63 protein-coding genes and 1 pseudogene (2 of these 64 only partly in view) are annotated in these 53,608 nt (G+C 64.5%); 43 read left to right on the top strand and 21 right to left on the bottom strand.

The features are described from left to right. On the top strand, positions 1-744 hold the 3' portion of the coding sequence (gene corA, locus ACE3RX_RS02270; RefSeq protein WP_374479853.1) for a magnesium/cobalt transporter CorA. It extends 339 nt beyond the left edge of the window; only the last 744 of its 1,083 coding nucleotides appear in the window; the start codon falls outside the window, past its left edge; its stop codon occupies positions 742-744. A gap of 2 nt (positions 745-746) precedes the next feature. Here corA and ACE3RX_RS02265 read toward each other — a convergent pair whose 3' ends face one another. Next, a complete protein-coding gene (locus ACE3RX_RS02265; RefSeq protein WP_374479851.1) occupies positions 747-1,571 on the bottom strand; it encodes a PP2C family serine/threonine-protein phosphatase in 825 nt (274 codons plus the stop codon). Positions 1,572-1,990: 419 nt separating this feature from the next. Continuing rightward, a complete protein-coding gene (hyi, locus tag ACE3RX_RS02260) occupies positions 1,991-2,761 on the bottom strand; it encodes a hydroxypyruvate isomerase (RefSeq protein WP_374479849.1) in 771 nt (256 codons plus the stop codon). A gap of 136 nt (positions 2,762-2,897) precedes the next feature. Here hyi and pcnB point away from each other — a divergent pair, with 136 nt between their 5' ends. The 6 genes from pcnB to panC all read left to right on the top strand — a co-directional run bounded on the left by pcnB (position 2,898) and on the right by panC (position 7,493). Next, entirely contained in the window at positions 2,898-4,235 is a 1,338-nt protein-coding gene (gene pcnB / locus ACE3RX_RS02255) for a polynucleotide adenylyltransferase PcnB (RefSeq protein WP_374479847.1), read from the top strand. Beyond that, on the top strand, positions 4,232-4,732 hold the full coding sequence (gene folK / locus ACE3RX_RS02250; protein ID WP_374479845.1) for a 2-amino-4-hydroxy-6-hydroxymethyldihydropteridine diphosphokinase: 501 nt from the start codon (positions 4,232-4,234) through the stop codon (positions 4,730-4,732). Before pcnB ends, folK begins: the two co-directional genes overlap by 4 nt. After that, positions 4,733-5,074: a DMT family protein gene (locus ACE3RX_RS02245; protein WP_374479840.1), complete on the top strand. Its 342-nt coding sequence runs from the start codon at positions 4,733-4,735 to the stop codon at positions 5,072-5,074. A 15-nt stretch (positions 5,075-5,089) separates the two neighbouring features. Next, the gene (locus ACE3RX_RS02240; RefSeq protein ID WP_374479838.1) at positions 5,090-5,728 is read left to right on the top strand and encodes a deoxynucleoside kinase; all 639 of its coding nucleotides are present in this window, start codon (positions 5,090-5,092) and stop codon (positions 5,726-5,728) included. A 109-nt stretch (positions 5,729-5,837) separates the two neighbouring features. Further along, positions 5,838-6,656 (top strand): 3-methyl-2-oxobutanoate hydroxymethyltransferase, encoded by an 819-nt coding sequence (gene panB, locus ACE3RX_RS02235; protein ID WP_374479836.1) that lies wholly within the window; start codon positions 5,838-5,840, stop codon positions 6,654-6,656. A 9-nt stretch (positions 6,657-6,665) separates the two neighbouring features. Beyond that, positions 6,666-7,493: a pantoate--beta-alanine ligase gene (gene panC, locus ACE3RX_RS02230; protein WP_374479834.1), complete on the top strand. Its 828-nt coding sequence runs from the start codon at positions 6,666-6,668 to the stop codon at positions 7,491-7,493. A 43-nt stretch (positions 7,494-7,536) separates the two neighbouring features. Here the strand turns inward: panC and ACE3RX_RS02225 are convergent, their stop codons facing one another. From ACE3RX_RS02225 to ACE3RX_RS02215, 3 genes are all read right to left on the bottom strand, one after another. Further along, positions 7,537-8,019, bottom strand: a complete 483-nt coding sequence (locus ACE3RX_RS02225; RefSeq protein ID WP_374479831.1) for a hypothetical protein — start codon at positions 8,017-8,019, stop codon at positions 7,537-7,539. A 159-nt stretch (positions 8,020-8,178) separates the two neighbouring features. Further along, entirely contained in the window at positions 8,179-9,348 is a 1,170-nt protein-coding gene (locus tag ACE3RX_RS02220; protein WP_374479829.1) for an ABC transporter permease, read from the bottom strand. After that, positions 9,345-10,496, bottom strand: a complete 1,152-nt coding sequence (locus ACE3RX_RS02215; RefSeq protein ID WP_374479827.1) for an ABC transporter permease — start codon at positions 10,494-10,496, stop codon at positions 9,345-9,347. The genes ACE3RX_RS02220 and ACE3RX_RS02215 overlap by 4 nt, the downstream gene beginning before the upstream one ends. 156 nt (positions 10,497-10,652) lie before the next feature. On the opposite strand from ACE3RX_RS02215, the gene ACE3RX_RS02210 reads away from it, so the two are divergent. After that, positions 10,653-11,096: a CBS domain-containing protein gene (locus tag ACE3RX_RS02210; RefSeq protein WP_374479825.1), complete on the top strand. Its 444-nt coding sequence runs from the start codon at positions 10,653-10,655 to the stop codon at positions 11,094-11,096. A gap of 29 nt (positions 11,097-11,125) precedes the next feature. Here ACE3RX_RS02210 and ACE3RX_RS02205 read toward each other — a convergent pair whose 3' ends face one another. The 6 genes from ACE3RX_RS02205 to ACE3RX_RS02180 all read right to left on the bottom strand — a co-directional run bounded on the left by ACE3RX_RS02205 (position 11,126) and on the right by ACE3RX_RS02180 (position 16,339). After that, positions 11,126-11,833 carry an ABC transporter ATP-binding protein gene (locus tag ACE3RX_RS02205; protein WP_374479823.1) on the bottom strand — a complete coding sequence of 236 codons (708 nt, stop codon included), beginning with the start codon at positions 11,831-11,833 and terminating at the stop codon, positions 11,126-11,128. Further along, positions 11,830-13,041 (bottom strand): efflux RND transporter periplasmic adaptor subunit, encoded by a 1,212-nt coding sequence (locus ACE3RX_RS02200; RefSeq protein ID WP_374479821.1) that lies wholly within the window; start codon positions 13,039-13,041, stop codon positions 11,830-11,832. Before ACE3RX_RS02200 ends, ACE3RX_RS02205 begins: the two co-directional genes overlap by 4 nt. 65 nt (positions 13,042-13,106) lie before the next feature. Further along, entirely contained in the window at positions 13,107-14,489 is a 1,383-nt protein-coding gene (locus ACE3RX_RS02195) for an ATP-binding protein (RefSeq protein ID WP_374479819.1), read from the bottom strand. Beyond that, complete coding sequence (locus ACE3RX_RS02190; RefSeq protein WP_374479817.1) at positions 14,486-15,151, bottom strand: response regulator; 666 nt, start codon at positions 15,149-15,151, stop codon at positions 14,486-14,488. Before ACE3RX_RS02190 ends, ACE3RX_RS02195 begins: the two co-directional genes overlap by 4 nt. Positions 15,152-15,330: 179 nt before the next feature. Further along, on the bottom strand, positions 15,331-15,672 hold the full coding sequence (locus ACE3RX_RS02185; protein WP_374479815.1) for a hypothetical protein: 342 nt from the start codon (positions 15,670-15,672) through the stop codon (positions 15,331-15,333). 91 nt (positions 15,673-15,763) lie between these two features. Then, positions 15,764-16,339, bottom strand: a complete 576-nt coding sequence (locus tag ACE3RX_RS02180) for a DUF3365 domain-containing protein (protein ID WP_374479813.1) — start codon at positions 16,337-16,339, stop codon at positions 15,764-15,766. A 125-nt stretch (positions 16,340-16,464) separates the two neighbouring features. Between ACE3RX_RS02180 and ACE3RX_RS02175 the strand changes: the two genes are divergently transcribed. Next, positions 16,465-16,704, top strand: coding sequence for a DUF2789 domain-containing protein (locus ACE3RX_RS02175; protein WP_374479811.1), 240 nt, complete (start codon positions 16,465-16,467; stop codon positions 16,702-16,704). Between the two features lie 3 nt (positions 16,705-16,707). Here ACE3RX_RS02175 and ACE3RX_RS02170 read toward each other — a convergent pair whose 3' ends face one another. After that, a complete protein-coding gene (locus ACE3RX_RS02170) occupies positions 16,708-17,922 on the bottom strand; it encodes an HD-GYP domain-containing protein (protein ID WP_374479809.1) in 1,215 nt (404 codons plus the stop codon). A 187-nt stretch (positions 17,923-18,109) separates the two neighbouring features. On the opposite strand from ACE3RX_RS02170, the gene ACE3RX_RS02165 reads away from it, so the two are divergent. The 4 genes from ACE3RX_RS02165 to ACE3RX_RS02150 are packed head-to-tail and all read left to right on the top strand — an operon-like array spanning position 18,110 to position 21,271. Continuing rightward, positions 18,110-18,934: an undecaprenyl-diphosphate phosphatase gene (locus ACE3RX_RS02165; RefSeq protein ID WP_374479807.1), complete on the top strand. Its 825-nt coding sequence runs from the start codon at positions 18,110-18,112 to the stop codon at positions 18,932-18,934. Next, positions 18,919-19,872 carry an alpha/beta hydrolase family protein gene (locus ACE3RX_RS02160; protein ID WP_374479805.1) on the top strand — a complete coding sequence of 318 codons (954 nt, stop codon included), beginning with the start codon at positions 18,919-18,921 and terminating at the stop codon, positions 19,870-19,872. The genes ACE3RX_RS02165 and ACE3RX_RS02160 overlap by 16 nt, the downstream gene beginning before the upstream one ends. Next, positions 19,869-20,438, top strand: coding sequence for a YqiA/YcfP family alpha/beta fold hydrolase (locus ACE3RX_RS02155; RefSeq protein ID WP_374479803.1), 570 nt, complete (start codon positions 19,869-19,871; stop codon positions 20,436-20,438). Before ACE3RX_RS02160 ends, ACE3RX_RS02155 begins: the two co-directional genes overlap by 4 nt. Continuing rightward, a complete protein-coding gene (locus ACE3RX_RS02150; protein WP_374479801.1) occupies positions 20,435-21,271 on the top strand; it encodes a class I SAM-dependent methyltransferase in 837 nt (278 codons plus the stop codon). The genes ACE3RX_RS02155 and ACE3RX_RS02150 overlap by 4 nt, the downstream gene beginning before the upstream one ends. Here the strand turns inward: ACE3RX_RS02150 and ACE3RX_RS02145 are convergent. Then, positions 21,268-22,701, bottom strand: coding sequence for a deoxyribodipyrimidine photo-lyase (locus ACE3RX_RS02145; RefSeq protein WP_374479799.1), 1,434 nt, complete (start codon positions 22,699-22,701; stop codon positions 21,268-21,270). The two genes, ACE3RX_RS02150 and ACE3RX_RS02145, sit on opposite strands and share 4 nt — an antisense overlap. Positions 22,702-22,845: 144 nt before the next feature. On the opposite strand from ACE3RX_RS02145, the gene ACE3RX_RS02140 reads away from it, so the two are divergent. From ACE3RX_RS02140 to ACE3RX_RS02120, 5 genes are read left to right on the top strand one after another with little or no spacing between them, the layout of a single operon-like run. Further along, complete coding sequence (locus tag ACE3RX_RS02140) at positions 22,846-23,367, top strand: YqgE/AlgH family protein (protein WP_374479916.1); 522 nt, start codon at positions 22,846-22,848, stop codon at positions 23,365-23,367. Further along, entirely contained in the window at positions 23,340-23,792 is a 453-nt protein-coding gene (gene ruvX, locus ACE3RX_RS02135; RefSeq protein ID WP_374479914.1) for a Holliday junction resolvase RuvX, read from the top strand. Before ACE3RX_RS02140 ends, ruvX begins: the two co-directional genes overlap by 28 nt. Beyond that, complete coding sequence (gene pyrR, locus ACE3RX_RS02130) at positions 23,779-24,279, top strand: bifunctional pyr operon transcriptional regulator/uracil phosphoribosyltransferase PyrR (RefSeq protein WP_374479796.1); 501 nt, start codon at positions 23,779-23,781, stop codon at positions 24,277-24,279. The genes ruvX and pyrR overlap by 14 nt, the downstream gene beginning before the upstream one ends. Next, positions 24,272-25,231, top strand: coding sequence for an aspartate carbamoyltransferase catalytic subunit (locus ACE3RX_RS02125; protein WP_374479794.1), 960 nt, complete (start codon positions 24,272-24,274; stop codon positions 25,229-25,231). The genes pyrR and ACE3RX_RS02125 overlap by 8 nt, the downstream gene beginning before the upstream one ends. 14 nt (positions 25,232-25,245) lie before the next feature. After that, positions 25,246-26,532: a dihydroorotase gene (locus ACE3RX_RS02120; RefSeq protein WP_374479792.1), complete on the top strand. Its 1,287-nt coding sequence runs from the start codon at positions 25,246-25,248 to the stop codon at positions 26,530-26,532. 70 nt (positions 26,533-26,602) lie between these two features. Here ACE3RX_RS02120 and ACE3RX_RS02115 read toward each other — a convergent pair whose 3' ends face one another. Both ACE3RX_RS02115 and ACE3RX_RS02110 read right to left on the bottom strand, forming a co-directional pair. Continuing rightward, positions 26,603-28,105, bottom strand: coding sequence for a TRAP transporter large permease subunit (locus ACE3RX_RS02115; protein ID WP_374479912.1), 1,503 nt, complete (start codon positions 28,103-28,105; stop codon positions 26,603-26,605). After that, on the bottom strand, positions 28,102-28,692 hold the full coding sequence (locus tag ACE3RX_RS02110; RefSeq protein WP_374479790.1) for a TRAP transporter small permease subunit: 591 nt from the start codon (positions 28,690-28,692) through the stop codon (positions 28,102-28,104). The genes ACE3RX_RS02115 and ACE3RX_RS02110 overlap by 4 nt, the downstream gene beginning before the upstream one ends. Positions 28,693-28,896: 204 nt before the next feature. Here ACE3RX_RS02110 and ACE3RX_RS02105 point away from each other — a divergent pair, with 204 nt between their 5' ends. From ACE3RX_RS02105 to ACE3RX_RS02070, 8 genes are all read left to right on the top strand, one after another. After that, positions 28,897-29,535 (top strand): histidine phosphatase family protein, encoded by a 639-nt coding sequence (locus ACE3RX_RS02105; RefSeq protein WP_374479788.1) that lies wholly within the window; start codon positions 28,897-28,899, stop codon positions 29,533-29,535. Positions 29,536-29,639: 104 nt separating this feature from the next. Then, a complete protein-coding gene (locus ACE3RX_RS02100; protein ID WP_374479786.1) occupies positions 29,640-31,679 on the top strand; it encodes a methyl-accepting chemotaxis protein in 2,040 nt (679 codons plus the stop codon). Between the two features lie 93 nt (positions 31,680-31,772). Then, positions 31,773-33,023: a serine hydroxymethyltransferase gene (glyA, locus tag ACE3RX_RS02095; protein WP_374479784.1), complete on the top strand. Its 1,251-nt coding sequence runs from the start codon at positions 31,773-31,775 to the stop codon at positions 33,021-33,023. A 32-nt stretch (positions 33,024-33,055) separates the two neighbouring features. Further along, entirely contained in the window at positions 33,056-33,535 is a 480-nt protein-coding gene (nrdR, locus tag ACE3RX_RS02090; RefSeq protein WP_079435855.1) for a transcriptional regulator NrdR, read from the top strand. A gap of 13 nt (positions 33,536-33,548) precedes the next feature. Further along, complete coding sequence (ribD, locus tag ACE3RX_RS02085) at positions 33,549-34,637, top strand: bifunctional diaminohydroxyphosphoribosylaminopyrimidine deaminase/5-amino-6-(5-phosphoribosylamino)uracil reductase RibD (protein ID WP_374479782.1); 1,089 nt, start codon at positions 33,549-33,551, stop codon at positions 34,635-34,637. Positions 34,638-34,748: 111 nt separating this feature from the next. Further along, complete coding sequence (locus ACE3RX_RS02080) at positions 34,749-35,708, top strand: cytochrome D1 domain-containing protein (RefSeq protein ID WP_374479780.1); 960 nt, start codon at positions 34,749-34,751, stop codon at positions 35,706-35,708. Continuing rightward, complete coding sequence (locus tag ACE3RX_RS02075) at positions 35,708-36,457, top strand: polysaccharide deacetylase family protein (RefSeq protein WP_374479778.1); 750 nt, start codon at positions 35,708-35,710, stop codon at positions 36,455-36,457. The genes ACE3RX_RS02080 and ACE3RX_RS02075 overlap by 1 nt, the downstream gene beginning before the upstream one ends. Next, positions 36,454-37,434, top strand: coding sequence for a sterol desaturase family protein (locus ACE3RX_RS02070; protein ID WP_374479776.1), 981 nt, complete (start codon positions 36,454-36,456; stop codon positions 37,432-37,434). The genes ACE3RX_RS02075 and ACE3RX_RS02070 overlap by 4 nt, the downstream gene beginning before the upstream one ends. Here the strand turns inward: ACE3RX_RS02070 and ACE3RX_RS02065 are convergent. The 3 genes from ACE3RX_RS02065 to ACE3RX_RS02055 are packed head-to-tail and all read right to left on the bottom strand — an operon-like array spanning position 37,426 to position 40,108. Continuing rightward, positions 37,426-38,175, bottom strand: a complete 750-nt coding sequence (locus tag ACE3RX_RS02065) for a ThiF family adenylyltransferase (protein WP_374479774.1) — start codon at positions 38,173-38,175, stop codon at positions 37,426-37,428. The two genes, ACE3RX_RS02070 and ACE3RX_RS02065, sit on opposite strands and share 9 nt — an antisense overlap. A 45-nt stretch (positions 38,176-38,220) precedes the next feature. Then, entirely contained in the window at positions 38,221-38,676 is a 456-nt protein-coding gene (locus tag ACE3RX_RS02060) for a hypothetical protein (RefSeq protein WP_374479772.1), read from the bottom strand. Positions 38,677-38,698: 22 nt separating this feature from the next. Continuing rightward, positions 38,699-40,108, bottom strand: coding sequence for a S41 family peptidase (locus ACE3RX_RS02055; RefSeq protein ID WP_374479770.1), 1,410 nt, complete (start codon positions 40,106-40,108; stop codon positions 38,699-38,701). Between the two features lie 204 nt (positions 40,109-40,312). Between ACE3RX_RS02055 and ACE3RX_RS02050 the strand changes: the two genes are divergently transcribed. The 6 genes from ACE3RX_RS02050 to ACE3RX_RS02025 are packed head-to-tail and all read left to right on the top strand — an operon-like array spanning position 40,313 to position 43,308. Beyond that, the gene (locus tag ACE3RX_RS02050; protein ID WP_374479768.1) at positions 40,313-40,633 is read left to right on the top strand and encodes an ArsR/SmtB family transcription factor; all 321 of its coding nucleotides are present in this window, start codon (positions 40,313-40,315) and stop codon (positions 40,631-40,633) included. Between the two features lie 33 nt (positions 40,634-40,666). Further along, complete coding sequence (locus ACE3RX_RS02045) at positions 40,667-41,077, top strand: rhodanese-like domain-containing protein (RefSeq protein WP_374479766.1); 411 nt, start codon at positions 40,667-40,669, stop codon at positions 41,075-41,077. A 4-nt stretch (positions 41,078-41,081) separates the two neighbouring features. Further along, entirely contained in the window at positions 41,082-41,351 is a 270-nt protein-coding gene (grxC, locus tag ACE3RX_RS02040; protein WP_374479764.1) for a glutaredoxin 3, read from the top strand. Between the two features lie 51 nt (positions 41,352-41,402). After that, positions 41,403-41,870 (top strand): protein-export chaperone SecB, encoded by a 468-nt coding sequence (gene secB, locus ACE3RX_RS02035; RefSeq protein ID WP_374479762.1) that lies wholly within the window; start codon positions 41,403-41,405, stop codon positions 41,868-41,870. Then, positions 41,870-42,322, top strand: coding sequence for an SH3 domain-containing protein (locus ACE3RX_RS02030; protein WP_374479760.1), 453 nt, complete (start codon positions 41,870-41,872; stop codon positions 42,320-42,322). Before secB ends, ACE3RX_RS02030 begins: the two co-directional genes overlap by 1 nt. Positions 42,323-42,327: 5 nt before the next feature. Beyond that, entirely contained in the window at positions 42,328-43,308 is a 981-nt protein-coding gene (locus ACE3RX_RS02025) for an NAD(P)H-dependent glycerol-3-phosphate dehydrogenase (protein ID WP_374479758.1), read from the top strand. A gap of 20 nt (positions 43,309-43,328) precedes the next feature. Here ACE3RX_RS02025 and ACE3RX_RS02020 read toward each other — a convergent pair whose 3' ends face one another. The 3 genes and pseudogenes from ACE3RX_RS02020 to ACE3RX_RS02010 form a co-directional block, all read right to left on the bottom strand. Beyond that, the gene (locus tag ACE3RX_RS02020; RefSeq protein WP_374479756.1) at positions 43,329-43,793 is read right to left on the bottom strand and encodes a tRNA (cytidine(34)-2'-O)-methyltransferase; all 465 of its coding nucleotides are present in this window, start codon (positions 43,791-43,793) and stop codon (positions 43,329-43,331) included. A gap of 33 nt (positions 43,794-43,826) precedes the next feature. Further along, positions 43,827-44,333 carry a ComF family protein gene (locus ACE3RX_RS02015; RefSeq protein WP_374479910.1) on the bottom strand — a complete coding sequence of 169 codons (507 nt, stop codon included), beginning with the start codon at positions 44,331-44,333 and terminating at the stop codon, positions 43,827-43,829. A 9-nt stretch (positions 44,334-44,342) separates the two neighbouring features. Beyond that, a pseudogene (locus tag ACE3RX_RS02010) lies at positions 44,343-44,525 on the bottom strand (double zinc ribbon domain-containing protein); the annotation flags it as partial. A 77-nt stretch (positions 44,526-44,602) separates the two neighbouring features. On the opposite strand from ACE3RX_RS02010, the gene bioB reads away from it, so the two are divergent. From bioB to rsxA, 11 genes are all read left to right on the top strand, one after another. After that, positions 44,603-45,598, top strand: a complete 996-nt coding sequence (gene bioB / locus ACE3RX_RS02005) for a biotin synthase BioB (protein ID WP_374479754.1) — start codon at positions 44,603-44,605, stop codon at positions 45,596-45,598. Between the two features lie 13 nt (positions 45,599-45,611). Further along, positions 45,612-46,496 carry a methyltransferase domain-containing protein gene (locus ACE3RX_RS02000; RefSeq protein WP_374479752.1) on the top strand — a complete coding sequence of 295 codons (885 nt, stop codon included), beginning with the start codon at positions 45,612-45,614 and terminating at the stop codon, positions 46,494-46,496. Then, positions 46,493-47,146: a pyrimidine 5'-nucleotidase gene (locus ACE3RX_RS01995; RefSeq protein ID WP_374479750.1), complete on the top strand. Its 654-nt coding sequence runs from the start codon at positions 46,493-46,495 to the stop codon at positions 47,144-47,146. Before ACE3RX_RS02000 ends, ACE3RX_RS01995 begins: the two co-directional genes overlap by 4 nt. A 36-nt stretch (positions 47,147-47,182) precedes the next feature. Continuing rightward, entirely contained in the window at positions 47,183-48,259 is a 1,077-nt protein-coding gene (locus ACE3RX_RS01990; RefSeq protein ID WP_374479748.1) for a 3-deoxy-7-phosphoheptulonate synthase, read from the top strand. Then, positions 48,259-49,089, top strand: coding sequence for a phosphoserine phosphatase SerB (gene serB, locus ACE3RX_RS01985; protein ID WP_374479746.1), 831 nt, complete (start codon positions 48,259-48,261; stop codon positions 49,087-49,089). The genes ACE3RX_RS01990 and serB overlap by 1 nt, the downstream gene beginning before the upstream one ends. 249 nt (positions 49,090-49,338) lie before the next feature. Further along, positions 49,339-49,875, top strand: a complete 537-nt coding sequence (locus ACE3RX_RS01980; protein WP_374479744.1) for a C40 family peptidase — start codon at positions 49,339-49,341, stop codon at positions 49,873-49,875. Positions 49,876-49,983: 108 nt separating this feature from the next. Further along, on the top strand, positions 49,984-50,688 hold the full coding sequence (aat, locus tag ACE3RX_RS01975) for a leucyl/phenylalanyl-tRNA--protein transferase (RefSeq protein ID WP_374479742.1): 705 nt from the start codon (positions 49,984-49,986) through the stop codon (positions 50,686-50,688). Positions 50,689-50,692: 4 nt separating this feature from the next. After that, positions 50,693-51,433, top strand: coding sequence for an arginyltransferase (locus ACE3RX_RS01970; protein ID WP_374479740.1), 741 nt, complete (start codon positions 50,693-50,695; stop codon positions 51,431-51,433). 9 nt (positions 51,434-51,442) lie between these two features. Then, entirely contained in the window at positions 51,443-51,916 is a 474-nt protein-coding gene (locus tag ACE3RX_RS01965) for a hypothetical protein (protein WP_374479738.1), read from the top strand. A 54-nt stretch (positions 51,917-51,970) separates the two neighbouring features. Continuing rightward, positions 51,971-52,984, top strand: a complete 1,014-nt coding sequence (locus ACE3RX_RS01960; protein ID WP_374479736.1) for a quinone-dependent dihydroorotate dehydrogenase — start codon at positions 51,971-51,973, stop codon at positions 52,982-52,984. Between the two features lie 86 nt (positions 52,985-53,070). Continuing rightward, positions 53,071-53,608 carry the 5' portion of an electron transport complex subunit RsxA gene (gene rsxA / locus ACE3RX_RS01955; protein WP_374479734.1) on the top strand. It continues 47 nt past the right edge of the window, so 538 of the gene's 585 nt are visible here — the first part of the coding sequence; it begins with the start codon at positions 53,071-53,073; the stop codon falls past the right edge of the window.

Genomic DNA, 53,608 nt, shown 5'->3' with positions numbered 1-53,608 from the left:
ATCGTCGCGCGCTGTTTCGAGTTCAATACGGAAAGTCGCAGCCTGAGTTCAGATCAGGTCAGCATCGTGCTCGGCCGCAATTTCGTTCTGACTTTCCAGGAACGCGCCACTGGCACCTTCGAAGCCGTACGGGAACGCCTGCGCTCCGAACACGGCGCGATGCGCACCCACGGTGTCGACTACCTGGCCTACGCGCTACTGGACACCCTGGTGGACCGCTATTTCGTGATGCTCGACAACCTGGCCGACATGGCCGAGGAGTTGGAGGACCAGGCGCTGAGCCACCCGACACCGGAGCTTCTAGCGGAGATCAACCGGGTCAAGCACGAAGCCCTGGTCCTTCGCCGCGCGGTCTGGCCCTTGCGGGAAGTACTCAATGCCCTGGCGCGGGCGGACAACAGCTTCTTCTCCGGCGACACGCGCCTGTATCTACGGGATATCTACGACCACACGGTGCATGTGCTCGAAACCCTGGAGTCGGTGCGCGACCTGCTCGCTGACCTGCTGGACATCTACCTGTCCAGCGTCAGCAACCGGCTCAATACCGAAGTGCGCATCCTAACCGTGCTGACCACGCTGTTCATGCCTGCCACGCTGATCGCCGGCATCTTCGGCATGAACTTCCACGACATGCCGCTGCTCGCCGAGCACGATGGCTTCGACATTGCAATGGGGATGATGCTCGGCGCCGCAGCCCTGATGGCCGCATCGTTCTGGCGCCGGAACTGGCTCCGCACGCGCTGACTTCAGCGGCGGTGGGACGGAGTGTTATTGACTTCCACCAACTTGACGATGGCCAGGGAGATGTTGTCCCCCCCTCCCTTGGCCCGCTGGCGCGCCAGCTCAATCAGGGCCGAAGCAGCATCGCGGGGTGACATGCTGGCCAGGATCTGGCCCGTCTCGTCTTCGTTGATATAGGCCCACAGGCCATCGGAACACAGCAGGAAGGCATCGCCCCCCACCAGCGGCGACGCATGGCCGAAATCGACGCGGGGCTCCCGCTCCGATCCCAGACAGGACAGCAGTACGTTGCGGTTAGGGTGGCGTAGCGCCCCTTCCGGATCCAGCCGCCCCTTGCGCACCAGTTCTTCTACCAGCGAATGATCGATGCTGCGGGTCACCAGCTTGCCGGCCCGGAAGTGATAGAAACGTGAGTCCCCGCAATGGGCCCAGTCGGCCCGGTCCGGCTGCATCATGAAAACGACTGCCGTGCTGTGGGGATCCTGCTCACTGGTGAAGCGGGTCAGCTTGATGACGATGTGCGCCTCGTCGACGATGCTGTGCAGCAGGTCGGTCGCGCTTTCGGACGCCGGCGCGAAGGCCTCGAAATTCTGACGCGCTTTCAGAATCACCTGCTCCGCCGCCATCGCTCCACCGGAGTGCCCGCCCATGCCATCCGCAAGCACAGCCATCAGCGTCCCTTTCCGGGTGGGATGCGCAAAGACCGCAGCCCTGTCCTGCTGCTCGGTCCGGTCACCCGTATGCTTGGCCACGCAGGCTTCCGCCTGATAGCGCTTCTTGGCTGAAGTGGTGTCGGGCGCCGCAAACGAGGATGGGCTTGGTCTTAACATAAGGCGGGCAACAATGGCTGGTAAGTCGTCACCGGTGTCAGCGCATTCAGATTTCCGGCGCTACCCGGCCGGGGATAGACGACGATTTTCAATTTCTTAATATTAACCGTTAATTCGGAATATGCCGGCCAAACACTCGGCCACGACACAATCTTTCAGAACGCACTCGTGACATATTCATCAATGCAACAACGATGTTGAGCGGGTATTTTTTACCTCACTCCGAGGCTCCTCGGGCCCTCTCCCGCCAACACGCCAAAACTCTCGACGGACCACGTCAATATCCCAGCGGCGGCGGCAAGCTGCCCTAAGCCTTTCCGCAGCAAACCGGCCCGTCCCGTCACCGACCGCCCTTGAGCCCAGCCGGTTCCCGCCACTGCTCGGCAAAGGTCTCGCACACGGCACGCACCGCAAAAGTCTCAGGCGGCCATCCATCCAAAAGAATCCTCGGTCGGGCCACTCGGCACATACTCGCAACCAATCCACCCGCCGTAGCCCATCGCTCTCAGATGCTTGAACAAAAAGGGAAAGTTGATCTCGCCCGTGCCCGGCTGGTGACGCCCCGGATTATCCGCCAGCTGGATATGAGCAATGCGTTGCAAGTGGGCACCCAGGGTCCGGGCAAGATCCCCTTCCATGACTTGAGCATGGTAGATATCGTACTGCAGAAACAGATTCGGCCGCACCGCCTCATCCAACAACGCCAGCGCCGGCACAGTCCGGTCCACCAGGAATCCAGGCGTATCGCGGCTGTTGAGCGGCTCCATCAGCACCTGACGGCCCACTGGCGCCAGCGTGTCGGCAGCAAAGCGGAGATTGCCCACCAAGGTGTCACGCAGCACGGCCTCGTCACTGCCAGGCGGCCTGAGTCCGGCGAGACAGTTGATCCGGGGGCAGTTCAAGCCCTCCGCGTAACGTGCCGCTTCGAGCACCCCATCGCGGAACTCGGCCACCCGCTCCGGCAGGCAGGCAATTCCTCGCTCGCCGGCCGCCCAGTCACCGGCCGGAAAATTGAACAGCACCACCTCCACCGCCGCCCGCCGTGCGGCGTCCGCCACCTCGTCAAGGGGGAAGGCATACGGAAAATGGAACTCGACCCCCTTGAAACCGCTTTCCGCCGCAGCCGCGAAACGGTCGAGAAAGGGCTTGTCGAGAAACAGGAAAGACAGGTTGGCAGAGAAGCGCAGCATCGACGTAAGCCTCCAGCGGGTAAAAATTGCGTCCGGATCTTGGCTTGATTGGACGGGAGGGCGGCCGCAGAAACCAAAGGCGGCCGCCTGATGGGTTATCATGCGTGACTTGACCCCAATAATCCAAGCCCCGCCAATGATCCGCAAACTGCTGCGCCGAGTGTTTCGCCGCGCCGCACCTGCCAACGCCCTGCCTGAACCCGCGGTTATTCCCGTCAGTCGCCACGGAGTCCGCCGGGAGCAAATCTCCCCCGCAGCCAACAAGGTCTGCGCAGTGCTCCAGGAAAACGGCCACAAGGCCTACGTCGTCGGTGGCGCGGTCCGCGACATCATCGTCGGCCAGACTCCGAAGGATTTCGACGTCGCCACCAGCGCCACACCTGAAGAGGTCCGGGCGCTGTTCCGCCGCTCCCGCATCATCGGCCGCCGCTTCAAGATAGTGCACGTGATGAGCGGCCCGGAAACCATCGAGGTATCCACCTTCCGCGCGATGCAGGACGCCGAGTCTGCCGAGACCGACGAACACGGCCGCGTACTGCGCGACAACGTGTTCGGCTCGATGGCCGAGGATGCCACCCGCCGCGACTTCACCGTCAATGCGCTGTACTACAACCCCACCGACGAAACGGTGGTGGACTACCACCACGGCGTCGCCGACCTGCAGCAGAAGACCCTGCGCATGATTGGCGAGCCCCGCGTGCGCTACCGTGAAGACCCGGTACGGATGCTGCGTGCCGCCCGCCTCGGCGCCAAGCTGGGCCTCACCATCGATCCGGCAGCGCGGGCACCGATCCGCGAAATGTCCAGCCTCCTCGAAAACGTGCCGCCGGCACGGCTGTTCGACGAGATGCTCAAGCTGCTGATGTCAGGCCACGCGGTCAAGTGCCTGCGCCAGCTCCGCGAGGAAGGCCTACACCACGGCCTGTTGCCGCTGCTCGACGTGATCCTCGAGCAACCGCTGGGCGAGCGCTTCGTATGGCTGTCCCTCGAGAACACCGACGAACGGGTTCGCCAGGGCAAGCCCGTGTCGCCCGGATTTCTGTTCGCCACCCTGCTGTGGCACGAAGTGCTGGCCGACTGGGAAGCGCGCAAGGAAAAGGGAGAGCACTCCCAACCGGCACTCTTCGAGGCGATGGACGCAGTCCTCGACCGGCAGTCAGGGAAACTCGCGATCACCCGCCGCATCGTCGGCGACATCAAGGAAATCTGGGCTCTGCAGCCGCGTTTCGAGAAGCGCGCCGGCAAAACCCCGTACCGACTCCTTGAGCAGCCACGTTACCGGGCTGGCTGGGACTTCCTGCGCCTGCGCGCCCAGTCCGGCGAGATCCCGATGGAACTGCCCGACTGGTGGGATGCTTTTGCCGACGCTAATCCGGACGCTCGGGAAAGCATGCTGGTACCCGACAAGGGCGGCGCCGCCCGCAAGCGCCGGCGTCGCAAGAAGCCCGCTGGCTCGTCAAGCCCGGCAGCATGAGCGCCATCGCTGTCACCCGCGCCTACGTGGCGCTCGGCGCCAACATCGGCGAGCCGGTCAAACACCTGCGGGCCGCAGTCGATGACCTCGATGCCCTCGCCGAAACACGGGTCGTAGCCCGCTCGTCCTTGTACCGCAGTGCGCCGGTCGGCCTGCTCGACCAGCCGGACTTCATCAACGCGGTGGTGGCGGTGGACACCAAGCTGGCGGCGCTGGAGCTGCTGCATCAGCTGCTTGCCATAGAAACCCGTCATGGCCGCGTGCGCAGCGTAGCCAACGCACCGCGCACGCTGGACCTGGACCTGCTGCTGTACGGTGAGTTGCAGATACAGGACACCGAACTCACCCTGCCCCACCCACGCATGCACGAGCGCGCTTTCGTGTTGCTACCGCTGCTGGAAGTCGCACCGGACATCACCCTGCCGGCCCTCGGCCCTGGCCGGGATTTCCTGCCGTCCGTCGCCGATCAGGCGATCACACGCACCGAGCCCCTCTGAATGCCGATCTGGATCCAGACCGCGCTGTTGCTGTCGGCCTCCAACATCTTCATGACCTTTGCGTGGTACGGCCACCTGAAAAACCTGGCCACTGCCCCCTGGTACGTGGCGGCCTTCATCAGCTGGGGCATCGCGCTGTTCGAATACCTGCTTCAGGTACCTGCCAACCGCATCGGCGCGCAGGAGTTCAATCTCGCCCAACTGAAGATCATGCAGGAGGCGATCACCCTCACGGTGTTCGTCCCTTTCGCCCTCTTCTACATGCAGCAGCCCCTCAAACTTGACTACCTGTGGGCCGCCCTGTGTATCCTAGGGGCCGTTTACTTCATTTTCCGGGCCTGAAAGGCGGAGCAAGCCATGCTCGAAAAAGCGCGCTACATCGTTGTCGAAGGCCCAATCGGCGCGGGCAAGACCACCCTCGCCAAGCGCCTGGCCGACCGCCTGAGCGCAGATTTGCTGCTCGAGAATCCGGCCGCCAATCCCTTTCTCGGGCGCTTCTACCAGAACATGGAGCGCTGGGGCCTGCCGACACAGATCGCCTTCCTGTTCCAGCGCAGCGAACAACTCGCCAGCTTCAACCACGAACACAACCCCCAGCGCCGTGTGGTATCAGACTTCCTGATCGACAAGGACCCGCTGTTCGCAGAGCTCACCCTGGCCGAGGACGAACTGCATCTCTACCGGCAACTCTACGCCCGCCTCAAGCCGACTGTCCGCAAGCCCGACCTGGTGATCTACCTGCAGGCCCAGCCCGAAGTGCTGGTCGAACGGGTGCGCAAGCGCGGCGTGGAATCCGAGCGCAAGCTCAGCGAGGCTTACGTCGAGCGGGTCGCCAAACGCTACGCAGATTTCTTCCATCACTACGACGCCGCACCGCTGTTCATCGTCAATGCCGAGTCCCTCAATCCGGTGGACAAGGCTGAAGACTTCGAACTGCTTTACTCCCGCCTGCTCGCCATGCGCAGCTACCGGGAATTCTTCGGCTACGCAGGTTGATCCCGCGCCCCATACCCGCCTACGCTTTCTTTAGCTTTCTTTGCCGCCGCCCCCCCTCTTGTGCCCTGCACAAGATTGGGGTTAACTGCCGCCGCGAGGAGGACCTGCCATGAGCTATCTACAAGAAAACGACAAACCCGTAACCCTTTTCGAACTCGGCAAGATGCGCGCCGAGGGTCGCAAGATCGCCATGCTTACCGGCTACGACGCCAGCTTTGCGGCACTGCTGGAGCGCAATGGCGTGGACGTGATCCTGATTGGCGACTCCCTTGGCAACGTGCTGCAAGGACAAAAGACCACGCTGCCGGTGACCATGGAGCACATGGTCTATCACACCGAATGTGTCGCCCGCGGCAGCAGTCGCCCGCTGATCGTCACCGACCTGCCCTTCGGCAGCTACACCGAGAGCCCCGCCCAGGCGATGCGTAACTCCGCCCGCCTGATGGCCGCGGGCGCGCAGATGGTCAAGCTCGAAGGCGGCGCCTTCATGGCCGAGACAGTGCGCTTTCTGGTCGAGCGGGGTGTGCCGGTGTGCGCACATATCGGCCTCACGCCGCAATCCGTCCACCAGCTCGGCGGCTACCGCGTGCAGGGCCGCAGCGAGGAGGCGGCAGCGACCCTCAAGGCCGATGCGTTGGCCCTCGAACAAGCCGGTGCGGCGATGGTCGTGCTCGAGATGGTGCCGTCGGCCCTTGCTGCCGATGTCACCGCCAGCCTGACCTCAATGGCCACAATCGGCATTGGCGCCGGCGTGGACTGCCACGGCCAGGTGCTGGTGCTGCACGACCTGCTGGGCGTCTTCCACGGCAAGCGCCCACGTTTCGCCAAGAACTTCATGGAAGGCGCCGCGAGCATCGACGACGCCGTCGGCCGCTACGTGGCCGACGTCAAGGCGGGCCGCTTCCCCGGCCCCGAACACAGCTACTGAAAGCACCCAATGCAGACCCATCACACCATCGCCGGCCTGCGCGCGGCCCTTGCCGGGGCCGGGCGTGTCGCCTTCGTCCCGACCATGGGCAACCTCCACGACGGCCACATCGCACTGATGCGCGAAGCACGTGCGCAGGCCGACGTGGTGGTGGCGAGCATCTTCGTCAACCGCTTGCAGTTCGGCCCCAGCGAGGATTTCGACAAGTACCCACGCACTCTCGCCGACGACTCGGCGCGCCTCGCGTCTGCCGGCGTAGACTTCCTGTTCGCGCCTGATGAAAAAGAGATGTACCCCGCGCCCCAGCACTATCACGTGGAGCCCGACCCGGCCCACGTGAACATCCTGGAAGGCGCGGTACGGCCCGGCCACTTCGGCGGCGTCGCCACGGTGGTCCTGAAGCTGTTCAACATCGTGCAACCCGACGTGGCGCTGTTCGGCAAGAAGGACTATCAGCAGCTGATGGTCCTGCGCAACATGGTGCGCGAACTGGCCCTGCCCATCGAGATCATCGCCGGCGAGACCATCCGCGCCGACGACGGCCTCGCCCTGTCGTCGCGCAACGGCTACCTGAGCGCTACGGAGCGGGCCGAAGCCCCGCGCCTGAATCGCCAGCTGTCATGGATCCGCGAGCGGGTTGCCGCCGGCGAGCGGGATTTCCTGCGCCTGGAAACCGAAGCTGTCGCCGAGCTGGCCGCCCACGGCTGGCATCCGGACTACATCACGATCCGGCGCCGTAGCGACCTTCAGGCACCGGCCCGGGACGACGCCCCCCTAGTGGTACTCGGGGCAGCCCGCCTCGGCAGCACCCGCCTGATCGACAACCTGGAAATCTGAGCATAAAGAAAAAAGGCGACCGCATCGGTCGCCTTTTTTCTATTTACAGGGCCGCGTGGTGGAAGTTCGCCGCCACCCGTGTATCGCCCGGCTCATCACGGCGCTCAACCTGCCCAAAGGCTTCGGCAAGCACCAGGCATTGACGGATATCCTCGATAAGGAATTCGCGCAGACTCACTGCCAGGCTGAACTCGCTCACTTCAAGCTGCGCAGAACAGGCACTGCGTATTTCCTGCAGCACCGCGGGATAAACCGGATCCTGCACCAGCAGACTGGCCAGGCGCGCCTTCAGCTGCGGCACCTGCGACGCCGGCACCAGCCCTTGGTCGAGGCCCCTGCAAGACTGCAGAACCTGTTCGCGCACGATCCGATGATGCCCCATGGCCTGGGCCGTGAGCATCCGTGTCAGCAGGGTGTTCCACTCGTCAGCCAGGCGCCTCTGCTCTGCCTTGCGTTCGCGCCAAGTCTGAATGGCGATGACCATCAGCGCGAAGATCCCAAAACCACCAATAAATACGATGAGCATGATGCACCTCAGTCCAACTACGCTTACTCCGACGCTTCAAGAGTAAACAGTGGCCGGAATGGGCTATGCCGAAAAGGTCACGGCGGACCGCACACATGCCCCCTTTCAAACGTCCAGCGTGAACTCGCTCACACCCCGCAGAGCAAGGCACGGCGCGGCTCACGACTCCCGCAGGGCGCTTACGATGCTCATCCGCGCCGCCCGCAAGGCGGGCATGAGACCACCGATCAGCCCCATACCCAGCGCGAACAGCAAGGTCTGGACGACGATGGCCGGCGTCAGCCGGAAACTGAAAGCCAATTCCGAGAATGACTGCCAGTTCATCGTAGAAATGGTGAACAGCTGCATCAGCGAAGCCGCTGTCAGGCCCGCCAGACCGCCCAGCAGGGACAGCAGCAGGCTCTCCACCAGGAAGGCCAGCAACACGCTGGAACGCCGGAAGCCCAACGCCCGCAAGGTCCCGATCTCCGATGTCCGGCTGGCCACCGCGGCGTACATCGTGATGGTGGCGCCAATGATCGCGCCGACCGAGAAGATCACCGACAAGGTCAGCCCCAGGATGCGGATAAAATTCGCCAGGAGGGCAGACTGATCCGCATAGAAGGTCCGTTCAGGCTTCGCCTCCAGCAGCAGCCGGGGATCGCCGTCGAGGTGCCGGCGCACATCCTCGAAGCGCGCCGGATCGGCCAGGCGGAACAACAGTGACGAAAACGCCTGCCGGCGAAAGGTCTGCAGCAGCTGCTCCACGTCCCCCCAGATTTCGGAATCGAAGCCACTGCGGCCGGCGTCGAAGATGCCGACCACACGCCACTCCCGGCCGCCGAAGCGCACCGCCTCGCCCAGCCCCACCCCGCGAAAGCGCCCGGAGATGCCGCTACCAACGACAATCTCCTCGCTTCCCGGACGGAACATCCGCCCCTCCACGATCTGCAACTGCGGGCGCAAGACCATGCCCGCCTCCCCAACGCCGCGAATGATCACGTTGGCCGGCTTGCCGCCACTCCGCTTGGTGAGGGTGATCAGCACCACCGTCTCCTTCGAAACGAGCGGCTGCCCGCCCGCGCCCCGGACGATCTGCGGCAGGCTTTCCACCAGGGCAGCCTGGCTGCGTTCGACGACGCTCTGCACCTCGGTTTCCGAGCCCTTCCGGATGACCACCACGTTGTCGGCACGACCGGTATCCACCAGGGTTTCCTTGAGCCCCTGCCCAAGCATCAGCACGGCGGCAAAGACGAACACCACCAGGGCCATGCCCCCGGCCGTCAGCAGGGTCGTCAGGCGGCGCGCCCACAGGTTGCGCAGGCTATAGGAGAGCGGGATGGCTTTCATGCCACGGCCCTCAGACCATCGACGATGGAGAGGCGTGCGACCCGCCGCATGGGCAGCAGGGCCGCCACCACGCCGACCGCGCTGGCACAGGCCAGCTGCAGCAACACAGTCTGTTCCGACACGTTGAAGACCGGGAAGAGCGTTCCCATCTGTACCGAGAAAGCGTGGGCCACCGGAAAGGTCAGCACGATGCCGATCGCCCCACCGCCCAGGGACAGCGTCAGGCTTTCTCCCAGGATCAGCACACCGACGAAGAATGGCCGGAAGCCGAGCGCCTTCAGCGTGGCGTACTCGGCAGTCCGCTCCCGCACCGTCATCGCCATGGTGTTGGCCATCACCGCCAGAATGATGAAGATCACCAGGTAGGACACGATACGGATCGCCACCACGATCGCCTCGGTCATTGCCACGAAACCGAGCTGAAAGGCCTTCTCGGTCTCGGTCAGGGTCTCGGCGCGGGAATTCGCGAACTCGCCGTCGATAGCCCGCGACACCTCGGCTACCCGGTCGGCCGAACTCACCTCGACGACGAAGACCCCCACGTTATTGCCACGCCCCGGCATGCGCTTCTTGATCGTTTCGTCCAGATAGGCCCAGTGAAAGAACATCTGGGAGCGGTCGGTCCCCTTCCGGGCTCCATCGTAGATGCCCCTCACGACGAAATCCCAGTTGCCCGGGTAAATCGTGCCCTTCAGGGTAAGGGTGTCGCCGACCCTGAAACCGTAGGTCTCGGCCAGTTTGCGCCCGACGACACAGCCCCGGCGATCGCGCAGGAAACCCTGCAAGTGGGCGTCGTCTAGGACGAACTCGGGATACAGGCGGAAATAGCTCTCCCCATCCACCGCGAACTGGGGAAAGAAATTCTTCGGCTCCTTGTAGATACCGCCGAACCAGCTCGCCCACGACAAGGCCCGCACACCATCGACGGCGCGGATGCGCTCCTTGTAGGTCTGCGGCAGCGGAAAGACCAGGGAGATCGAGCTGCGCGTCACCAGGCGCTTGGCCGAGGCCGCGTCGGCTCCGGCATACCAGGCATCCACGACGGTCCCGAGCAATCCGAAAGCGAGGATCGCCACCACCATGCCCAGCACGGTGAGCGCCGAGCGCAGACGATGCCGCCAGGCATTCAGCAGGATCAGCCGGAGCACGCTCGCCAGCATTCCTCAAGCCCCGTCAGCGGCGCCGGATGCGGCGCACAGCGGCTTGCGCTCTTGCGCTCTTGCCCTCAATCTATACACTCTGACTAGCCTGCAGCGCAGAGCCGCAGGCCCCAGGGATACCAACAAAAAGGAGGGTACGAGACTATGGCTGCAACGGTTCAACAGATTCTTCAGACCAAAGGTTCCACCTGCTACTCCGTGGCGCCCGACACCACCGTGCTGCAGGCCCTCCACCTGATGGCCGAGCACAACGTCAGCGCGGTGCTGGTCATGGAAGGCGAGCGACTGGCCGGCATCTTCACCGAACGGGACTACGCCCGGAAGGTCGTCCTCAAGGGCCTCGCCTCCAAGGACACCAGGGTTGGCGACCTGATGACACCCAACGTGCTCACGGTTTCCCCCAACCACACGGTGGACGACTGCATGTGCATCATCACCAACAACCACGTGCGCCACCTCCCGGTGGTGGACCACGGCAAGGTGGTCGGCATCGTCAGTATCGGCGACGCGGTCAAGTCGGTGATGGAACAGCAACAGGCCACCATCAACCACCTGTCCGGCTACATCGCCGGCGACCTGGCTACCTGAAGCCCTCTGGCGGGCCTGAGGGATGGACCTCATGGCCCGCTCCGCTCTCCACTGAGCGACAGCACGCCTTTTTCAAGGTGAACGACCGCGTGCGCCGCGTCGGCAGCCCGCCGATCATGGGTCACCATCACGATGGTCTTGCCCATCTCGAGGTTCAGGCGCTGCAGCAGGGACAGCACCTCGCCGGCAGAGTCCCGGTCCAGGTCACCAGTGGGCTCGTCCGCAACGATCAGCACCGGATCACTCACCAGCGCCCGGGCGATCGCCACCCTTTGCTGCTGACCGCCCGACAATTCCCCCGGTGTGTGATCCATGCGGTCCGCCAGACCAACCATGGCCAGTGCAAACTCGGCCCGCTCCCGTCGCTCGCGGCCGGACAGGCCGGTCAGCAACAGCGGCAGCGCCACGTTCTCGCGGGCGTCAAGCACCGGCATCAGGTTGTAGAACTGAAAGATGAAACCGATCGTGCGGGCCCGCCAGTCGGCCAGTTCCGCTTCATTCAGGGAGCCCAGCTCGGTTCCGGCCACCCACAATTCACCGCTGTCGGCGTGATCGATACCGGCAATCAGGTTCAGCAGCGTGCTCTTTCCCGACCCCGACGGCCCCATCAGCGCAAGGAAATCGCCCGCCGCGATGTCTAGACTGATGCCGGCCAGCACCGGCACCACCTGGTGGCCCCGCCGGTAGGATTTGCGCACGCCGCAAAGGCGAACGGCCAGTGCCGCCGCTGCAGTCATTGCCGCGTACCCTCGCTCACCGCTGCCCCATCCCGCAGGGATGCGGGCGGACGCAGGACCACGCGGCTTCCCGCCTCAATGCCATGGATCTCGACGAGCTCCCCGATTCGGCCACCGACGCGCACAGCCTTCCGTCGAGCCACGCCATCCGTCACGACGAACACCACCGCCGAGCCGTCCGCCTGCTGGATCGCGTCCCTATGCACGGCTGGCCTGGGAGTGCGGGCGTCAGCCGGGACGGCTTCTGAAAGAAAAGCGATCTTGGCGCTCATTTCGGGCAAAACCCGTGGATCGGAATCGACAAAGCGCACCTTGGTCAGCACGCTGGCCTTGGCCCGGTCCACAGTCGGCACCAGGCGGGCTACCTCCCCGCGGAAACGCAGTTCGGGAAAGGCGTCCAGCTGAATCTCGCAGGGCTGGCCCAGACTGATCTTGGCGAGACTGGCCTCGGAGACATCCGCCTCGACCTCCAGCGTTGCCATGTCGGCCACACTGACCACCGCCCCCTTGCTGTCGGCGGCGGCCGAAAAATTGGTGATGAGATCCCCCACATTGGCGTTCTTGGTCAACACGACGCCGTCGAAGGGTGCCCGGATCTCCGTCTGGGCAACCGCCACCCGGGCCGCCTGCAACGCAGCCTGGGCGGCCTTCTCGGCCGCCTGGGCCGAGCCCAGCGCCGCACGGGCCTTGACTGCCCGCGCCTCGGCCTGGTCGAGTTGCGCCTGGGCCACGAAGTTGCGGGCACGCAGGTCACGGGCCCGCCCCAGGGCCAGTTCGGCATCATGGAGCTCGGCCCGGGCCTGGCCGATGCCCGCGTGGGCCACACCCACGTTGGCTTCGGCCTGGGAGACCTGGGCCAACACATCCCGCTGCTCAAGCCGTGCAATCAGTTCGTCAGCCCTGACCTTCGAGCCTTCCCTGACCCCCAACCATTCCAGGCGTCCGGTCGCCTTGGAGGCCACCGCCGCCTTGCGCTGTGGCACCACGTAGCCGGTGGCATTGAGCACCGTACGCCCCTGGTAAGGCCAGGCTTCACCGACCGTCGCCACCTCAACGGCAATCGGCGCATTGAAACGCAGAGCCAGGGCGGCCAGCACCGCTACTACCAGCGCCAGAGCCAGCAGCAGACGCGTTCGCGTAAACAGGCGGCGACGCGGCGGCACCTCCAGGTGGTCGATGCGCAGACGGCTCAGATCGGAATCGCTCATGACGGACATCGCGGGGTCGGAACGCCCTCATTCTATCCCCATGACAAAGCACTGACGGGGCGACTTCAGGCCTCCGCCGACACGGCCCGGCTCGGGAAACGCACAACCACCGCCAGGCCATGGCCGCCATCGCGCAGCAACCCCGGTTCGAAATCCAGCCGGGCACCAGCGATGTCGACGATGCGGGCGACGATCGACAGCCCCAGCCCGCAGCCATCCGCATCGTTACCAGTTCCCCGCGCGAAGCGGGTCAGCATCTGTTGCCGCAGCTCGGGCGCTATGCCCGGCCCATTGTCGGCAACCGTCAGGCTGGCCGCGCGCCCGTCGACCAGCACAACGACGCGCCCGCCCTCCGGCGAATAGCGCAGCGCGTTGTCCACCAGATTGCGTATCAGCACCTCCAGCCACCAGCGATTGCCGTGCACCACCAGACCGCCTCCCGGCTCCAGCTCCAGGCTCTGGTGCCGCCGCAGCGCCTGCGGCGTCAGCACGGAGCACACCGACTCGGCCAGCTCGGCCAGATCCACCGGCGCATCGGCGCCCGCATGTGCATCGGGATCCAGGCGGGCCAGGGTCAGCAACTGCTCAACCAGATGGGTCATCCGCTCCACCCCCGACAGAACCTGGTCGAGGGCGTGGGAGCGGATCCCCTCTTCTGCCGCCCGGCGCGCCACTTGAGCCTGGATCTTGACGGCAGCCAGCGGGGTACGCAGCTCGTGGGCCGCATCGGCGGTGAAGCGGCGCTCATGGTCAAGGGCCTCGGTCACCCGCGACATCAGCGCATCCAGGGAACTAACCAGCGGCTCGATCTCCTCTGGCAAAGCTCCATCAACAAGCACGGGCTCAGGGCAGCGCGCATCCAATCCTCTCACCGCCGTCGCGACGTCATGCACCGGCCGCAAGGCGCGGCTCACGACAGCCCAGATAGCCACTGCGATCAGCGGCAGCCCGAACAGGATGGGTAGCAGCAGGTGCAAAGCCACCTCGCCGGCCAAGCGATAACGGGCACCGTGGTTCTGTCCAACGATCACCCGGTAAGGACTGTGACCGTGGTCCAAGGTAACGAAACGCCATAACTCGCCATCCAGCTCGCGCTCCTCGAAACCGGCGCTGCCGGTCACCGGTTGCTCCGGCATCTCCGATGAACGCACCAACAACTGCCAGCGCCCCTGCTCATCATGCACAAGGGCCTGAAATGCAACTGGCAGCTGATACGCGTGCTGATGCTCCGCCATCTCCTGGGCGACCTGGGGCGACTGCCCGGCCGCAACGATGGCCAGCAGGGTTTCCGCCACCTGCATCAGCTGCGCATCGAAGAGTTCGTCGGCCTCCTCATGGGCAATCCGAAAAGCCACCACAGCCGACAGGCTCCACAGGGCGGCAACAGCCACGATCAACATCGCCACCAGGCGGCGGCGCAGGGAATAGACGACGCGAACCTGCGTCACCGCGGCGCCTCGTCCACCATGTAGCCCACCCCGCGCACGGTGCGGATCAGCTCGCTGCCCAGCTTGCGGCGCAGGTGGTGGATATGTACCTCCAGCGCGTTGCTCTCCACCGACTCGCCCCAGGCGTAGAGCTGCTCGTCGAGCACCCGGCGAGTCAGCACCCGCCCTGCACCATCGAGCAGCATGCGCAGCAGCTCGAACTCCCGGCTGGTCAGCAGCACTGGCTCGCCCCTCAGGCTTACCGTGCGAGCCGCGGGGTCGAGGATCAGCTCTCCATGACGCAGACAGGCCTCGGCACGCCCCTGAGAGCGCCGCACCAGCGCACGCAGACGAGCTGCCAGCTCGTCCAGGTCGAAGGGCTTGACCACATAGTCGTCCGCTCCTTGGTCGAGGGCGCGGACCTTGTCCGCCACTTGGTCGCGGGCCGTCAGCACCAGCACGGGCACGGGGTTGCCGGCGGCACGCAGCGTCGCCAGCACGGCCACACCATCCTTGCGTGGCAGGCCGAGATCGAGCAGAACCGCCGCGAAGCTCTCACTGCCCAAAGCCGCCAGGGCAGCCTCGCCGTCACGGACCCAATCCACCGCAAAACCGGCGCCCGTCAACCCGGCCTTCACGCCATCGCCCAGCAGGCGGTCATCCTCCACCAACAGAACACGCATCCTGACCAACTCCTTCGGGCGACACGAAAACGAAAACAGCCGCAGGCGAGGATATTCCCCTCCCGCGGCTGGACAGGATCGCACAAGTCGGCGCGCTTCCCGGCGATCACATCCTCCAGCGGAGGCTGGGTGACCACTCTAGTTCGCGTCCCTTAGCGAATCCTTATGGCGCACACCTTTCAGAAGCTCAGGCGATAAGACGCCCCGGTCGGCCCGAGCACCCAGTTGCCGGCCCGCACGCCGACATAGGCGCCGACCGCATCCCAGGCCAGGTCCTTCCACGAAAAGCGGTTGCAGTCCTGCTGGGAATCATAGATTTCCTTGGCCACGCCGGGGATCAGCGCCAGGCCGAAGGCTGTCCAGGTATCGGTACTGAGCCGGGAGGTCCCGACGCCGAGGGCCGCGGAGACACCGAAGTGGGCCGCCTTGTCGCTCCCACCCCAGTCATCGTGGTAGCGACCGCAGGCCTCGGCAGAACCGGTCAGCCCGGCGAGAATCATCAGGGTTGCCAGGGTTTTCAAGCTTAACCTCGTCATGTAATTGAATACCGCCCGCATGATACGGGAGTCCCAAACAGCATCAACGGGTTTCAGCTATCAGGCATCCGACACCTTACAGCGGGCGACGCACGCTCAGGGCCCCGCGAATCTGACCCAGCTGGTAATCCACGGCCCGGTCGTGCGGGTAGCTGCGCGCCAGTTGATCCTTCAGCGCTGCATCCAGTCCTTCTCGCGCACCGTGGCAGGCCAGGCACACATCTCCGACCGGGATGGCCTTGATATAGCGATAGACCTGCTTGCCGTTCTCGCTGACGATCTCACCGGCTTCCAGCGTGTCGGGCTTTTCGCCATTAGCCGCGCGGATGTTGAATTCAGCCAGTTGGCGTGCCTCCCAGACATCCGGTGCGCCTCGTTCCGGATTGCGCGTCTTGAGGCTCACACGGTGCATCTGCCAGCCTGTTTTGTCCGACTGCTCCTTGATCAGCTGCGGAGCCTTGTCCTTGCAGACGGGGATGGCATCCACCGCGCCTTTGGCGACAACGGTTTCCTTCATCATCGCCACCACCTTCGGCAACACCGGCAAAGCCTGCTTGCGGGTGTCGAGCTTGAGCGCATCAAGATCCTGAGCCTGGACATTGAGGGCAATACAGGCAATAGCCACAACGGAGAAATGGGAAGGGCGGAACATGACGACCTCAACAATTAGAAAAATCTAATATACACAATGTCATGCCAACCGCACCAGCACTAGGGAACCTGCGTCATCCTGATCGGACCAACGATAGCCCCCATCACCAACATCGGGAGATCGTCATGGAACCGAACATTCACAGCATTGCCAACCTGTTCGCCCAGCTCGGACTGCCCAGCGACAGCAGTGCGATCGACACCTTCATCGCCACGCATGCGCCCTTGCCCCATGACATGCCGCTGAGTGATGCACCATTCTGGTCGCCGGTACAGGCAGCCTTTCTCAAAACCGAGATTGCCGAGGACGCCGACTGGAGCGCGGTGATCGACACCCTCGACGTCCAGCTGCGCGCCGCCGGTTGAGGCTTATTCCAGCAGCAGGAAGCGCCGGGGATCGACGCCCCACTTCTCCGGCGCCTCGGCCGAGACGATCCGGTCTACGCTTCCCGGCCGACGGGACAGATCGAGCATCTCCGGCTTGATATAGCCATTCGAGCGGGTAGAAAAGAAGACTCGCAGCCGGGGCGTCAGCAGGCTGCCCTCGTTCTGCTCGACCACCACCCCGAGCCGCCCGGACTCGAGGCGCACCAAGCTGCCCACCGGATAGATGCCGACGCAGCGCATGAAAGCCTGCAGCAGCTTCTGGTCGAAGTGGTCGGCGCTCCACTCCCACATCTTGCGCAGCGCCTCGGCTGCCGGAAGCCCCTTGTGGTAGCAACGGTCGGCCGTGATCGCGTCGTAGACATCGACGATCGCCGCCATCCGCGCCATCGTCGAAATCGCGTCGCCGGACAGCTTGTCCGGATAACCGTGGCCATCCAGGCGCTCGTGGTGATGCCGCGTGATATCCAGCGGCACCGGACCGATGCCCGGCGTTTCCAGCAGCACCGCATGGCCATCGCCGGGATGGCGTTTGATCATATCGAACTCGGCATCGGTCAGCCGGCCGGGCTTGTTCAGCACCGAATCGGGCACCCGCATCTTGCCGATATCGTGCAACAGCCCGCCGATCCCGCCCTGGCGCAGTTCATCACCGGAGAGTCCGAGCGAGCGGCCGAAGGCGATCATCAGCGTGCACACGCTCACCGAATGCAGGAAGGTGTAATCGTCCTTGTTTTTGATGCCGATCAGGCCAAGCAAGGCCCCGCTGTTGCGCAGCACCGAGCCGGTGATCGCCTCGACCACCGGCTCGGCGTCCTCCAAGGACACCGCCCGCCCCAGACGCACATCGCTCATCATCGTGCGCACGACCTTGTGGGCCTGCTCATGCACCTTGCGCGCCCGCGCCATTTCCTCATGCACCGACACCCGCAGCACGTGATCGTCAGGCGTTGCCAGCAAGGCCTGCAGCTCCTCCTCGACCGCCGCCTGAACCTCGGTTGCAGCGACTGCGTCCTGGTCATCCAGGCCACGATCGGTATCGATATACACATGCTGGATACCCGCATCGACGATGCGGTGAAGATCTTCCCTCTTGAGGAGGAACTGGGCACGCCAGAACGGGTGTGACATCCAGTCCCCGCACAATTCGTGGACGAACATCCCCGGCTTCAGGCGACTAACGGAAATCTTTTTGAGCATTCAGATTAAACAAATTTAACATTTTTACCGTTTCAACCACAGATTCTCACAAATGGCTGAAGCCGTCACTTCCCAACTCAGGCATCTCGATGCCAATCGTGATGAATTACATGCTCCCGTGCTGCAAAGCACAAGATATACAAACGCTATAATCCCGACTCCCTAAGCCGCTTACAGTCAATCGTTCATGGACATCATCCTGCTTCTCAAGGCCCTGATCCTCGGCGTGGTCGAAGGCCTCACCGAGTTTCTGCCGATCTCCAGCACTGGCCACCTGATTCTGGCCGGCGATCTGCTCGACTTCAATGATGACCGGGGCAAGCTGTTTGAAATCGTCATCCAGTCCGGTGCGATCCTGGCCGTGGTGTGGGAGTTCCGTGAGCGCATCATCAGCACCTTTGCGGGCCTCGGCCGTCAGCGCGAGGCCAACCGGCTGGTCCTCAACCTGTTCATCGCCTTCCTGCCGCTGGCCATTCTCGGGCTGGCCTTCGGGAAGAAGATCAAGTCCGTACTGTTCGCACCGCTGCCGGTGGCCACTGCCTTCATCGTCGGCGCCTTCGTGATCCTGTGGGCCGAGCGGCGCAATCACCGCATCCGCATCGAGACCGTCGATGAAATGCGCCCCCTCGACGCCCTCAAGATGGGCATCGCCCAAGCCTTTGCACTGATCCCCGGCACGTCTCGCTCCGGTTCGACGATCATCGGGGGCATGCTGTTCGGCCTGTCCCGCAAAGCGGCCACCGAGTTCTCTTTCTTCCTGGCCATCCCGACCCTCGGCGTCGCCACGGTGTACGAGCTCTACAAGGAACGGGCCCTGCTCAGCGCCGACGACATCAGCATGTGGATCGTCGGCTTCATCGCCGCCTTCGCATCGGCCTTCCTGTGCGTGCGCTGGCTGCTGCGCTACATCTCCAGCCACGACTTCGTGCCCTTCGCGTGGTACCGCATCGCCTTTGGCATCATCGTGCTTGCAACCTGGCATTTCGGCCTCGTGGAATGGACGGCCCACTGACCCACACTCCGGCGGCAGCGTCCACTCCCGCGGCTGCCGGGCTGTTGGCAAGGAGCCAGCAACTGCTGGATCTCCACGACACCCGGCGTGCCCGCACCCTGCCGCTCAAGCTGTACCTGCCCGAGGGGCGCCAGCCGCACGGACTGATCCTGTTCTCCCACGGCCTCGGCGGCTCCCGCGAAGGCGGGGCCGACTGGCTGGCCCATTGGTGCAGCCATGGCTTCGCGGCCCTTGCCGTGCAGCATCCTGGCAGCGACGCGAGCCTGCTGCGCAACAACTCACCCCTCGGCCTGCGCCATGCCCTGAAGGCGGCAATGAATCCGGACGAGCTCGCCCGCCGCGCGGAGGACATCCGTTTCGTCCTGTCCCGTATCGGCCGCGACCCGGCGCTGGCCGCCATTGCCGACATCCACGCCATCGGCCTGGCAGGCCACTCCTTCGGCGCTGTCACGGTGCAGTTGGTAGCCGGCGAGCACCGCCCGCGACATCTACCGGTCGCCCTCGATCCACGGATAAGGGCAGTCCTCGCCCTCAGCCCATCGGCCCGCTTCGCGGACCAGGGCCCCAGCCTTGACCAGCGTTTCGGCGGCATCCACCTGCCCTTCTTCAGCATCACCGGCAGCCGCGACGACGGCATGGGCCTGTCTGACATCACCGCCGCCAACCGCGAGCTCCCCTACCGCCACATGCCCGCGGGCGACAAATACCTGCTGGTCTTTGCCGGCGGCAATCACCTGGATTTCGCCGGACAGGCCAGTGCAGCCGAAGGTGCCGTCTTTCGCCTGCGCCGCGAGCCGCCGCCATTCCAGCACGCGCTGCTGGCCGCCTCCACCGCGTTCTGGCAGGCTTACCTGCAGCGGGACGACAACGCCCACCACTGGCTTACCACGGCCCTGACCGACCACTTGCGCAGCGACGACCGCTTCGAGTTCAAATGATCATTTACCTCCACGGCTTCTGCTCCGGCCCCCAATCATGGAAGGCCCGCAGCCTGCAGGCCCGCATGGCCGAGCGCGGCCTCGCCGATGCTTTCTGGTGCGAACAGCTGCCGGTATCGGCGCGTGACGCCGTCACGCTGATCGATGGCCAGATCGCCCGCTGCACCACTGCCCCGACACTGGTCGGCAGTTCACTCGGCGGCTACTACGCCACGCACCTCGCGGAAAAGCATGGGCTGCAAGCGGTGCTGGTCAACCCGGCGGTGCTGGCCCCCCTGTCCCTGTCCGCCTACCTAGGGCCGCAGACGCACATGTACACCGGTGAGACTTTCGATTTCACCCCGGCCCACATCGACGAACTGAGGGCCATTGAAGTCCCGCTGATCACACGCCCGGAACGCTACTGGCTACTGGTAGAAACCGGTGACGAGGTCCTCGACTACCGCCACGCGGTGACCCGCTATGCGCGCAGCCGGCAGACGGTGCTCGAAGGTGGTGATCACAGTTTCACGCGCTGGGAGGACTACCTCGACCCGGTCCTGCAGTTCGCCGGGCTGCTGCCATGAGCGGGGGCTTTGACGCGCGCCGTTTCAAGGCCCTCGAACGCAGCGGCTTCAACCGCATCGCCGGGCGCTATGCCGACGGTGCCCCGCTGCGAGCCGGGCTGCAGCAGGCGCTGCTCGATATGGCTGCGCTATGCCCCGGCGAGCACGTCCTCGACCTGGCCGCCGGCCCCGGCCTGCTGGCCCGTGACGCCGCCCGGCACGTCGCGCCCGGAGGCTGGGTGTTGGCCAGCGACATCGCCGAAGGCATGCTGGCGGAGGGCCTGCGCCGCGCGGCCAGCGAAGGCCTGACGGAGCTGCTCGCAACCGCCTGTGACGCCGAGCACCTGAGTTTTGCCGATCACAGCTTCGACGTGACGCTGCTGGGCCTCGGCCTTTTCATCTTTCCGGAACCCGGGCTGGCCCTGGCGGAAATCCGGCGGGTGTTGAAACCCGGCGGACGCCTGGCACTGTCCGTGTGGGGGCAGCGCCAGGACGTCCCGCTGATCCACTGCGCCCAGGACTGCATCGCCCGCCTGCTGCCCGCCCCAAAAGTGGCGCGCCCGTCCGTCTTCCGCTTTGGTGATGCGCCAGCGCTGCACGCACTGCTGGAGCAGGCTGGTTTCTCTGATATCCGCATCGAGCCCTGCCCTGTCACCTGTCACTTCGACAGCCCGGCGACTTACTGGCAGGCCTTCCTCGACCTGGCTGGCGGCGCCGCCGAAGCCCTGTCGCGGCTGCCCGACGAAACACGGCAACGCCTGCAGGAAGCCGTTACCGACGAACTCACGCCCTACCGCAACGCGGACGGCTACACGCTGGAAAGCACCGTCCTCATCGCCAGCGGCCACCGCTAAGTTTCGTCCGGCTTGCCCTTCACCACGCCGAAGCGCTCCAGCGTGCGCTCCCGCGCCTGGGCGTGGTCCACGATGGGAGCCGGATAGTCCTTGCCAATCACGCAGCCGGCCAGCTGCTGGTCGATCGGCGGCATGGTCCACGGCGCATGGATGAACTTGGCCGGCACCTTGGCCAGTTCCGGCAGGTAACGGCGGATGAAGGCCCCGTCGGGATCGAACTTCTCCGACTGGGTCACCGGATTGAAGATGCGGAACCAGGGCTGCGCATCGCAACCGGTAGACGCCGCCCACTGCCAGCCCCCATTGTTGGCGGAGAGGTCGAAGTCGTTGAGGTGCTCGGCGAAGAAGGATTCGCCGCGCCGCCAGTCGATGCCCAGGTCCTTGGTCAGGAAGGACGCGACAATCATCCGCAGGCGGTTGTGCATGAAGCCGCTGTGCAGGATCTGGCGCATCGCTGCATCGACGATCGGATAGCCGGTGCGCCCTTCACACCAGGCAGCGAACCACTCCGGCTTGTCGTCCCAGCGCACCTGGTCGTATTCCGGCCGAAAACTGGCGCCCACCACATGCGGGTGATGCCACAGGATCTGGAAGTAGAAGTCCCGCCAGACCAGCTCCGACAGCCAGGTGTCGGCGCCCTCGCCCCCCAGCGCGACGGCCGCCCGCGCCAGCTCACGGATCGACACCGTGCCGAAGCGCAGATGCACCGACAGGTAGGAGACGCCCTTCAGCGCTGGAAAATCGCGCTTGGCCTTGTAGCGGGCGATGCGCTTCAGGAAATCGTCGAACAGCCTGCGCCCGCCGCCCATGCCGGGCGTGATGCCCAGCTCGCGCAGATTGGTCTCCTCGAAACCCAGCTCGGCCAGGCCCGGCACGGCCTCTCCGGCCGGCAATGGCGCAAGTCGCGCCATGTACTTCTCGACCGGATAGGCTTTCAGATGAAACGGCGTCAGCGCCTTCAGCCAGGCCCGTTTGTAAGGCGTGAACACCGAGAACGGCGAATTGCCCTGGGTCAGCACCTCGCTCTTTTCAAAGATCACCTGGTCCTTGAAGTCAGCAAAGTCGATCTCCAGCACACGCAGCCGCTCCGCTACCTCGGCGTCGCGGGCGAGCGCCGCCGGTTCGTAATCCCGGTTCGCGTAAACCGCGCTCACACCGAGGGCCACCGCCAATGCCGGGATCAGCTCCCGGGCCGGTCCGTGACGGATGATCAGACCGCCGCCGCGGGCGCGCAGCGCAGCATCCAGTTCGATGGTGCTGGCGTGGATGAAATCCACACGCCGATCGCTGCGACCCGGCAGAGCATCAAGAATCTCAGTATCGAAGACGAAGGCACAGAAGACCTGGTCGTGGTGCTTCAGCGCGTGATAAAGCGCCGCGTGGTCGAAGTCGCGCAGATCGCGGCGGAACCAGACGAGGGCAGAAGACATGGACGGAACTCGAAGCAAAGGATGCACGGAGGCCGAAGCATGCCTCAAATTTGCCTCCATAATCCCCCCACATCCCCGACCTCGGCTTAAAATACGCCCGTGACTACGACGACCATCAACCTCACCGATCATTTCCTGATCGCCATGCCCGCCATGGCCGATCCGAACTTCACGCGCACGCTCACCTACATCGCCGAGCACAACGAAAACGGCGCGATGGGCGTCATCGTGAACAGGCCGACCGACATGCGCCTGTCCACGCTTTTCGAGCGCATCGACATCCCCTTCGAGCAGCCTGAGTTTGCCGACCTGCCGGTTTATTTCGGCGGCCCGGTGCAGTCCGACCGCGGCTTCGTACTGCATCGCCCGTCCGGCAAATGGCACTCGACGCTGAAGGTCAGCGACGACATCGGCCTCACCAGCTCCCGTGACGTACTGCAGTCCCTGGCTGCCGACGGGGAGCCTGCCGAAGTGCTGGTCGCCCTCGGCTACGCCGGCTGGTCCGCCGGTCAGCTCGAACACGAGCTGGCGCAGAACGCCTGGCTCACCGTGCCGGCCGACCTGAGCATCGTCTTCGACCTGCCCCCCGAGGAACGCCTGGCCGCCGCCATGCAGCTGCTCGGCATCGATTTCGCCCAATTGTCCGACACCGCCGGCCACGCGTGAGTACTGTCCTCTGCTTTGATTTCGGCCTCGCGCGCATCGGGGTGGCAGTGGGAGAGACGGAAACCGGCCACGCCCACCCGCTGACCGCAATCGCCGAAGAAGCCAACGCCGTCCGCTTTGCCGCCATCGAAAAACTGCTGGCCGAATGGAAGCCCGCGTCCCTGGTGGTTGGCCTGCCAACCCACCTGGACGGCAGCGAGCACGCCATGACAGCCCGTTGCCGCCGCTTCGCGAACCAGCTTCACGGCCGCTACGGCCTGCCCGTGGCCCTGGTGGACGAACGCCTGTCCTCCGCCGAAGCGGAAGAGCTCCTTTCCGAAGCCGGCCACCACGGCTGGCGCAAGCAAAAGCCGCGACTGGATTCCGCAGCCGCCCAGATCATCCTGCTCCAGTACTTCGAAAGTGCCAAACATGCAGCTTCCTGAAGCCGAACAGCTCATCGGCGCGCTGGCCGAATCGATGCGCCCCCACGTCTCCACCGCCACCTGCCTGGTCGGTATCCACACCGGCGGGGTGTGGCTGGCCGAGCGCCTGCACGCGCTGCTGGGCCTGTCCCAGCCGCTGGGCAGCATCGACGTAAGCTTCTACCGGGACGACTACGCTGCCAAGGGCCTGCATCCGCAGCCTCAGGGCTCCAAGATTCCCTTCGACGTGGAAGACACCCACATCGTCATCGTCGATGACGTGCTGTACACCGGCCGCACCACCCGCGCGGCCCTCAACGAACTGTTCGACTACGGCCGCCCGTCCCGTGTGGACCTGGCCGTGCTCATCGATCGCGGCGGACGCGAGCTGCCCATCGCCGCGAGCTTTTGTGCCCTGACCCTGCCGGAGCCCCTGCCGGCCGGGCAAAACCTCCAACTTGAGCGCGACGACTCCGGCGCCCTCACCCTGAGGCTGATCCATGCGTAATCCCCAACTCAACAAGCACGGCGAGCTGCAGCACCTGCTGACCCTCGACGGCCTGCCCCGCGGCATCATCACCCAGATCCTGGATACCGCCGCCCCGTTCACCGAGGTGGCCGAGCGCGAGGTCAAGAAGCTCCCGCTGCTGCGCGGCAAGAGCGTCTTCAACCTGTTCTTCGAGAACAGCACCCGCACCCGCACCACCTTCGAGATCGCCGCCAAGCGCCTGTCCGCCGACGTCATCAATCTCAACGTGTCCACTTCGTCCACGAAAAAGGGCGAAACCCTGCTCGATACCGTGGATAACCTCTGTGCGATGCAGGCCGACATGTTCGTGGTACGCCACGAATCCAGCGGCGCGCCCTACCTGATCGCCCAGCACCTGGAGAACACCGGCCGCGACCACATCCACGTGGTCAATGCCGGCGACGGTCGCCACGCGCACCCGACCCAGGGCCTGCTGGACATGTACACGATCCGGCACTACAAGAAGGAATTCCACAACCTCACCGTCGCCATCGTCGGCGACGTGCTGCACTCTCGCGTCGCCCGCTCGCAGATCGCCGCGCTGACCACCCTCGGTGTGCCCGAAGTGCGCGTCATCGGCCCCAAGACCCTGCTGCCGACCGACGTCGAGAAGATGGGCGTGCGCGTCTTCCACAGCATGGAAGAAGGCCTCAAGGGCGTGGACGTGGTGATGATGCTGCGCCTGCAGAACGAACGCATGAACGGCGCGCTGCTACCCAGCCCGCAGGAATTCTTCAAGGTGTGGGGCCTCACCGCCGAGAAGCTGGCGCTGGCCAAGCCCGATGCGATCGTGATGCACCCGGGCCCGATGAACCGTGGCGTCGAGATCGACTCCGCCGTGGCCGACGGCGGCCAGGCCGTGATCCTGCCCCAGGTCACCTTCGGCATCGCGGTCCGCATGGCCGTGATGAGCATGCTCGGCAGCCACTGAACCGGATTCCCACGATGACCATCCATATCAAGAATGGCCGCCTGATCGATCCGGCCAACAAGATCGACGCTCTCCAGGACCTCTTCATCGCCGACGGCAAGATCGTCGGCGTGGGCAACGCGCCCGACGGTTTCACGGCCGCCCGGACCATCGACGCCAGCGGCTACGTGGTCGCCCCGGGCCTCATCGACCTGGCCGCCCGGCTACGTGAGCCTGGCTTTGAATACAAGGCCACGCTGGAATCCGAAATGGACGCCGCGATGGCCGGCGGCATCACCAGCCTGGCCATTCCGCCCGACACCGATCCGGTGCTGGACGAACCCGGCCTCGTCGAAATGCTGTGCTACCGCGCCAAGAAGCTCAACCGCGCCCACGTCTACCCGGTCGGGGCGCTGACCATCGGCCTCAAGGGCGAGCAGCTGTCCGAAATGGCCGAGCTGGTGGAAGCGGGCTGCGTGGCCTTCAGCCAGGCCAACGTGCCCATTCTCGATACCCGCGTGCTGGCGCGTGCCATGCAGTACGCCGCCACCTTCGGCTTCCGCGTGTGGCTGCAGCCCCTGGACCCCTACCTGTCGAAGGGCGGCGTCGCCCACGACGGCGAGGTTGCATCCCGCCTGGGCCTGCCCGGCATCCCGGCCAGCGCCGAGATCGTCGCGCTGTACACCTACCTGCGCCTGGCCCGCCAGACCGGCGCCCGCCTGCACATCACCCGTGTGTCCTGTGCCGAAAGCCTCGACCTGATCGAAAAGGCCCGCGCCGACGGCGTGGACGTCACCTGTGACGTGGCCGCCCATCACCTGCACCTGAGCGACCTGGACATCGGCTACTTCAACCCGCACTGCCACGTGGTGCCGCCGTTCCGCAGCCAACGCGACCGCCTCGCCCTGTCCAAGGCACTCGCCGACGGCCGCATCAATGCCGTCTGCTCGGACCACACCCCTGTGGACGATGATGCCAAGCAGGCACCATTCAGCGAATCCGAACCCGGCACCACCGGCTTGGAACTGCTGCTGCCGCTGACCCTCAAGTGGGCGCAGGAACACCAGTTGCCGCTGCTCGACGCGGTCGCCCGCATCACCTCGGAAGCCGCCAAGATCGCCGGCATCGCCAAGGGCGGCCACCTGTCAGTCGGCGCGCGGGCGGACGTGTGCATCTTCGATGCCGACGCCCACCAGTTGATCACCCGCAGCATGCTCAAGAGCCAGGGCAAGAACACTCCCTTCCTCGGCCTCGAGCTGCCCGGCAAGGTGCGCTACACCTTCGTCGAAGGTACGCTGATGTACGACGCCAGCCAGAACTGACACAGCCGCGGCTCCAACGAACAACGGCGCCCGCGGGCGCCGTTGTCGTTTTCAAGGCCATTAATCGCGGCTACTTCAGCTCGCCGCGCAAGGCCTTCTCGATCGCCCGGACGGCTTCCTGGTCGTCCGCCGGAACCCCGTCCTGCTCCGCCGGGGCATCGTCGAACTGTACGGGCTCATCGCCCGGCATGCCGTCGGCTGGCACGATGATCTCGATCTTCTCGGTATCGACCTTCTCATGTTTCTCCAGCCCCATCGTCACCAGCTGCGGGAACAGGATGACGATGGCCACCATCAGGATCTGGATCAGCACGAAAGGCACGGCTCCCCAGTAGATCTGTGCGGTTCTGATCGACGGCGGCGCAACGGAACGCAGGAAGAACAGCGCGAAGCCGAAAGGTGGGTGCATGAATGAAGTCTGCATGTTCACCCCCAGCAGCACGCCGAACCAGATCAGGTCGATGCCCAGCTTCTCCGCCACCGGCGCCAGCAACGGGACGATGATGAAGGACAGCTCGAAGAAGTCCAGGAAGAAGGCCAGGAAGAAAATCAGCAGGTTCACCGCCACCAGGAAGCCGACCTGCCCGCCCGGAAGGGCCGTCAGCAGGTGCTCGACCCACAGGTGTCCCTCCACTCCGTAAAAGGTCAGGGAGAACACCCGCGCGCCAATCAGGATGAAAACCACGAAGGTGGTCAGCTTGGCGGTGCTCTCCATCGCCTGGCGCAGCAGCGAGAGGCCGAGACGCCGCCGCAGCACGGCCAGCACCAGCGCCCCGAAGGCCCCCATCGCACCACCCTCGGTCGGCGTGGCGACGCCGAGGAAGATCGTGCCGAGCACCAGGAAGATAAGCAGCAGTGGCGGCACCAGGGTGGTGAGCACCCGCAGCAGCAGACGCGTGCCGTGCAGGGTGCGTGCCTCCGCCGGCAGGGCCGGCGCGTGGCTGGGTCGGACAATCGCCACCAGCGCCACATAGACTGCATAGAAGGCCGTCAGCAGCAAACCCGGAATCAGCGCTCCCTGGTACATGTCCCCCACCGGGCGGCCGAGCTGGTCGGCCATCACGATCAGCACCAGGGATGGCGGGATGATCTGGGCCAGCGTGCCCGACGCGGCGATCACTCCGGATGCCAGGCGCCCGTCGTAGCCATAGCGCATCATGATCGGCAGGGAGATCAGCCCCATCGAGATTACCGAGGCCGCCACCACGCCGGTCGTTGCGGCGAGGATCGCGCCGACGAAGATCACCGCGAAGGCCAGCCCGCCGCGCACTGGCCCGAACAGCTGGCCAATGGTGTCGAGCAAGTCCTCGGCCATGCCCGAGCGCTCGAGAATCAGGCCCATGAAGGTGAAGAACGGGATCGCCAGCAAGGTGTCGTTGGACATCACCCCGAAAATCCGGTCCGGCAACGCCTGGAACAGGGACGGCGTGAGCAGCCCGAGTTCAATCCCCAGCAAGCCGAAGACAATCCCGTTGGCGGCCAGCGCAAAGGCTACGGGGTAGCCGAACAGCAGGAACACTATCAGCACCCCGAACATCAGCGGCGCCATGTTGGCAGCGATGAAGGCCATCAGCTCCGCCCCCCACGCTGCGCCTCGATGACCCGCGCCAGTTCGCTCTCGGGCGTGGAAGCCTGCGGCTTGGCATTCGGATCACCGATCAGCCCTTGCAGAAAGGCCGCCCGCTTGATGAGCTCGGAGACGCCCTGCAGCACCAGCAGCGCAAAGCCTGCCGGCACCAGCGCCCTCACCGGCCACACCAGCAGCCCGCCTGCGTTCGATGAGTGCTCGCCAGCCCGGTAGGAGTCCACGAAGATCGGCCATGACAGATAGAGCACCGCGATGGCCATCGGCGCCAGAAAGAACAGCGTCCCGACGATATCGATCCACGCCTGTGTCTGCGGCGAAAAGCGTCCGGCCACCACGTCGATGCGCACATGCTCGTTCTTCAGCAGCGTATAGCCCCCGCACAACAGGAAAACCGCCGAGAACAGATACCACTGGATCTCCAGCAGGCCATTTGAACTGAAGTTGAACAGGTAGCGCACGAAGGCATTGCCCGCGCTGATGAGGGTGACGGCCAGCACCAGCCAGGTCGCGGCCTTGCCTACGCGCTCCGTGATGGCGTCGATCAGGCCTGAAATCTTGAGCAGGGCGTGCACGTCCCGCGTCTCCTTTAACGTATGGAAGGCATGCCCCGCGGGGCCCTGCCGATGTTCTTTGGCTCCGGATTATCGGCGAGATTGGCGCCGCACTCACGCTCTGGCAGCACGCGATTCACCTCCCACCTGCCGACAGTGCGGCGCAACACCCTTCCGCGACGTGAGATACTTGGGTTTCCCTTCACCCTACCCTGCACCGCAGCAATGTCTACACGTATCTGCTTGGTTCGCCACGGGGAGACGCCCTGGAACACCGAGCGCCGCCTTCAGGGCCACATCGACATCCCCCTCAACGATCACGGCCTGATCCAGGCCAAGGCCACCGCCGCCAGCCTGGCCGGCGAGCGCTTCGACGCCGCCTACAGCTCCGACCTGACCCGCGCCCGCCAGACCGCCGAAGCCGTTACGACCCACAACGGCCTCAGCCTGACCCTCGACGCCGGACTGCGCGAGCGCCATTACGGCATCTTCCAGGCCCTGACCTACGACGAAGCCCGCGAGCGTTTCCCCGCCGAATACCACCGCTTCGAAACCCGTGACCCGGACTTCGCCTTCCCCGAGGGCGGCGAGAGCCTGCGGGAATTCGCCCGCCGCATCCACGACAAGCTCAGCGCCATCGCCGACGCCCACCGGGGCGGCACGGTGCTGGTCGTCACCCACGGCGGCGTGCTCGACATTGCCCACCGCCTGGCCGCCGGCAAGCCGCTGGAAACCCCGCGGGACTTCACGATCCCCAACGCCGCCCTCAACTGGATCGGCCACGACGGTGACAACTGGTCGCTGATCTCCTGGGGCGAGCAGCGCCACCTGGACAGTGCGCTGGACGAGCTTAACAACGCCTGATTTAGCACTTCATCATCCGGAAACCCTAAAGTTTCCCGGGGCCCCGCCGATGCCTCGGACGAGCACGCAGCCCGTCCGGGGCGCGAACCGGCAGGAGTCCCGTCATGCTGAAATTCAACCGGCAGTCCCTCGTCCACCAGCTAGCCCTCGCCGCGGCGCTGGTCAGTCTGGTCATATTCGGCGCCCTGATCGCCTTCACGACCTACTTCGCTGAGGACGCGGCGCTGGCCAAGACAGAGGACGAACTCACCCATCAGGTGACGGGCATCGTCCGCATGCTCGAACTGAGCCACGGCAACGCGATCGCTCACGCTGGCCGGGGTGCCAGTCGGCTCAAGACGGCCCTCGGCACGCTGCGCATCGGCCCGGAAACCACCAAGGCTGGCAGCTACGAGGTGCCACTGGTGCACACCGGCGAGCGCAGCCTCAACGGCAACACAGCGCTACTGGAATCCCTGCGCCAGCAGATCGACGCCGACCCGGCGCTGCTGCTACGCTCCGGTGACGATTTCGTGCGCGCCGCCACGCTGCTGAAGAACAAGGATGGCAGCAGCGCCGAAGGCAGCACACTGCCCCGCAACAGCAAGGAAAGCACAGCCCTGCTGGCGGGCAAGAGCTATGCCGGCGTGGTCAAGCGCAACGGCAAATACTACATCTCGGCGATCGAGCCACTGACCGACGCCTCCGGCAAGGTCGTCGGCGCCCTGTCCACCCGCGTGGACATCAGCGGCGACATGGATCGCCTTTTCAAGGCCCTCGCCGAGATCAAGTCCGGCAGCACCGGCTACGCTTATGTACTGGCCCCGGCCGAAGAAACGGCGAAGAGCGAACTGGTCTATCACCCCAGCCTCGGCGGCCGCCAGATCGGCGAGATCAACAACCCGTCCCTGACCCGGATTGTCGAGGAACAAATCGGCCGCAAACAGGGCGCGATGACCTACAAGTGGTCACGCACCCCGGGCGGGCCCGAGACCGACCCGAAGATGGTGGTCTTCGAAACAGCCCCCTCGTGGGGCTGGATCGTCGCCACCGGCAGCTTCATCGACGAATTCACCGTCGAAGCCCGCCATCTGCGCAACACCCTGATCGCACTGTGCATCGGCGGCGCGATCCTGCTAGCGGTGGTGCTGTACTTCATCACCCGCAACCGCCTCGCCCCCATCCACGCATTGCTCGAAGCAACCCGGCGCATCGGCCACGGCGATCTGACCGTGCGCTTTCCCGAAGCCCCGGCCGACAGCCGCAACGAGCTAGATCTGATCGCCCACTCCCTCGACACCACCACGCGCCAGATCGGCACGCTGATCGGCGACGTGATGCGCACCGGCAATTCGGTCCGCGACGCCGCCCGTGCCGTACGCCAGGGCTCGGATGAAGTGGTGAATAGCACCGCAGCCCAGAGCGAAGCTGCAGCTGGCCTCGCCACCGCCATCGAAGAGCTCGCCGTCAGCGTCACCCACGTTTCCGACAGCGCGGCCCTCGCCCGCGACATGACCCAGCAGGCCCAGGTCCACGCGGACGAAGGAAGCGGCCGCGTGCGCAGCGTCATCGACGGCATGGGGCGGATCGCCGGCGAAATCGACGAGGCGGCCGTGGCGGTCCGACAACTCTCCGAGCACTCGGCGCAGATCTCCAACATCGGCAAGCTGATCAACGAGATCGCCGAGCAGACCAACTTGCTCGCCCTCAACGCCGCCATCGAAGCGGCCCGTGCCGGCGAAAGCGGCCGTGGCTTCGCGGTGGTGGCCGACGAGGTTCGCAAGCTGGCCGAGCGCACCGCCAACTCAACCCGCGAGATCTCGGCCACCGTGACCGAGGTACAGAGCGAAGCCCAGCGCGTTGTCACCATGATCCAGGGCGTTACCAAAGGGGTGCGCGACGGGGTCGGCCTCGCCACCGAATCCGGCGCCATGCTGGAGACGATCCGCAGCGAGAGTGTCCGTACCACCGCCGCGGTCAACGACATCGCCGACACCACGCGCGCCCAGAGCACATCCAGCCAGGACGTGGCCCAAGGTGTCGAACGCATCGCGCAGATGGCGGCGCAGAACAACCAGATCACCCGCCGCACCCACGAGCAGACAACAACCCTCGAACAACTGGTCGCCGACCTCGAAACCAAGGTCGGTCACTTCCGCGTCTGAGGCCTTTCATCGCTTTTACGAGCACGGCAGCTTTCGGCAAGCCCGAGGTGCCGTGTTAAACTCCGTTTTTGACTCAAGCCCACCTGGATCGCCATGTTTTCCAAGCAAAATACCCTCGCCAAGGTCGACCCCGAACTCTGGCAGGCCATTGAGGCCGAAAACCGCCGTCAGGAAGATCACATCGAACTGATCGCCTCCGAGAACTACGTCAGTGCAGCTGTCATGGAAGCCCAGGGCTCCCAGCTCACCAACAAGTACGCGGAAGGTTATCCGGGCAAGCGTTACTACGGTGGCTGTGAACACGTGGACGTGGCCGAGCAGCTGGCCATCGACCGCCTGAAGGCCCTGTTCGGCGCCGAAGCCGCCAACGTCCAGCCGAACTCCGGCTCCCAGGCCAACCAGGCCGTCCTGATGGCCTTCGCCAAGCCCGGCGACACCATCATGGGCATGAGCCTCGCCGAAGGCGGCCACCTGACCCACGGCATGCCGCTGAACATGTCCGGCAAGTGGTTCAATGTCGTCTCCTACGGTCTCAATGAGCAGGAAGAGATCGACTACGACAAGATGGAAGCCCTGGCCCGCGAGCACAAGCCGAAGATCATCGTGGCCGGTGCGTCTGCGTACGCCCTGCGCATCGATTTCGAGCGCTTCGCCAAGATCGCCAAGGAAGTCGGCGCCATTTTCTGGGTCGACATGGCCCACTACGCCGGCCTGATCGCCGCCGGTTTCTACCCGAACCCGGTGCCGCATGCCGACGTCGTCACCTCGACCACGCACAAGACCCTGCGCGGCCCGCGCGGCGGCATCATCCTGATGAAGGCCGAGCACGAGAAGGCGATCAACTCCGCCATCTTCCCGGGCCTGCAGGGTGGCCCGCTGATGCACGTCATCGCCGCCAAGGCTGTCGCCTTCAAGGAAGCCGCCAGCCCCGAGTTCAAGCAGTACCAGGAACAGGTCATCGCCAACGCCCGCGTGATGGCCCGCGTCCTCGGTGAAGAACGTGGCCTGCGCATCATCTCCGGCCGCACCGAAAGCCACGTGTTCCTGGTGGACCTCCAGTCCAAGAACATCACCGGCAAGGAAGCCGAAGCCGTCCTCGGCAGCGCCCACATCACCGTCAACAAGAACTCGATCCCCAACGATCCGCAGAAGCCCTTCGTCACCTCCGGCATCCGTATCGGCTCGCCGGCGATGACCACCCGCGGCTTCACCGAGATCGAAGCCGAGCGCATCGCCCACCTGATTGCCGACGTGCTCGACAATCCGAAGGACGAAGCCACCATCGAGAACGTGCGCGCCAAGGTTTCCGAGCTTTGCCGCAAGTTCCCGGTATACGGCGCCTAAGCAGCACCAGCGACAGGGACGCGCATTAGCCCATGCATTGCCCCTTCTGCGGCGCCGACAATACGCAGGTCACCGACACCCGTGAGAACGAGGACGGTGACACCGTACGGCGCCGCCGTCGCTGCCTGTCCTGCGACAAGCGCTTCACCACCTACGAACGCATCGACCTCAAGATGCCGCAGGTGGTCAAGAAGAACGGCAGCCGTGCCGACTTCAACCGCGACAAGCTTCTCGGCAGCCTGAAACTTGCGCTGCGCAAGCGGCCCGTCACCGCCGAGAACGTCGAAGCCGCTGTCGACCGCATCGAGGCCAAGCTCCTGTCCTCCGGCGAACGCGAGATCGCCTCCGAGCGCATCGGCGAGCTGGTGATGCGCGAACTCAAAAAGCTCGACAAGGTCGCCTACATCCGCTTCGCATCGGTCTACCGCGCCTTTGCCGACGTGGACGAATTCTCGGAAGTCATCCGCGAAGTCACCTCCCGGCCCCGTGGCCGCCCCCCCAAGGTTTCCTGAAGGTTCCACCGCCATGAGTGCCACCGCCGACGACTACCGGTGGATGGCCCGCGCCCTCGAGCTGGCCGAGCGCGGACTGTTCACGACCACCCCGAACCCCCGCGTCGGCTGCGTCATCGTGCGTGATGGCGCGATCGTTGGCGAAGGCTGGCACGTTCGCGCTGGCGAGCCCCACGCTGAAGTACACGCCCTCGCTATGGCTGGAGAAAAGGCCCGCGGCGCCACCGCCTACGTGACGCTGGAACCCTGCTCCCATCATGGCCGCACGCCCCCCTGCGCCGACGCGCTGGTCAAGGCCGGCGTGGCCCGCGTCGTCGCGGCGATGGAAGATCCGAACCCCCTGGTCGCAGGGCGTGGAATGGCCCGCCTGAGCGACGCCGGCATCGAAGCCCTCGCCGGCGTGCAGGAAAACGAGGCCCGCGAACTCAACATCGGCTTCATCTCGCGCATGACTCGCGGTCGCCCGTGGCTGCGCCTGAAGGCGGCTGCCACGCTGGACGGCAAAACCGCCCTGAACAACGGCGTTTCCCAATGGATCACCGGCGACGATGCGCGCCGCGACGCACATCGCTGGCGTGCCCGCTCCTGTGCGGTGCTCACCGGCATCGGCACCGTGCGCGACGACGATCCGCAACTCAACGTCCGCGCCATTCCCACCGAACGGCAGCCGTTGCGCATCGTCGTAGACGCACGCCTGGAAACACCGCTCAACGCCAAGATCCTCGACGGAGGCCGCGTGCTGGTAGCGGGCGCCGTCGAGGACGCCGAGCGCATCTCCGCACTTCAACGCCGCGGGGCAGAAGTTCTGATCCTGCCAAACAACGGCGGCAAGGTGGACCTGCCCGCCCTGATGACCGAACTCGGCCGGCGCGGTATCAACGAAGTGTTGGCGGAGAGCGGCTTCAAGCTGAACGGCTCCCTGCTACGGGAAGGCTGCGTGGACGAACTGATCCTCTATCTCGCACCTGCCCTTGCCGGCGACGACGCACGCGGCCTGTTCAACCTGCCCGAGCTAAGCAGTCTGGCCGACAAACGCGAGCTGGCCTTCCGCGACGTCCGCCAGATCGGCCGCGACCTGCGAATCATCGCCCGCCCCTGCTAAGGCAGCCCCCGCATTTCCCCTGAATCCCGGGGGAGGAGCCCCTGCTTAGCACGGTCAACGCGCGCCCTGCGCTGGCCGTTGAGTGCCTATATCCGCAACACGACCACCACCATGAAGCCCGCGCACCTGATCGGCTCCGTCGCCCTTGCCTGCCTGGCGGTGTCCGCCTGCGCAGAAACGGCCATCGTCCTCAACTCAGGGGATGAAAACATCAGCCTGATCGACACCTCCAGCTACAAGGAAACCGGCCGCATCCCAGCCTGCAAGGAACCCCACCACCTGATGGCGACGCCGGACGACAGCGCGGTAATCGTTGCCTGCGCGATCTCCAATGAACTGGTCTTCTTCGACCCCCGCACAGGGCAGGAGCAAAAGCGCGTCAAAAACATTTCCGACCCCTACCAACTCGGCTTCTCGCCAGACAGGAAGTGGTTCATCGCCAACTCACTGCGCCTGGATCGGGTCGATCTCTACAAGGCCGCTGACTTTTCCTTGGTCGCCCGTATCCCTGCCGCCAAGACACCGTCGCACATGGCCTTCGACAAGGCCAGCCACTACGTCTTCATTACGCTGCAGGAGTCCGACGAGATTCTCGCCATCGACCTCAGGACCCAGCAGCCCGCCTGGAAAATGAGCGTAGGCCCGACTCCAGCCGGCATTTACATGACGCCTGACGACAAGTACCTGCTGGTGGCGATCATGGGCGCCGATTACGTGGAGGTCATCGACTGGCGGACGCGCAAGACTGTCAAGAAGATCACCACAGACAAGGCGGCCCACAACTTCCTGGCCCGCGGTGACGGGCGCCATGTCTTCGTATCTAACCGCAGCATGAAGGGCAGCATTTCCCTGGTGGACACCCAGACGCTCAGCGAGGTCGAACAATACAACGTTCCCGGCGGCCCCGACGACATGGAGATCCGTGCGGACGGCAAGGAGCTGTGGGCCACCGCGCGCTTCGCCCGCAAGGTACAGGTGCTGGATCTACAGCAGAAGGCGGTAGCGCGCTCCATTCCCGTCGGGCGCTCGCCCCATGGCGTGTTCTTCCTGAAGCACGCGGCGAGGCAGTGATGCGTGCGCCAAGCCACCTGCTGCTCGCCCTCACGCTGTGCGCTGCACCGCTGGCAGCCTGCGCCACCTCTGTGGAGCCGGCCTGCAAGGGCACGGTCTACCTCACACTGGACACCGGCAACATGCGCTACGCCGAGCCAATTGCCGAGATCCTGCGCAAGCACCACGTCAAGGCAACCTTCTTCGTTGCCCAGGAAAAGACTCACCGCGGCGACATGGCCCTCGACGCATCCTGGGCAACGTACTGGCAAGCGCGCGTTGCCGAAGGCCACGCCTTTGGCAGCCACACCTGGCGTCATGGCGCCTTCCGTCGGGACCTGGACGACGGTCAGGTGAGCTACCAGTTGATGGACGGGAGCCGCGAAAAGTTGGACCCCGCGCAGATCTGCGCGGAAGTAAAGCAGCCCGACCTGCGCTTCGCCGAACTCACCGGCCGCCACCTCGATCCGATCTGGCGTGCCCCTGGTGGCCACACGACACCCCTCACCCTGAAGGCCGCCAGGCAATGCGGCTATCGTCACGTGGGCTGGTCGCCGGCTGGCTTCCTCGGCGATGAACTGCCGTCCGGCACCTATCCCAACGAAGCCCTGCTCAAACGGGCGCTCGCCAACATTCGGGACGGGGATATCCTGCTTGCCCACCTGGGCATCTGGTCACGCAAGGACCCCTTCGCACCAATGCTGGACCCGTTGATCGCAGGGCTCAAGGCCCGCGGCTTCTGCTTCGCAACCGTAGTCGGTGCACCATGACGAACTGGCTAAGCGAGCTCTTCATCGGTGCGCAGGGCTGGCTTTTCGACACCTTGGTACAACCACTGCTGTTCGCAATCGGCCTGGCGAGCTATGCAGAAATGGGCTTCGACGGTATTGAGTTCGTCCTGCTTGGCGTCATCGAACTCGGTGCTGCCTTCTTGCTGCTCCGCCCATTGGAGGCCTTATGGCCGGCGGAAAAGTGGGCCGAACGACGTGCCGTCCGGGTGGACGTGCTCTACGCGCTCCTCAACCGCCTGGGTGTCATACCGCTGGTGGTCTTCCTGTTGCTTGCCCCAGGCTTCAGCGAATTGGAACGCTGGATGCGCTTCCATGACGTCATTCCTAACCAGCTGGAGGACTGGCTGCCGGCCCTCGATCACCACCCGCTGGCCAGCTTCCTGATTTATCTGGTGATTCTCGACTTCGCCGAATATTGGCGCCACCGCCTGTCACACACCTGGCGCTGGTGGTGGGCCTTGCACGGCATCCATCACTCCCAGCGGCAGATGTCCTTGTGGACCGACTCCCGCAATCACCTGCTTGACGACCTGATCGCCGGCTTCTGGTTCGCCTGCCTATCCCTGCTGATCGGCGTTCCGCCGGGGCACTTCCTCGGCCTACTGATGGCCCTGCGGCTGGTGGAGAACCTTTCCCACACCAACACCCGCCTCACATTCGGCCGTCTCGGAGAAAAACTGATCGTCGGCCCGCGCTATCACCGCTGGCATCACGCGCTGGACCTGCCCACAGATCCGCGTTTCCGCTATGGCTGCAACTTCGCGATCCTGCTGCCAGTATGGGACGTCCTGTTCGGCACCCTGTACCTGCGGGATGAGATCCCGCCGACCGGCATCCACGAAAAGACTCCGGCGGAAATCGCTGCCCGCGACGCTTTCTGGCCACAACAGAAACTCGGCCTGCAACAGTTTGCCAAGGCCTTGTTCAAACGGAACGACGCCCAACGCTCAGCGTGAAGCACACACCGCGCAGGCCGGATCCCGTCCCAGTCGAATCGTCCGCCAGTCCATCGCCAGCGCATCGAGCAGCAACAAACGACCGGTCAGCGTTTCGCCACAGCCCACGAGTAGCTTGAGCGCCTCCGCCGCCTGCACGGCACCAACGATGCCGGTAATCGGCGCGAACACGCCCATCACCGCACAACGCACCTCCTCCACGTCCTCGCCTTCGGGAAACAGGCAGTGGTAACAGGGGCTGTCGTCCGCGCGCAGGTCGAACACCGACACCTGGCCATCGAAACGCACGGCCGCGCCCGACACCAGCGGTTTGCGGTGCACCACACAGGCCCGGTTAATGGCGTGGCGGGTGGCAAAGTTGTCAGAGCAGTCGAGCACCACGTCGGCCGCGGCGATCTCCGCCTCGAGTTCGCCATCCTCCAGCCGTCGACCGATGGGCAGGACGCGGACTTCCGGATTCAGGCGCGCCAGCGTGTCGCGCCCGGACTCCACCTTGAGCCGCCCGACCCCTTCCTGGCTGTGCAGGATCTGCCGCTGCAGATTGGTCAGATCGACCGTATCGCCATCTGCCAGCACCAGGGTTCCAACCCCGGCAGCGGCAAGATACATGGCGGCCGGGGAGCCCAGCCCACCAGCACCAACGACCAGCACACGGGCAGCAACGATGGCGTCCTGCCCCTCGATACCGATCTGGGGAAGCAGGATGTGGCGCGAATAGCGCAGCAGCTGTTCGTCGTTCATGCTTGAATCAAGAAAAAAAGCAGTCGGGGCCAGCCGCCCCGGGGTTTATTTAAAATCGCGCAACTCAGGCGGCGTATCGTCGTGGTCACCATGCGGGTGGGCCGCATAGGCGTGGATGTAAACCTCATGGGACTGCTTGATCAGCCGTTCCGGAGAGCGCAGGTTATGCACCTGCGTTTCCTCCACGTAATAGACCAGAGCCCTGTGCAGCCGGACCAGCAAGGGGCGGTCAAGATGAAAGCCCCCGTCGGACAAGGCATTTTCAAGGCGCTCGAGCGTGTAATCGAGGACGTTGTAATGCACGATCAACGACAACGGATCGCGCCCAGCCTCGACCTTGACTCCCGCCAGCGCGCCAAGCGAGCGGGATGCCTGCTCAACTTGGCCTGGGGGAAGATCCTTGAAGCGGATCTCCCGGCGCTTTACGAGCCCGGTGCGAGCCTGAGGCGAAGCGCTCCCATGCTTCCGTCCGGCCAGCTTGTAAGCAGTCTCGCGTCGCATGATCGAACCTCCGGCACGATGGTCACTTGCCGCTATTCTGGAGGATCTGCAATCCCTTGAGCAAATTCACCGCCTGGGCCAACTGGTAATCATCCTTGCCCGCGATCTCGAAGGGCGGTTTCAGCTCGTCATCCTCCTTCGGCTTGTCCTTTTCGCGCCCCTTGGCCGGAACATCCTTCTTCGGTGCTACCAGCACCTCCGTCTTCGCGGCTTCCGGTTCCTTGCCGTTGGAAAGGTGGCGCTCCAGGTCCGCCTCACGCAGATGATCGCGGGACGAACCGTTCGGCGTCTCTTCCACGACGATGTCCGGCACGATTCCCTTGGCCTGGATGGATCGGCCACTGGGCGTGAAGTAACGGGCCGTCGTCAGCTTGATGGCAGCATTGTTGTTGAGCGGCAGGATGGTCTGCACCGATCCCTTGCCGAAGCTCTGGGTACCCATCACCACCGCCCGCTTGTGGTCCTGCAGCGCACCGGCCACGATCTCAGAGGCGGATGCCGAGCCACCATTGACCAGCACCACCATCGGCACGGTCTTGATGGACGCAGGTACATTCTTGATGTAGTCGTCGCGGGAGCCGCGGAGGTAGTCGTCCGGCACCGCCAGGTACTTGCGCTTGGCGTCGTCGGTACGCCCGTCCGTTGATACCACTAGCGCCTGCGGCGGGAGGAAGGCCGCAGACACGCCGACCGCGCTGTTGAGCAGCCCGCCCGGATCGTTACGCAGATCGAGCACCAGCCCCTTCAAGCTGCCCTGCTTCGCCAGCCGGTCGAGATGCTGCACCAGGGACTGCGCGGTCTGCTCCTGGAACTGGACAACCCGCACATAGCCAAAACCAGGCTCGACCAGCTTGGACTTGACGCTCTGGACCTTGATGACCTCCCGCGTCAAAATCACCACGATAGGCTTGGCCTCGCCCTTGCGTGCGATGGTCAGAACGATGTTGGTCTTGGGCTTGCCGCGCATGCGCTTGACCGCATCGTTCAACGACATGCCCTTCACCGACGTATCGTCGAGCTTGATGATCAGGTCACCCGCCTTGATACCAGCACGGAAAGCCGGCGTATCCTCAATCGGCGAGATCACCTTGACGAAGCCGTCCTCCGAGCCAACCTCGATGCCGAGACCTCCGAATTCACCCTGCGTGCCGACCTGCAGGTCTTTGAAAGCTTCCGCATCCAGGTAGGACGAGTGCGGATCAAGGTTGGACAACATGCCGCTGATCGCATAGGTGATCAGCTTCTTGTCTTCCACCGGTTCCACATAACCCTGCTTGATGGCATTGAAGACATCCGCCAGATTGCGCAGCTCTTCTACCGGCAGCGGCGCCAGCGCCGACTTGTCCGCATTCGCCGAGAAATTGAGGCTGATCATAATCCCGGCACACAGCCCCGTGAATACCAGGCCGGCTTGCTGCAGTTTGCTGCGCATAAAGTCTCCGTCAGGCGCGGGGAAACCCCGTTCAACCGCCATCCAATCCCGCGAACAGGCTGTTCTGCGTATCGAGATGAGTATAAACCGGAAAGGTTCCCCGGCAGCGCGCGCTGCCCTGCAGGGTCTCGTCCCTGCCGCCCGCACCGCTGTACGAAAAAGTGCTATTTTATAATATTAGGTATGTAAAACCTTCGACTCTTCGTGAAAACCAACACCATCGACCTCATCGCCAAACAGGAACACATCGAAACGGCCGCCCGGGCCCTCAAGGCGATTTCCCATCCGCTCCGCCTCAAGATTCTCTGCGTGATCGGCGGCGAAGAGGTCTGCGTGCAGGATATCGTTGAGGCCGTCGGCACCTCTCAGAGCAACATCTCCCAGCATCTCGCCATTCTCAGGGACAAGGACGTTCTACTGACCCGCAAGGACGCCAACCGCGTCTACTACCGGGTCGGCGATCCCCGTACCCTGCAGTTGATCGCGATGATGCGCGAAGTCTTCTGCGGCGACGACGCCGAATAAACCGCCCCAATTCATCCCAACCGGAGCTTTTCAGTGGAATTCCTCCAGCACAACTGGTACTGGGCTGCGCTCGCTGCCGTCAGCGGCAGTCTTCTTCTTGCCACATCCCTGCGTGGCGGCCGTGGAGGCATTTCGCCAGCCCAGGCCACCCAGCTGATCAACCGCGAAGATGCCATCGTGATCGATGTCCGTGAAGCGGCCGAGTATGCCAGTGGCCATCTGCTCAATGCACGCCACATTCCCCTCGGCGATCTGCCCAATCGCCTGGCTGATCTCGAAAAATTCAAGGACAAGCCTGTTATCCTCAACTGCCAGACCGGTGGCCGTTCCTCGTCGGCTTGCGACGTACTGCGCAAGGCCGGCTTCAGCCAGGTCTTCAACCTCGAAGGCGGTATTGCCGCGTGGACCGAAGCCGGCATGCCGGTCAGCAAGAAGAAGAAATAACGCCATGCAACCCAAAATCCTTATGTACGCCACGGCAGTGTGCCCGTATTGCGTCCGCGCCGAAGGCCTGCTGCGCCGCAAGGGCGTGACCGACATCGAGAAGGTCCGCATCGACCTCGACCCGGTCCGCCGCGACGAGATGATGGAGCGCACTGGACGGCGCACCGTGCCACAGATCTATATCGGTGACTACCACGTAGGCGGCTGTGACGACCTGTTTGCCCTCGATCACGAGGGTCGGCTCGACTCACTGCTGCAAGGCGAGCCCGGCTGAGCTCTGCAGCGCTCCAACTTACAAACCATTTCACAACCGGAAAAAATCAACATGTCCGACACCACGCAACAACCCGTTTTCTCCATCGAAAAGCTCTACGTCAAGGATCTGTCGCTGGAAGTGCCGAACGCACCGCAGATCTTCCTCGAGCGTGAAAACCCCCAGATCAACGTTCAGCTGCGTACCGAAAGCAACGCAGTGGACGAAGGCATCTTCGAAGTGGCCCTGACCGTCACCGTCACTGCCCAGCTGCCCGCCGAGAAGACCGTATTCCTGGTTGAAGTGGTCCAAGCCGGCATCTTCCAGATCCGCAACGTGCCGGAGGAAGATCTCGAGCCGATCACGATGATCGGCTGCGCCAACATCCTCTTCCCCTACGCCCGCGAAGCGGTGTCCGACGCCGTGTCCCGCGCCGGCTTCCAACCCGTGATCCTGGCCCCGGTGAACTTCGAAGCCCTGTTCCAGCAGAACCGCGAACAGGCTGCCCAGCAATCCGGCACCGACGTTCCCATCCAGTAATGATGCCGCAGCGCCTCATCACCGCGGCGCTGCTCGGCCTGCCCCTCGCCCTCGCGGCGGCGCAGGCCGGCGCCTCGGACTTCCGCTCGCTCGCCGAACCGGCCATCCTCTACGATGCGCCGTCCAAGCAGGGCAAGCCCATGTTCGTCATCCAGCGCTATACCCCGGTCGAAGCCGTCGTAAACATCGATCGCTGGGTGAAGGTGCGCGACCCCGCCGGCAGCATGCTGTGGCTGGAGCGCCGCCAACTGTCCGAAAAGCGCACGGTCATCGTCACCGCAGCCCGCGCGGACATCCGGCAAAAGCCGGACAGCGCCGCACCGCTCGCCTTCGAAGCCGTCAAGGATGTGGTCCTCGAGCTCACCGACAAGCCGGCAGACGGCTGGGTTAAGGTCAAGCACCGGGACGGCACCGTCGGCTTCGTCCGAGCCAATCAAGTCTGGGGACTCTGAGCGCCATGCGCATAGCCGTTTTTGGGGCCGGCGCCTGGGGCACTGCCCTGGCCCTCGCCTTTTCCCGCAATCACGACGTCGTCCTGTGGAGCCGCGAGGCCGCAGAAATCACCGCCATGCGCAGCGACGGCGAGAACCGCCGCTACCTGCCGGGCATTCCACTGCCTGCCAGCCTGCGCCTGTCGGACAACCTGCGTGATGCCGCACAGGCCGACCTGCATCTGGTGGTCACGCCCCTCGCGGGCCTGCGTCCGACGGCCCGCGCATTGCAGACAGCCGCACCCGGCACGCCGCTGCTATGGGCCTGCAAGGGCCTCGAAGCCGGCACCGCCAAGCTGCCCCACCAGATCGTCGCCGAGGAACTGGGCGCCAACGCGGCCAGCGGTGTACTCACCGGCCCGAGCTTTGCTGCGGAGGTGGCCCAAGGCCTGCCCGCCGCCGTGACCATTGCGGCTGGCGACATCGAATTCGCCCGCCACTGGGTCCACGCCCTGCATGACAACCGCCTGCGCCTGTATGCAAATGACGACGTGATCGGCGCCGAAGTGGGTGGCGCGGTCAAGAACGTGATGGCCATTGCCGCCGGCGTGGCCGATGGCATGGGCTTCGGCCTCAATGCGCGGGCCGCGTTGATCACCCGCGGCCTCGCCGAGATTACCCGCCTGGGCATCGCGCTCGGTGGCCGCCGTGACACCTTCATGGGCCTCGCCGGGCTGGGCGACCTGGTGCTCACCTGTACCGGAGATCTGTCACGCAACCGCCGCGTAGGCCTCTTGCTGGCGGAAGGCAAGAGCCTGCCGGACATCCTGGTGGCGCTCGGGCATGTAGCCGAAGGGGTCAGTACGACACGCGAGGTTGCCGCGCTGTCCGAACGCCTGGGCGTGGACATGCCGATCACCAGCGCGGTCGATCAAGTCCTCCGCGGCACCCTGTCGGCACGTGACGCGGTGGAGCAGTTGCTCGCCCGCGACCCCAAGCAGGAATAATCCGCTGCATGCCGGCGCGCTCAGGCGCCGCCGGCAAACCCCATCTGACGCCAGGCTTCGTAAACAACGACCGCCGCTGCATTAGAGAGATTAAGACTGCGGTTGCCAGGACGCATCGGAATGCGTAGGCGGCGATCATTGGTGAATTCCGCGTGCAGTTCCGGCGGCAAGCCACGGGACTCCGCGCCGAAGACGAACACGTCCTCCGCCTCGAAAGGCACATCGGCATAGTTGCGACCCCCATGAGACGTCAGTGCGAAGAAGCGCCGCCCCGCGAGTAGGGCCTTGCAGGTCGCCCAGTCCTCATGCACCGTCACCACGGCCATGTCCCGATAATCGAGGCCGGCACGGATCAGTTGCTTTTCCTCAAGCGTAAAGCCGAGCGGTTTGACAAGGTGCAGACGGGCGCCGGAATTGGCGCACATGCGCATGATATTGCCGGTATTCGGAGGGATCTCCGGCTGATGAAGGACGACATGGAACATGGGCGCGGATTGTGCCCGCCCGACGCCGACCGATCAACCTGGCGGCGGCGTTCGCGCCAGCACCCGGTTCTCCACGCTGAGCGCACCAACCCCCTTGAGCGTCCGCGCCAGTTCCGCCAGCGTCGCTCCAGTGGTCATCACGTCGTCCACCACCACCACGCGCAGCCCTTCGACCCGGGTCGTCACTCGAAACGCCCCGCGCACGTTGGCGGCACGGTCCTTCCACGGCAAACCAGCCTGAGGCGTGGTATTCACATCCCGCTCAATGCAATCGCAGACGAAGGGAATACCCCACTCCCGCGCCAGAGGACGGCCAATCTCGGCAGCCTGATTGAACCCTCGCGCACTCAAGCGGGACACGTGGAGCGGTAGTGGCACGACCAGATCCGCCTCAGGAACCGCAGCGGCAGACATCCGGTCCACGAAAAGTCGCGTGACCGCCAGCCGATGCCCGTACTTCAGCGCATGGACCAGTCGATCGACCGGAAACCCATAATCGAGGGCCGCCAGGGTCCGCTCGAAGGGCGGCGGCTCACGCAAGCAACTACCGCAGATCTCGCCTCCCGGAACCGGCAGGGCACAACGCGGACAGCGCGCCGCGCCCGCTCCTGGTAACCCGGCCGAGCAAACCGGACACAGCACACCATTGCCGCTCGGTGCGCCACAGGCAAAGCACTGCTGCGGGAAAAGGATGTTCGCGCCGGCCTCCAGCCAGGCCCGCCATCCAAGCACTTGATTTGACAAGTCCGGACCCCTTCGGGGAAACTAAAAGGCTTCGTAATTTTGAATTACAGCCAAAAAAAGGGTGCATGACAATGACCGCCACCGTCGCCCACGCAGAGAGCGCTCCCTCCACCGTCACCACGCCCGCGCGCAAGCGCTGGAGCGTCGCCGAAGTCGAGGCGCTGTTCGCCCTGCCCTTCAATGACCTGGTCTTCCGCGCCCAGCAGGTGCACCGGGAGAATTTCGAGCCCAACGCCGTCCAGCGCTCCACGCTACTGTCGATCAAGACTGGCGGCTGCTCCGAGGACTGCGGCTACTGCTCTCAGTCGTCCCGCTACGATACCGGCCTTGAGAAGGAATCCCTGCTCCCGCTGGGCGAAGTGCTCGAGAACGCCCGGGCCGCCAAGGCCAAGGGTGCGTCCCGCTTCTGCATGGGCGCAGCCTGGCGCGGCCCGAAGGAAAAGGACCTCGCCCCGGTGCTGGACATGGTCCGTGAAGTGAAAAAGCTTGGCCTCGAAACCTGCGTCACCCTCGGCATGCTCAAGGACGGCCAGGCGGAACAGCTGAAGGACGCCGGCCTCGATTACTACAACCACAACATCGACACCTCGCCGGAGTTCTACGGCCAGATCATCACCACCCACACCCTGCAGGATCGTCTCGACACCCTCGAAAAGGTGCGCGACGCCGGCATCAACGTGTGCTGCGGCGGCATCGTCGGCCTCGGTGAAACCAAGAAGAGCCGCGCGGCGCTGATCGCCGAGCTGGCCAACATGAACCCGCCGCCGGATTCCGTGCCCATCAACAACCTCGTGCAGGTGGAAGGCACGCCACTCGGCAACAACGAAGCGATCGACCCCTTCGACTTCGTCCGCATGATCGCAGCCGCGCGCATTACCATGCCCAAGAGCTACGTGCGCCTGTCCGCGGGCCGCCAAGAGCTCGGCGACGCGGTGCAGGCCCTGTGCTTCATGGCCGGCGCCAACTCGATCTTCTACGGCGAGCGCCTGCTGACCACCGACAACCCGGACGCCGACGCCGACGACAAGCTGTTCGCCCGTCTCGGCCTAAAGTCCTTCTAAGCCACAGCCGCCCATGACCATGCCGGACTTCCAGCTCGACCCGCGCCTCGTGCGGCGCCGGGCCGAGCGGGCGGCGGCCGGTTACGCCAGCGTCGACACTCTGGCCCGGGAGATCTCCCGGCGCATGGCCGAGCGCCTCGACTACATCCGCATCGAGCCGAAGCGCATCCTCGACCTGGGTTGCGGCCCCGGCGCAGACCTGCCGGGCTTTGCCACGCGCTACCCCGATATTCACCGCGTTGCGGTGGATGTTTCACCGGCCATGCTCGCCCAAGCCCGTGGCGAACGCGGCCTGCTCAAGCGCATCATGCGTTTCGGCAAGCCGTCCGATCCCGACTTCGTCTGCGCCGATGCTGCGGCACTGCCGCTGGCCCGTGGCAGCGTATCCCTGATCTGGTCCAACCTGATGCTGCAGTGGTTCCATGATCCGCTGCCGGCCCTGAAGGAAATCCACCGGGTGCTGGAAGTCGGCGGCATGCTGATGTTCGCCACCCTCGGTCCGGACACCTTGAAGGAATTGCGCGCCGCCCTGCCGCCATCGGATGCAGAGCACCTGCATCGCTTCATCGACATGCACGACCTGGGCGACGCCCTTGTCGGCGCGGGCTTTTCCGACCCGGTGATGGACATGGAGATGCTGACGGTCACGTACACCAAGTTGGACGACCTGTTCCGCGACCTTCGCGTCAGCGGCTCCAACAACGCCGCGCTCACCAGGCCGCACGGACTCGTTGGCAAACGCCACTGGGAAGCCCTGCGCGCCAACTACGAAAAACTGCGCCGGGACGGCCGCCTGCCGGCCACTGTCGAAGTCGTCTACGGTCACGCCTGGAAAGCCGCCCCCAAGGTCGCCGACGACGGCCGCGCAATCATCCGTTTCGAGCGGAAGCCCGCGTGAGCATGCACCCCGTCTGGCTGTTCGACCTCGACAACACACTGCACAACGCCAGTTCGCACATTTTCCCGCACATCAACCGGAGCATGACGGCCTACCTCATGCGCCAGCTGGATCTGAACGAGGCTGCAGCCAACCAGCTGCGCGTGGATTACTGGCGCCGCTACGGCGCCACCCTCACCGGCCTGATGCGCCACCACGGCACCGACCCTCGGCATTTCCTGCACGAAACCCACCAGTTTCCCGACCTGCCAAGGATGGTCGTTTTCGACAACGCGCTGCGCCACTTGCTGCGCCGCCTGCCGGGCAAGAAGATCGTCTTTTCCAACGGCCCGCAACGCTACGCCGAAGCCGTGCTCGACATCATGGGCATCCGCCACCTGCTGGCCGACGTCTATGCGGTCGAGCAGATGCGCTACCATCCCAAGCCCAAACAGCGTGGTTTCCTGCACCTGATCAGGGATCATCGCCTCAACCCGGCGCGCTGCATCCTAGTCGAGGACAGCGCTGAGAACCTGCGCACCGCCAAGCACCTTGGGATGCGAACGGTATGGATCAGCCGCAGCCTGCGCCAGCCTGACTACGTCGACATCCAACTACCCAGCGTACTCGGACTGATGCGCCATACGATGAGATACGGCGCTTCGGGGTAAAATATCGGATTCCGCTACTCACACAGCGAGTCCGCCATGCCCTTCGCCCAGACCGAAAACCTGAACATCGCGGCCTTCGACCGCATGCCCTCCCCCGAGGAAATCACCGCCCGCGTGCCGCTCACCGACAAAGCCGCGAAGGTGGTCCTTGAAGGCCGCCAGACCCTGCAGGCCATCCTCGACCGCAAGGATCCGCGGGTTTTCGTCGTCGTCGGCCCCTGCTCCATCCATGATCCGATCGCCGGCCTCGACTACGCCCGCCGCCTCAAGAAGCTCGCCGACGAAGTCTCCGACACTCTGGTTCTGGTGATGCGGGTCTATTTTGAAAAACCGCGCACCTCCACCGGCTGGAAGGGGTACATCAACGACCCCCACATGGATGACTCTTTCCGCATCGACGAAGGCATGGAGAAGGCCCGCCGCTTCCTTCTCGACGTGAATGAAGCCGGGCTGCCCGCCGGTACCGAAGCACTGGACCCCATCGCGCCTCAGTACTACGGCGATCTGATCGCCTGGACCGCCATCGGAGCCCGCACGTCCGAATCCCAGACCCACCGGGAAATGGCCTCCGGCTTGTCCACCCCGGTCGGCTTCAAGAATGGCACCGACGGCTCTCTGGACGCCGCCGTCAATGGCATTCTGTCAGCCTCGAGCCCCCACAGCTTCCTCGGCATCAACGGCCAGGGCCAGTCCTCGATCATCCGTACTCGCGGTAACCCATACGGCCACGTGGTGCTGCGTGGCGGTGGCGGCCGTCCGAACTACGACACCGTGTCGGTCTCCCTCGCAGAGAAAGCCCTGGTCAAGGCCAAGCTACCGGCCAACATCGTCATCGACTGCTCCCACGCCAACTCGTGGAAGAACCCCGACTACCAACCGCTGGTCATGCGCGACGTCGCCCACCAGATCCGCGAAGGCAACCGCTCCATTGTCGGCCTGATGATCGAGAGCAACATCGAGGCAGGCAACCAGCCGATCCCCGCCAATCTCAGTGAGCTGCGCTATGGCTGCTCGGTGACCGACGCCTGCGTGGACTGGAGCACCACCGAAACGATGATCCGCAACACCCGCGACATCCTCCGGGAAGCCCTGGCCCAACGGAGCGCAACCTGATGAATCTCGTCGTACAGGGTCCGCAGGTCGAAACCCGCGCCCTGAAGGATCTAGCTGCCCTGACGGCCTCGGAAGGCATTGGCCGCATCAGCAACACCGCATTCCGGCTGCTTGGCGCCACGCCCCATCCGGAAGTGGCTGGCTACTGCGAGCAGCATGCGCTGGATTACGCCTTCGTACCCGACAACCAGCGCCTGGCCGATTACCGCCTGTTCGTCACCGACATGGACTCGACGCTGATCACCATCGAGTGCATCGACGAGATCGCCGACATGCAGGGCCTCAAGCAGGAAGTCTCCCAGATCACGGAAGCCGCCATGCGCGGCGAGCTGGATTTCTGCGAGTCCCTGACCCGCCGCGTCGCTCTTCTGGCTGGCCTGCCTGAAGCGGCGCTGGAGCGTGTTTTCAACGAGCGCCTCAAGCTGAACCCCGGCGCTGAAACGTTGATCGCCGGCCTCAAGCAGGCAGGCATCGTGACCGTGCTGGTATCCGGCGGCTTCACCTATTTCACGGAGCGCCTGCAGCAACAATTGGGCTTCGACTATGCGGTGGCCAACGAACTGGAAGTCGTCGATGGCCGACTGACCGGACGGGTGAAAGGTGAGATCGTGGACGGCCAGATCAAGCGAAAGACGCTTTTACAGGTCTGCCAGGAGCGCGGCTTTGCCGCCGACCGCGCGATTGCAGCCGGCGATGGCGCCAACGACTTGCCGATGCTCACGGAAGCGGGCGTCGGCATTGCCTATCACGCCAAACCGGTGGTTCGGGAAAAAGCTACCTACGCGCTGAACCACAGCGGCCTCGACGGCATCCTGAACCTGTTTGCGTGACATCGAATTAGTGCGACTGGCACGAGCGCGTCGCTGCAGAAAGCCGAAGGGCCCTTCAACGGAGGTGTGCCGACCGGTACGGCCAACCTCCCGCGCGGCCTCCTGAACGTTGCTGCTCGCGACCAGTGCGGAACCGATACTAGCGATGGTTTGTCTTGAACTCCGTGCAGCAATGCACATGCTGCACGGCACAACTCAATGTATGTCGAAAATCTTTACACTGATCAATCCATTGGGTATAGTTATTTGATGCCTATCAAAAAGACGATACTCGGCTTTTTTGTAGCGATCGCGTGTTCCGGCGCGGTCCTTGCGTCGGAGCCCTCCAATAACGCCAACGATGAAGCCCTTCCGGCTTCGATGTTCGAGCGCTACACCGATTCGATCCGCAGCCTGGTCGACCGTAGCCTGAACTTCCTCGGCGTCCCCTATCGATTCGGCGGCACCAGCCCCCTCACCGGATTCGACTGCAGCGGCTTCGTCGGAAAGGTGTTCGCTGATGCCCTCGGCTTCGGCATGCCACGCACTGCAGCCGAAATGTCCCAGATGGGCGAACAGGTCAAGTTCGCCGAGCTGAAGCCGGGCGACCTGGTGTTCTTCAACACCATGCGCCGCGCCTTCTCCCACGTTGGCATCTATCTCGGCAACTACCAGTTTGTACATGCACCTTCTACGGGCGGCGTAGTTCGCGTTGAAGACATGCGTCTCGACTACTGGGCTGCCCGTTACGACGGCGCTCGCCGGGTGTTGCCCAGCGGCCAGTCACGCCAGCCGCAATCTAACTGAACGCGTAGTTCGGTCAAGCCTTTAGTCCTGCAGCACGGCTGGCCAAGCGCATCCCCCCGATCGCCTGATATCCTGTCCGGATCCGGTTCATACCGCACCTGATCCGACATGATTCCCTGGCTCGGCAGCAAACCCGCCTTTCCACCGGTCACCCGTGCCCTCCGCGAGCCCAACGGGCTGTTGGCGGCCGGCGGCACACTCAGCCCGGAGTGGCTGCTCGCCGCCTACAGACGCGGCATCTTCCCGTGGTTCAACGAAGGCGAACCAATCCTGTGGTGGAGCCCCGACCCTCGCATGGTCGTGTTCCCAAACCAGCTGCGCGTGACCCGCTCCCTGCGCAAGACCCTGCGCAATGCCCATTACGAAGTGCGCCTGGACAACGACTTCCCGGCGGTCATCCACGCCTGCGCAGCCCCACGCAAACCCGGCGGAGGAACCTGGATCACAACCGAAATCCAGGACGCCTACATCCGCATGCACGAACTCGGCTATGCCCACTCGGTCGAAACCTACATCGACGGCGAACTAGCCGGCGGACTGTACGGCATGGCGCTCGGGCGCGCCTTCTACGGCGAATCCATGTTCAGCCGACGTACCGACGCCTCCAAGATTGCCTTCGCACACCTGGCCCGCTTCCTTGAGCAACGGGAATTTCGCGTGCTAGATTGCCAGATGACGACCTCGCACCTAGCCTCGCTGGGGGGGCAGGAGATTCCTCGCTCAACCTTCGTCAAGCTGCTCGACGAAGCAACGCAGGAAGGCCCGCCCCCGGAGCGCTGGCCATTGAACGGAGCGCAAGCCCCCTGGACGTAGCCCCATGCTGAAGGACTATCCCTACTCGCTACTGCAGTTCTACGCGACAGCCCCCTACGCGTGCTCCTACCTGCCGGACCGCCAGGCCCGCTCCCAGGTGGCTACCCCCAGCCACCTGATCGACACGCCGCTATACAGCGAGTTGGTGCACACCGGCTTCCGGCGCAGCGGCATATTCACCTACCGCCCCTACTGCGACGCTTGCCGCTCGTGCGTCCCGGTACGCATCCCGGTGGCCAGCTTCACGCCCAACCGCAGCCAGCGCCGGGCCTGGGCCGCCCATGCCGGCCTGCTCCCTCGGGAGATGCCGCTGGAGTTCATCGAGGAGCACTACGCCCTCTACCAGCGCTACCAGGCCACCCGCCACGCCGGCGGAGGCATGGACCAGGACAACCGCGAGCAATACGCCCATTTCCTGCTTCAAAGCCACGTAGACAGCCGCCTGCTCGAATTCCGCGAGAACGGGATCCTGCGCATGGTCAGCGTCATCGACTGCCTGACCGACGGCCTATCCAGCGTCTACACCTTCTACGACCCGGACCAGGCCAGCGGCAGCCTAGGCACCTTCGGCATCCTGTGGCAGATCGAGGTGTGCCGCCAGCTCAATCTACCCTACCTGTACCTCGGCTACTGGATCCGGGACAGCCGCAAGATGGCCTACAAGGCCCGCTTCCGCCCAATCCAGGGGCGTGTCGGCGGCCAGTGGCAAACCCTCACCGACGCCGACCTCGACAAACTCGACTGAGAACCCCCGATGCACTTTCTGCTACGCACAGCCGCAGCCTTGCCCCTGCTTGTCTGCGCACCCCTTGTCGCAGCCGCGCCCAGCCTCGACGACTTCCAGAACACGCCCCACCAGGACTGGCTGACCGTATCCGGCGTATCCCACCATTTCCAGCCGGATCGCCGTGACTGGCGCGAATTCAATCCAGGCGCCGGCTTCGAGCGTGCATTCACCGGCACCCCGTGGGTCGCCACCGCCGGTTACTTCCGCAACAGCTACGATCGCAACACCTTCTACGCCGGAGCCCGCTGGATGCCGCTGCAGGCCGGCCCGTTCCGCTTCGGCGCCTTCGGTCTGGTGGGCAGCGGCTACCCGTCACCAGTACTTGTGATCCCAACCGTCTCGGCGGAATTCGGCCGCGTCGGCGCCAACCTGGTCGCCCTGCCCAACCTGCCCGGCTACAGTGGCTACCTCGGCCTGCAATTCCGCTTCGCCCTCGACTGAAGCCCGAAACGGGGTTTAGAAACAGCACTTTGCCGCGCTGCGGTAGAATGCGGGATGCTCTACGAACTCGCACGCCCCATTTTCTTCTCCCTCGACGCGGAGACCGCCCACGAAACCGCCCTCGCCGGCCTCAACCTTACCGGCCGCCTGCTGCCGGCAGGCAAGCCGCTGCCTGCGAAGCCGGTGGAAGTCATGGGCCTGCAATTCCCGAACCGCATCGGCATGGCCGCCGGCCTCGACAAGAACGGCGAGATCATCGACGGCCTGGCCCGCATGGGCTTCGGCTTCATCGAGATTGGCACCATCACCCCCCGCGCCCAGCCCGGCAACCCCAAGCCGCGCATGTTCCGCCTGCCGGAGGTGAAGGGCATCATCAATCGGATGGGCTTCAACAACCACGGCATCGATGCGCTGATCGGCAACGTGGAAGCCGCCAAATTCAAGGGCATCCTCGGCATCAACATCGGCAAGAATGCCGACACGCCGATCGAGCGGGCTGCCGACGACTACCTGATCTGCCTCGACAAGGCCTATCCGCTGGCCAGCTACATCACCGTCAACATCTCCTCGCCGAACACCAAGAACCTGCGGCAACTGCAGGGCGAGTCGGAACTCGACGCGTTGCTCGGACAGCTCAAGGCACGCCAGGCCCAACTGGCCGACAAGCACGGCCGCTATGTGCCGATCACCCTCAAGATCGCACCAGACCTGGACGACAGCCAGATCGTCAACATCGCCGACGCGCTGCGCCGTCACCGCATCGACGCGGTGATCGCCACCAACACCACGCTGGCGCGCGACAAGGTGCAAGGCATCCACTACGGCGACCAGCAGGGCGGTCTGTCCGGTGCGCCGCTGTTCGAGGCCTCCACCGCCGTCGTCGCAGCCCTCGCCAAGGCGCTGCAGAATGAAGTCCCGATCATCGCAGCCGGCGGCGTCTTCGACGGCCGCCAGGCCCGCGCCAAGCTGGAGGCCGGCGCCAAGCTCGTGCAGATCTACAGTGGCCTCATCTACCGCGGCCCGGCCCTGGTACGCGAGGCGGTCGAGGAGACCAAGGACTTCGTCTGAAATCACACGCTGGCCGTAGCGAGCTTGAATGCGGCACGGTCGGCGCGGGATAATCCAAACTTATCGTCACTCCGATACCGACAGCCATGAGCAGCTACCTTTTCGTGATCCTCGGCGCGGTTCTGGTGAATAACGTCGTCCTCGTCCGCATCCTCGGCCTGTGCCCCTTCATGGGCGTGTCGAAGAAGCTCGACGCCGCGATGGGCATGGGGGCCGCCACCACCTTCGTGCTGACCCTCGGCTGTGGCACCAGCTACCTCATCGACCACTACGTGCTGATGCCCGCCGGTGTCGAATACCTTCGAACGCTGGCCTTCATCGTCATCATCGCCGCCATCGTGCAGGTCACCGAGCTGGTCATCCAGAAGACCAGCCCGGTCATGTACCAGGTACTCGGCATCTACCTGCCGCTGATCACCACCAACTGCGCGGTACTCGGCGTGCCGCTGCTCAACGTGTCCCTGCGGCACGACCTGGTCGAGTCCCTGCTGTTCGGCTTCGGCAGCTCGGTCGGCTTCTCGCTGGCGCTGGTGCTGTTCGCCGGCATCCGTGAGCGCCTCGACGGCGCCGACGTACCGGCGCCCTTCAAGGGCACAGCCATCGCGATGGTCACCGGCGGGCTGA

It is taken from the genome of Zoogloea sp. (assembly GCF_041914405.1).
Taxonomy (GTDB): domain Bacteria; phylum Pseudomonadota; class Gammaproteobacteria; order Burkholderiales; family Rhodocyclaceae; genus Zoogloea.
The sequence above is the reverse complement of the archived record's forward strand: the minus strand, read 5'-3'. Positions and strand labels throughout refer to the sequence as shown.

Excerpts from the sequence above, each read along its gene's own strand:
- ACE3RX_RS02055 (WP_374479770.1), bottom strand. The coding sequence starts at position 40,108 with ATGCGCAGCAAACTGCAGCAAGCCGGCCTGGTATTCACGGGGCTGTGT.
- ACE3RX_RS02080 (WP_374479780.1), top strand. The coding sequence starts at position 34,749 with ATGAAGCCCGCGCACCTGATCGGCTCCGTCGCCCTTGCCTGCCTGGCG.
- ACE3RX_RS02190 (WP_374479817.1), bottom strand. The coding sequence starts at position 15,151 with ATGCGTGTTCTGTTGGTGGAGGATGACCGCCTGCTGGGCGATGGCGTG.
- hyi (WP_374479849.1), bottom strand. The coding sequence starts at position 2,761 with ATGCTGCGCTTCTCTGCCAACCTGTCTTTCCTGTTTCTCGACAAGCCC.
- ACE3RX_RS02205 (WP_374479823.1), bottom strand. The coding sequence starts at position 11,833 with ATGACTGCAGCGGCGGCACTGGCCGTTCGCCTTTGCGGCGTGCGCAAA.
- grxC (WP_374479764.1), top strand. The coding sequence starts at position 41,082 with ATGCAACCCAAAATCCTTATGTACGCCACGGCAGTGTGCCCGTATTGC.
- ACE3RX_RS01990 (WP_374479748.1), top strand. The coding sequence starts at position 47,183 with ATGCCCTTCGCCCAGACCGAAAACCTGAACATCGCGGCCTTCGACCGC.
- ACE3RX_RS02140 (WP_374479916.1), top strand. The coding sequence starts at position 22,846 with ATGCCCGCCATGGCCGATCCGAACTTCACGCGCACGCTCACCTACATC.
- pcnB (WP_374479847.1), top strand. The coding sequence starts at position 2,898 with ATGATCCGCAAACTGCTGCGCCGAGTGTTTCGCCGCGCCGCACCTGCC.
- ACE3RX_RS02065 (WP_374479774.1), bottom strand. The coding sequence starts at position 38,175 with ATGAACGACGAACAGCTGCTGCGCTATTCGCGCCACATCCTGCTTCCC.
- ACE3RX_RS01970 (WP_374479740.1), top strand. The coding sequence starts at position 50,693 with ATGCTGAAGGACTATCCCTACTCGCTACTGCAGTTCTACGCGACAGCC.
- secB (WP_374479762.1), top strand. The coding sequence starts at position 41,403 with ATGTCCGACACCACGCAACAACCCGTTTTCTCCATCGAAAAGCTCTAC.
- ACE3RX_RS02225 (WP_374479831.1), bottom strand. The coding sequence starts at position 8,019 with ATGCTCATCGTATTTATTGGTGGTTTTGGGATCTTCGCGCTGATGGTC.
- ACE3RX_RS02165 (WP_374479807.1), top strand. The coding sequence starts at position 18,110 with ATGGACATCATCCTGCTTCTCAAGGCCCTGATCCTCGGCGTGGTCGAA.
- ACE3RX_RS02025 (WP_374479758.1), top strand. The coding sequence starts at position 42,328 with ATGCGCATAGCCGTTTTTGGGGCCGGCGCCTGGGGCACTGCCCTGGCC.
- serB (WP_374479746.1), top strand. The coding sequence starts at position 48,259 with ATGAATCTCGTCGTACAGGGTCCGCAGGTCGAAACCCGCGCCCTGAAG.
- ACE3RX_RS02155 (WP_374479803.1), top strand. The coding sequence starts at position 19,869 with ATGATCATTTACCTCCACGGCTTCTGCTCCGGCCCCCAATCATGGAAG.
- ACE3RX_RS02180 (WP_374479813.1), bottom strand. The coding sequence starts at position 16,339 with ATGTTCCGCCCTTCCCATTTCTCCGTTGTGGCTATTGCCTGTATTGCC.
- ACE3RX_RS02265 (WP_374479851.1), bottom strand. The coding sequence starts at position 1,571 with ATGTTAAGACCAAGCCCATCCTCGTTTGCGGCGCCCGACACCACTTCA.
- glyA (WP_374479784.1), top strand. The coding sequence starts at position 31,773 with ATGTTTTCCAAGCAAAATACCCTCGCCAAGGTCGACCCCGAACTCTGG.
- ACE3RX_RS02070 (WP_374479776.1), top strand. The coding sequence starts at position 36,454 with ATGACGAACTGGCTAAGCGAGCTCTTCATCGGTGCGCAGGGCTGGCTT.
- panB (WP_374479836.1), top strand. The coding sequence starts at position 5,838 with ATGAGCTATCTACAAGAAAACGACAAACCCGTAACCCTTTTCGAACTC.
- ACE3RX_RS02245 (WP_374479840.1), top strand. The coding sequence starts at position 4,733 with ATGCCGATCTGGATCCAGACCGCGCTGTTGCTGTCGGCCTCCAACATC.
- ACE3RX_RS02150 (WP_374479801.1), top strand. The coding sequence starts at position 20,435 with ATGAGCGGGGGCTTTGACGCGCGCCGTTTCAAGGCCCTCGAACGCAGC.
- ACE3RX_RS01980 (WP_374479744.1), top strand. The coding sequence starts at position 49,339 with ATGCCTATCAAAAAGACGATACTCGGCTTTTTTGTAGCGATCGCGTGT.
- ACE3RX_RS02210 (WP_374479825.1), top strand. The coding sequence starts at position 10,653 with ATGGCTGCAACGGTTCAACAGATTCTTCAGACCAAAGGTTCCACCTGC.
- ACE3RX_RS02145 (WP_374479799.1), bottom strand. The coding sequence starts at position 22,701 with ATGTCTTCTGCCCTCGTCTGGTTCCGCCGCGATCTGCGCGACTTCGAC.
- ACE3RX_RS02030 (WP_374479760.1), top strand. The coding sequence starts at position 41,870 with ATGATGCCGCAGCGCCTCATCACCGCGGCGCTGCTCGGCCTGCCCCTC.
- aat (WP_374479742.1), top strand. The coding sequence starts at position 49,984 with ATGATTCCCTGGCTCGGCAGCAAACCCGCCTTTCCACCGGTCACCCGT.
- ribD (WP_374479782.1), top strand. The coding sequence starts at position 33,549 with ATGAGTGCCACCGCCGACGACTACCGGTGGATGGCCCGCGCCCTCGAG.
- ACE3RX_RS01960 (WP_374479736.1), top strand. The coding sequence starts at position 51,971 with ATGCTCTACGAACTCGCACGCCCCATTTTCTTCTCCCTCGACGCGGAG.
- ACE3RX_RS02105 (WP_374479788.1), top strand. The coding sequence starts at position 28,897 with ATGTCTACACGTATCTGCTTGGTTCGCCACGGGGAGACGCCCTGGAAC.
- ACE3RX_RS02240 (WP_374479838.1), top strand. The coding sequence starts at position 5,090 with ATGCTCGAAAAAGCGCGCTACATCGTTGTCGAAGGCCCAATCGGCGCG.
- ACE3RX_RS02020 (WP_374479756.1), bottom strand. The coding sequence starts at position 43,793 with ATGTTCCATGTCGTCCTTCATCAGCCGGAGATCCCTCCGAATACCGGC.
- ACE3RX_RS02170 (WP_374479809.1), bottom strand. The coding sequence starts at position 17,922 with ATGCTCAAAAAGATTTCCGTTAGTCGCCTGAAGCCGGGGATGTTCGTC.
- ACE3RX_RS02000 (WP_374479752.1), top strand. The coding sequence starts at position 45,612 with ATGACCATGCCGGACTTCCAGCTCGACCCGCGCCTCGTGCGGCGCCGG.
- ACE3RX_RS02125 (WP_374479794.1), top strand. The coding sequence starts at position 24,272 with ATGCGTAATCCCCAACTCAACAAGCACGGCGAGCTGCAGCACCTGCTG.
- ACE3RX_RS02120 (WP_374479792.1), top strand. The coding sequence starts at position 25,246 with ATGACCATCCATATCAAGAATGGCCGCCTGATCGATCCGGCCAACAAG.
- folK (WP_374479845.1), top strand. The coding sequence starts at position 4,232 with ATGAGCGCCATCGCTGTCACCCGCGCCTACGTGGCGCTCGGCGCCAAC.
- ACE3RX_RS02175 (WP_374479811.1), top strand. The coding sequence starts at position 16,465 with ATGGAACCGAACATTCACAGCATTGCCAACCTGTTCGCCCAGCTCGGA.
- pyrR (WP_374479796.1), top strand. The coding sequence starts at position 23,779 with ATGCAGCTTCCTGAAGCCGAACAGCTCATCGGCGCGCTGGCCGAATCG.
- ACE3RX_RS02200 (WP_374479821.1), bottom strand. The coding sequence starts at position 13,041 with ATGAGCGATTCCGATCTGAGCCGTCTGCGCATCGACCACCTGGAGGTG.
- ACE3RX_RS02060 (WP_374479772.1), bottom strand. The coding sequence starts at position 38,676 with ATGCGACGCGAGACTGCTTACAAGCTGGCCGGACGGAAGCATGGGAGC.
- ACE3RX_RS02220 (WP_374479829.1), bottom strand. The coding sequence starts at position 9,348 with ATGAAAGCCATCCCGCTCTCCTATAGCCTGCGCAACCTGTGGGCGCGC.
- bioB (WP_374479754.1), top strand. The coding sequence starts at position 44,603 with ATGACAATGACCGCCACCGTCGCCCACGCAGAGAGCGCTCCCTCCACC.
- ACE3RX_RS02075 (WP_374479778.1), top strand. The coding sequence starts at position 35,708 with ATGCGTGCGCCAAGCCACCTGCTGCTCGCCCTCACGCTGTGCGCTGCA.
- ACE3RX_RS01965 (WP_374479738.1), top strand. The coding sequence starts at position 51,443 with ATGCACTTTCTGCTACGCACAGCCGCAGCCTTGCCCCTGCTTGTCTGC.
- nrdR (WP_079435855.1), top strand. The coding sequence starts at position 33,056 with ATGCATTGCCCCTTCTGCGGCGCCGACAATACGCAGGTCACCGACACC.
- ACE3RX_RS02100 (WP_374479786.1), top strand. The coding sequence starts at position 29,640 with ATGCTGAAATTCAACCGGCAGTCCCTCGTCCACCAGCTAGCCCTCGCC.
- panC (WP_374479834.1), top strand. The coding sequence starts at position 6,666 with ATGCAGACCCATCACACCATCGCCGGCCTGCGCGCGGCCCTTGCCGGG.
- ACE3RX_RS02160 (WP_374479805.1), top strand. The coding sequence starts at position 18,919 with ATGGACGGCCCACTGACCCACACTCCGGCGGCAGCGTCCACTCCCGCG.